Genomic DNA, 57,671 nt, shown 5'->3' with positions numbered 1-57,671 from the left:
TCAGCGGCCGAGAATGTGCCGACGGCTTCGCTCGCGAGCCTCGTCGCCGGTGATCTCACCGCTCGCCTGCTGCGCCAGCAGCTCTCTCAGCACCGGGTCGGTGACCTCGTGGCCCGCGGCGCCCAGCGCGGCGTCCGCGAACGCCAGCCGGTCGGCAGCCTCGGCCTCGGTGTGCCGCGTCGTTCTCGTGTCCGTGGTGGCCATCGCAAGCCCCTCTCGTCGACCCTGCGATCCTACTCGGGCACTCCCGAACGGCCGGGATCGGCTGTGGATCCGCCGTGCGGCGGTGTTTCGGGGGACAATGGGCGCCATGACGATGAACGACTCCCGTGCCCTGCGCGTCCCGACCCCGCCGCAGGGTGTCGAGATCGCCTCGTTCGCCACCTACCTCGAGGCCCAGAAGGCGGTGGACGTGCTTGCCGACGGTGCGTTCACGGTCCAGGCCGTCACGATCGTCGGGTCCGACCTGCAGATGGTCGAGCGCGTGACCGGACGCCTCACGTACTCGCGCGTCGCGCTCGCCGGGGCCGCGTCCGGCCTCTGGTTCGGCCTCTTCGTGGGACTAATGTTCAGCCTCTTCGGCGGCAGCAACCTCCTCGGCACGATCCTCACCTGCGTCCTCATCGGCGGCGCGTTCGGGATGCTGCTCGGCGTGGTGTCGTACGCGTTCACCGGCGGGCGGCGGGACTTCGCGTCCTCGTCACAGGTGGTGGCCGGCCGGTACGCGGTGCTGTGCCTGCCCGACCTCGCCGGGGACGCCCGCAACCGGCTGCGCCAGGCAGGCATCTCGACGTCGGACGGCGCCCGGCCCGCCGTGGTCGCGCCGGTCGGGCCCACCGGTCCTGTCGGGGCGACCGCCTACCCGCCCGCCGCGCAGCGGCCGACGCAGGTGTCCCAGCCCGAGTTCGGGTCGATGGGCGCCCCGTCGGCGCCGACCGGTCCGGCCGCGCCGAGCGCGCCCGTCGTGCCGCCCGCGGCCGCGACCGAGCCGCCGCGCTACGGCCAGCGCATCGAGGACGCGGCGCCGACAGAGAGCTTGCCTCAGCAGGCGCCCGGGCAGACGCCGGAGCAGACCTCGGACCAGCCCGAGCCGCGCCCCGAGCGCTGACCTATCCGACCGGCCGGGCGACCCCGACCGGGAAGGTGTCCCAGACCGTCTCCCACGTCGTGCCGGGGAACAGCTGCCCGGCATACGCGGCGACGTCGTCCGGCGGGGGGTGCAGCACCCCGCTGGACCGGTCGATGACCACGACGTCCGGCACGGGGTTGGTGTTGCCGATCCAGTACACCTCGGCGCGCGGCGCGAGGTAGGCCATGAGGGTGATGTCCATGTCGACGGCTTCGCCGTCGGCCACCTGGTTTTCGGCCTCGCGCAGCGTGGCAGCGCGCGCGTTCGGCGCCCAGGTGTCGGACTGCGTCAGCGTCCACAGCGCGAACCGGGGCTGCAGCAGGAGCGTGAGCGCGAGCGTGCCGGCGCCGAGGGCCGGCACGAGCCAGCGCCGTCGGACGCCCCGGGAGCCGTCGCGCGTGAGCAGCCCCAGCGCGTCCACGAGCGCGAGGTAGAGGATCGGCGCGAGCACCGCGCCGTAGTGGAAGTGCATGCCCCAGTGGTAGGCGACGTCGGAGGACACCCGCCACGCCAGCGTCGGGAGCGCGACGAGCGCGAGCGGCGAGCGCACGCACACGACGCCGGTCACGAGGAGCGCCAGCAGCACCGTCCCGGCCTTGACGCCGAAGCCCGTGCCCAGGCGGGTGAGGGCCGCCCCGGGGTCGGACAGCGCGAGCGAGAGGATCGAGTCGTCGGCGTAGTCCCACACGCCGTCGGGGTTGAGCGCCGGCAGCACCCACTGCGTGATGACCACGAACGCGAGCACGCCGAACGCCGCCGTCGCGAGACCCGCCCGGCGCTCGCGCGAGGACGCCGCGCGGATCGCCACCACCACGCCCACCGCGGCGACCGTCAGCCCGAGGTCCTCCTTCACGAGGACGAGCGGGAGGGCCCAGGCGCACGCCGCGACGCCGCGCCGGTCGACGAGCATCGCCATGGCCATCGCGAGGAGCGGCATCGCCAGCGCGACCTCGTGGAACTGGGCGGCGTGCGCCTCGACCACGAAGTGGCTCAGGCCGCACGCGAGCCCGATCGCGACGCCCCACCACCCCACGTGCTTCACGGCGGCCCACGTGACGATCCCAGCGGTGAGGCCGAACAGCACCGCCTGTGCCGCGAGCAGGGTGAACCCCGAGGGGTGCAGCGCGTAGAACGGCGCGAGCACCACGAGCAGGGGGTGGAAGTGGTCGCCGAGGATCATGAAGTCCTCGCCCTTGATGGTGACCACGGGCGAGCGCAGCTCCGAGTAGGCGCGCAGCACCTGGGTGAAGATCCCCAGGTCCCAGCTCGGGACGCGGTACAGGGCCCACTGCCGTGCGGAGAACAGCCACAGCACGCCCGTCACGACGGCGCCCGCACCCGCCCCGGCGACCCACGCCCGACGGCGAGCCGACGTCGCCACGGCGGGCTCGCCGTCGGGCGTGGTCACCGCACGGGACGCCGCGCCCGGCGCCTCGCCGAGGCTCACGCGGGTGGGAGGAGACGCGCGAGCCAGGCCTCGACGTCGTCCGCCGTGCGCGGCAGCGCCGCCGAGAGGTTCTCCCAGCCGTCCGCCGTCACGAGGACGTCGTCCTCGATGCGCACGCCGATGCCGCGGTACTCCGGCGGCACGGCGAGGTCGTCGGCCTTGAAGTACAGGCCGGGCTCGATCGTGAAGACCATGCCCGGCTCGAGCACGGCGTCGAGGTACATCTCGGCGCGCGCCTGCGCGCAGTCGTGCACGTCGAGGCCGAGGTGGTGGCTCGTGCCGTGCGGCATCCACCGGCGGTGCTGCTGACCCGCGGGCGTGAGGGACTCCTCGGCGCTGACGGGCAGGAGGCCCCACTCCTCGAGCCGGTGCGCGAGCACCCGCATGGCCGCGGCGTGCACGTCGCGGAAGTGCGCGCCGGGGCGCACGACGGCGAACGCCGCGTCCGCCGCCTCGCGCACCGCCTCGTAGACCCGCCGCTGCACCTCGGTGAACGTGCCGTCCACCGGGATCGTGCGCGTGACGTCGGCCGTGTAGAGGGAGTCGACCTCGACGCCCGCGTCCAGCAGCAGCAGCTCGCCCTCGCGCAGCGCGCCCGTGTTGCGGATCCAGTGCAGGGTCGTGGCGTGGTCGCCGCCGGCCGCGATCGTGTCGTACCCGACGGCGTTGCCCTCCTCGCGCGCCTTCGCCGCGAAGATCCCCTCCACGACGCGCTCGCCGCGGTGGTGCCCGACGGCGCGCGGCAGCTCGGCCACGACCTTCTCGAAGCCCTCGACGGTGGCGGCCACGGCCGCGCGGAGCTCGTCGATCTCCCACTCGTCCTTGACGAGGCGGAGCTCGGAGACGGCGGTCGCGAGCTCGTCGTCGTGCTCGCGGTCCTCCTCGTAGCGCCCGTGCTCGGCGAGCACCACGTCGACGAGGCTCGCGACGGCGTCGTCCGCCCCACGCAGGACGCGCACCGTGATCTCGGGGTTGCCCGCGTCCTTGGCGAGCGCGTCGCGCAGGTCGTCGATGTGGGCCGCGCGCAGCCCGGTGAGCGCCTCGGCCTCGTCCAGCGTCCACCGCCGGCCGACCCAGAACTCCCCGTAGCGGGCGTCGCCGTAGAACTCCTCGCTGTCGCGGCCGGCCATCGGGCGGGTGTAGAGGACGGCTTCGTGGGTGGGCGCGGCGTGGGAGTCGGTGGGCGTCGCGTCGGTCGCGTCGTCTGCCGTCTCGTCGGACTCGTCTGACTCGGCGGGGATCAGCGCGTGGAGCACGAGCACGGCGTCGGGCTCGAGGTCGGTGCCGAGCCCGGTGAGGTGCGCGAACGCCGCGTGCGGGCGGAACGCGTAGTCGGTGTCGTTGGAGCGGACCTTGAGCGGGCCGGCGGGGACGACGAGGGTGCTGCCGGCGAGCTCGGCACCGAGGCGCGCGCGTCGGTCGGCGGCGTGGTCGGCCGCGGGGTGGCGTTCGGGCAACGTCGCCTCGCGCGGTGCCCACGACTCGCGCATGAACGCGCGGAAGGCGTCCGAGCTGGGTCGGTGCGAGCGGTTGCTGCCGCGATCGGCGACCGGCTGGTCGGAGGTGAAGTCCTCGGGCTGGGGCTGCGCGTGGTGGCTCGCGGACGCCCCCGGGTGCTCCTGCGTCATGCCCTCCATGGTCCCACTCCGACGGGCCACCACCACGCGCAACGAGAACGGCCTGTGGCGGCGAGAACGGTCTTCAGGGAAAGACCCCGACCGTCCCGTCGCAGCGAGAACGGCCTGTGGCGACGAGAACGGCCCGCAGCGGGCCGTTCTCGTCGCCACAGGCCGTTCTGGACGTTGCTGGGAGGGAAGGGGGCACGCCGGGGGCGCCCGAGCACCCGGAGGAGGCGAGATCCGCGGAGCGGGGCGCCGCGGGGCGGCCGGTAGCCTAGACCCTCGTGCGTCTGGACCTGCACACCCACTCCACCTGCTCCGACGGGACGCTGAGCCCGGCGGCGCTCGTGCGCGCCGCGAGCGAGGCCGGGCTGGACGGCGTCGCCCTCACCGATCACGACACCACCGCGGGGTGGGCCGAGGCGACCGAGGCGGCGCTCGCCGTCGGGATCGCGCTCGTGCGCGGTGCCGAGGTGTCCTGCCAGGACGGCGCGCTCGGCGTGCACCTGCTGTCGTACCTGCACGACCCCGAGGACGCGCCGCTGCGCGACAGCATGGCGGCGGCGCGCACGTCGCGGGAGCACCGCGCGCGCCGGATGACCGAGCTGATCGGTCGGGACTACCCGCTGACCTGGGCGGACGTCGTCGCGCACACCCCGCCCGGCGCGACCGTCGGACGGCCCCACATCGCCGACGCACTGGTCGCCAACGGCGTCGCCACCCACCGTGACGCGCTGTTCGCGACGATCCTCGCGAACGACGGCCCGTACGACATCCCCTACCAGGCTCCGACGTCGCTCGAGGCGGTGCGCCTCGTGCTGGCAGCGGGCGGCGTGCCCGTGCTCGCGCATCCCGCCGCGGGCAGGCGCGGCGCGACGCTCACGGGGGAGGAGATCGCCGGGCTCGCGGACGCGGGCCTGGTGGGCCTCGAGGTCGACCACCGCGACCACACGCCGCAGCAGCGCCGTCGGATGCGCGCCGTGGCCCGCAGCCTCGGCCTGCTCGTGACGGGCGCGAGCGACTTCCACGGCACCGGCAAGAAGAACGAGCTGGGGGAGAACCTCACTACGCCCGAGGTGCTCGCGCAGATCGAGGCGCTGGGCCGGACGGCGGTGGTGCGATGAGTCCCGAGCTGGTCACCCTCGGCGTGACGACCTTCCTCACGCTGGTCGTCATCATGGATCCCCCCGGCACGGTTCCGGTGTTCCTGGCGCTCACCTCCTCCATGCAGCGCGCCCAGCGCATCTCCGCGGCACGCCAGGCGGTGCTCGTCGCCCTCGGCGTCATCATCGCGTTCACGCTGTTCGGGCGTCTCATCTTCGACTTCCTGCACGTCTCGGTGCCCGCCTTCCAGGCGTCGGGCGGGCTGCTCCTCCTGCTCGTCGCGCTCGACCTGCTCACCGGCAAGGCGGAGGACCCCTCGCCGTCGGCGACGGGGGTGAACGTGGCGCTCGTGCCGCTCGGGACTCCGCTGCTCGCGGGCCCCGGCGCGATCGTCGCGTCGATGCTCGCGGTGGAGAACTCCGACCGCAGCCCGGCCGCGTGGGCCGTCATCATGGTCGCGATCCTGCTCGTGCACGCGTGTCTCTACCTCGCGATGCGGTTCGCCGGGATCATCCACCGGATCCTCAAGGACGGCGGCGTGACCGTGGTGACCCGCCTGGCCGGCATGCTCCTCGCGGCGATCGCGGTGCAGCTCATCGCCGACGCCGTCATCGCGTTCGCCCGGACCGTCTGACCTCGGTTCGGCGCGGGGTCGCGGGTCGCGTGCGCTTCCGCGGACGCTTCCCGAGCGCCGCCCTCCGGCTCTGCGAGCGTGCGTGCGGACGGTGGCCGTACGAGGCGCGGGCGGAGTGCGGACGTTTCCGGAGTGCTGCGCTCCGAAAGCGTCCGCGTAGCATCGAGCGGGCCCCCGTCCGCCGGCGACCAACAATGGCGGCGGTTTCGGAGCGTATGGCTCCGAAACCGCCGCCATTGTTGGCTGCACGGGCGGTCGGCGCCCGCCCGCGGCCCGTCCGCACCTGCCCCCCGCGCCCGCGCCTGCCCGCCCCACGCCCGCCCGCACGCCTGCCCGCCCGCACGCCTGCCCGCCCGGACCCGCCCGCGCCTGCCCGCCCCACGCCCGCCCGCCGCTACCGGCCCCAAACCGTGAGCATCGACTTTTGTCTACGTTGCGCTCCCCGTGGCAGACCGCTTAGATAGAGCCCGACTCCCATAAATCGATTCAACGGCGTCTGGGGAGTCAGTAGATCGTTTCAATGCCGAAGCGAAGGATGAGGATGACCAGTCGACACCCCCGACGGCCGCGGCTCGCGCTGCTCGTCGCCCCCCTGGCGGCCTGCGCCGTCGCACTACCCGCACTCCCGGCCGTCGCCGACGCGCCGGCGCCCTGGTCGTACGACTTCGGGACCGCCACGAGCCCGGTGGCGGCGGGCTCGACCCGTGTCTCCGAGTCCACGGCGTACACCGCCGCCGCGGGCTTCGGCATCGCGGCGGGCTCGAGCCCGGTCTCGCGCGACCGCGGCGCGGCGGTGGGCGACGACGTCGCGCGCGACTTCCTGCTCGCGACCTCGTGGACCTTCCTCGTCGACCTGCCCAACGGCACGTACGACGTCACGGCCACGTCCGGCGACCCCACCGGATCGGGCACCACGAAGACCACGATCACCCTCGAGGGCGCGGCGGCGGGGACGCTGTCGGCCAAGGCTGCGGTCGCGACCGGGACGTACCGCACGACGGTGGCCGACGGCCAGCTCACGGTGGACCTCTCCGGCGCCGGCGCGGGCGCCTACCTCAACGGCCTCCAGGTCGTCGCGGTGTCCACGCCGACGCCCGAGCCGACGACGAGCCCGACGGCCACCCCCACCACCGAGCCGACGGCGCAGCCCACGGGCACGCCGACCGACCCGGGCTACGGCAGCCTGCCCGCTCCGACCTCGCTGCGCACCGCGTACGTCACCGACGGCAGCATCACGCTGCGCTGGAACGAGATCGCCGGCGCGACGGGCTACGTCCTCAGCCGCAGCGACGACGTCGCCGGCCCGTACACCGAGGTGGCCTCGGTCGGTGACCAGGTCTGGGCCACCGACGCCGTCGCGACCGACGTCGTGCACTACTACCGCGTCCAGGCCAAGGGCGCGGACGGCCTGTCCGCACCGTCGGCTGCCGCCGTGGCGACGCTCGCCGGCGCGGACGTGCCCGACGTCGAGCTTCCGGACTCGGGCATCCTCAGCTTCGACCTGGGCAGCGGTGCGACGGCGCCCGGCAGCATCCGCCTGGACGCCACCTCCGCGTACAGCGCCGAGCAGCGCTACGGGTTCGTCGACGTCGCCCAGGTGAGCGCGACCGACCGCGGCACCGACGACGCCGTGCGCAGCGACTTCGTCACGGTCGGCGACACCGAGCTCGTGGTCGACCTGCCCAACGGCGACTACACGGTCGACCTCGTCGCCGGCGACGCCGCCGACGTCACGAACATCGCGATCACGGCCGAGCAGATGGCCAAGGTGCAGGCGACGGCGAAGAACGCCGGCGAGTACCTGGCGATGTCGTTCGACATCGCGATCGTCGACGGCCAGCTCAACCTCGAGCTCTCCGGCACCGCGCCGAAGCTCAACCAGCTCGTGGTGCGCCAGCAGAGCGCGCGCACGGCCGGTGCCGAGCCCACCGTGTGGATCACGGGTGACTCCACGGTCCAGTCCTACACGGCCGACTACGCGCCGCAGGCCGGCTGGGGCCAGATGATCGACCGGTTCCTCGACGACGGCGTGACCGTGGAGAACAAGGCGATCGGCGGGCGCTCCTCGAAGAACTTCATCAGCCAGGGCCGCCTGGACGAGGTGCTCCGGCAGATCAAGCCGGGGGACTACCTCTTCGTCCAGTTCGGCCACAACGACAACTCCCGTGGCGTGGACGACCGCTGGGCCGCCCCGGCGGACTACGCCAACTACCTGCGCACGTTCGTGGACGGCGCGCGCCAGCGCGGCGCCGTGCCGATCGTCGTGACGCCGGTCTCGCGCCGCGACTTCAACGCGACGACGGGCAAGGCGAACGTGTCCTTCCCCGCCTACGTCGACGCCGCGACGGCGCTCGCGCAGGAGACGGACACCCCGCTGGTGGACCTGTCCGCCACCAGCCGGGCCTACCTCGACGAGATCGGCCCGGAGCGCGCGAAGTCGGTGTTCCTGCACGTGCCGGCCGGGGTCTACCCGGGCCGGCCGACCGGGACCACGGACGACACGCACTTCCAGGAGTACGGCGCTATCCAGATGGCCCGGCTCGTGGCCGGTGACGTCGCCGAGCTCGACATCCCGCTCGCCGACCACGTCGTGGCGGCCGAGGCGCCCAGCGAGGCCCCCCTGGCTCCGGCCGGCGTGCTCGTCGGAGCCGTCTCGGACTCCAGCGCCCAGCTGACGTGGACGGCATCGCCCGGCACCGACGTCTACTCGGTGTACGTGCGGGAGGCCGGCGCCGGTGACGACGCCTACCGCCTCGCCACCACTTCCACGCTGCCGCAGGCGCTCGTCGCGGGCCTGACCCGCGGCACGTCCTACGAGCTCGTCGTGGTCGCGACGAACGGCGCGGGCGACTCCCCGCGCTCGGGCGTCGTGGCCGTGACGACGAAGGCGCCGATCCGCTCCTTCGACTTCCAGCTCGCCGGCAACGTCGTGCAGCCGGGCTACCTCGAGGTCAACCAGAACACCCTCTACAGCGCGTCGACCGGCTACGGCTGGACGGCGCTGCCCGGACCGGGTGGACGTGACCGGGGCGTGGCCTTCACGCCGGTGCCCACGGCGCTCGAGCGCGACTTCCTGCTCCCGGGCACGGGCAACACGTTCGTCGTCGACCTGCCGGTGGGCACGTACTCCGTGACCGCCTACTCGGGCGACATGATCGGCACCGCACAGCTCGGCGCCGTCATCGAGGGTGTCGACTACGGCACCGGCCGCACGGGCCGCAACGCGGTGACGACCAAGCTGATGCAGCCGGTCGCCGTCACCGACGGCCAGCTCACGCTGGTCGCCACCGGCTGGCTCAACGGCCTGGAGATCACGCCGCTGCAGTACGCGCCGACCGCGCTCGTGCTCGACGGCGTGCACGTGGACGGCACGCAGGTGGCCGTCGACCTGTCCTGGCAGGGCGCGGAGGGTGCGGCGAGCTACCGGGTGCTGCGGCAGTCGGTCGGCGCGACGGCGCCGGTCACGGTGGGGGAGACGACCGAGGCGTCGTTCACCGACACCTCGGCCGACGTCGGCCTCGAGTGCACCTACTCGGTGGTCGCGCTCGACGCCGCGGGCAACGCCTCGCTCGCGACGAACACCCTCGCCGTGACCACGGTGGACCCGAGCATCCCGACCGCGGCCACGCCGTCGGGCCTGGCGGTGACGAAGGAGGAGAAGAACCTCGTCTCCCTCGCGTGGCAGCCGGTGGACGGCGCGCTGTTCTACCAGGTCTACCGCGCCGAGTCCGCCGACGGCGAGCTCGAGCTGGTCGGCCGCGCGAGCGCCACGTCCTTCGACGACACCGACGTGCTCACCACCATCCCGTACTACTACGCGGTGGCGGCGGTGAACGCCGGCGGCGTCTCCGAGCGGTCGGCGACGGTCGCCTCGGCCGGCACGACGACGCTCGTGCGCCAGGCGGAGAACCTCGACCGGGCGCCGGTCGCGGTGGCCACGGACGACGGCGTGTACGTGGGCTGGCGCCTGCTCGGCCTCGACCCGGCCGACCTCGGCTTCTACGTCTACCGCGACGGTGTGCGCGTGACGAAGGACCCGGTCACCGACACCACGAACGTCCTGGACCCGGCCGGCACGGTGGACTCCACCTACCGGATCGCGTCCGTCACGGGCGGCGTGCAGACGTGGGTGACCGAGTCGTTCGGCGTCTGGGACTCCCAGACCCTCGACGTGGCGCTGGACAAGCCCGCGGACGCCTACACCAAGGACGGTCAGCCCTACACCTACCGGGCCAACGACACCTCGATCGGTGACGTCGACGGCGACGGTGCGTACGAGCTCATCGTCAAGTGGGACCCGTCCAACTCCAAGGACAACTCCCAGGCCGGCTACACCGGCACGGTGTACGTGGACGCGTACGAGCTCGACGGCACCCGGCTGTGGCGGATCGACCTCGGGGCGAACATCCGGGCCGGCGCGCACTACACGCAGTTCCAGGTGTACGACTACGACGGTGACGGTCGGGCCGAGGTGGCTATGAAGACCGCCGACGGCACGGTCGACGGCCAGGGCACGGTCATCGGGGATGCGCGGGCGGACTACCGCAACTCCTCCGGCTACGTCCTCACCGGCCCGGAGTACCTCACGATCTTCGACGGGGCCACGGGTGCGGCGATCGACACGGTCGACTACGTGCCCGCCCGCGGGGACGTCGGCTCCTGGGGTGACACCTACGGCAACCGCGTGGACCGCTTCCTCGCCGGGACGGCCTACCTCGACGGCGAGCACCCGTCGCTGGTGATGGCCCGCGGGTACTACACCCGGATGGTCGTGGCGACGTGGGACTTCGACGGCTCGCAGCTCGTGCAGCGGTGGGTCTTCGACACCAACGAGGCCGGCTCGCAGTACGAGCACCAGGGCAACCACCAGATCTCCGTCGCGGACGTGGACGGGGACCAGAAGGACGAGATCGTCTACGGCTCGCTCACGGTGGACGACGACGGCGAGGTGCTGTACAGCACAGGCCTCGGCCACGGTGACGCGCTCACGGTGACCGACCTGGACCCCTCGCGCGAGGGTCTGGAGGTCTTCGCGGTGCACGAGGGCCCGAGCGGCAACGGCGGGATCATCTCCTCCTTCCGCGACGCCGCCACGGGCGAGATCCTGTGGTCCGTCTCCGGGACGAAGGACACCGGCCGCGGCACCGCCGCGGACATCGACCCGCGCTACGAGGGCGCCGAGGCGTGGAACATCGCCGACGGCGGGGCGTGGAACGACGTCGCCGGGTTCCTGCACGCGGCCGACGGCGAGCTGATCTCGAACGAGATCCCGGCCGCCAACTTCACCACCTGGTGGGACGGCGACCTGCTGCGCGAGGTCACCGACCACGACTGGGACGAGGCGACCCGCACGGGCGTCCCGACCATCTCCAAGTGGGACTACGAGAACGAGCAGTCGGTGGAGATCTACCGCGCCGAGGGCACGCTCACGAGCAACGACACCAAGGGCAACCCGGCCCTCCAGGCGGACCTGTTCGGGGACTGGCGCGAGGAGATCGTCACGCGCACGGACGACTCGACGGCGCTGCGGATCGCGACGACGGTGGACCTCACGTCCCACCGCCTGCGCACCCTGCAGTCCGACCCGGTCTACCGGCTCTCGGTGGCGTGGCAGAACACCGCCTACAACCAGCCGCCGCAGACGTCCTACTTCCTGGGTGAGGGCATGGCGACTCCGCCGACGCCGTCGATCGCGTACGTCGGCGACGGCGCAGGCACCCCTTCGCCGGTCACGTCACCGACCGTGGTCATCACCTCGGGCGGGGGCACGGCCACGACGGCGGACACCGTCACCGTGACCGGCACCGCGCAGCCGGGTGACACCGGCTGGAAGGAGGACAAGGCGCTCGTCTACGCCGAGCTGCAGAACGCCGCCGGCAAGAAGGTGCTCGGCCAGTCCGTGCCGGTGACCGACGGTGCGTGGACCACCACGTTCACGCTCTCGTCGCTGCCGGTCGGGGAGTACCGGATCAAGGTGTCGGCCAGCTCCAAGGGCATGGGCAACGGCTCGGACACGGAGGCGCTCACGGTTACCGCACCGCGCGTCCCCGGCCCGGCGACGGCCGCTCCCGCCCGCGGGGTGCTCAGCAGCGACAACTGGGACGGCGACGGCGACTTCGCCCTCACCATGACCATGTGGTGGGGTCAGAACGCCTGGTCCGTGGACCTCTTCCAGGACGGCGTGCTCGTGGCGAGCAAGGACCTCACGGACGCCACGCCGTCGGCCCAGCAGGCGACGTTCCCGATCGCGGGGCTGCGCAACGGCACCTACGTGTTCACCGCGGTGCTGTCCAACCAGCACGGTCAGACCACGACGGCGCCGCTCACGGTCCAGGTGACCACCGCCAACCCGGGCGCACCGGTGCTCAGCAGCGACAACTGGGACGGCGACGGCTCCTACACCGTCACGACCTCGATGTGGTGGGGCACCAACGCGACGTCCTACCGGCTGTACGAGAACGGTGTCCTGGTGGACACCCGGGCGCTCGTCCCCAACGGCCGCAACGCCCAGATCGTGCACAGCACGCTGACGGGCCGCGCACCGGGGACGTACACCTACACGGCGGTGCTCGCCAACGCGGCGGGTGAGACCACGAGTCAGCCGCTGCAGGTGCGCGTCACACGCTGACACGCTCCGCACCGAGCACGACCGCACGACGTCAGCAGCCCCCGCCCAGGTCCGGGCGGGGGCTGCTGTGTCGTGGCGGCGTCGTGGTGCAGTGCGTGGCGCACTGCCTAGGCTGGGGCGATGGCACGGTTCCTCGAGGTCCACCCCGTCAACCCGCAGCCGCGCGCGATCGCGCAGACCGTCGCCGCCCTCCGCGACGACGACGCCCTCATCGCCTATCCGACCGACTCCTGCTACGCGCTCGGCGCGCGCCTGGACTCGGTGCACGGGCCCGAGCGCATCCGCGAGATCCGGCACCTCGACGCGAAGCACGACTTCACGCTCGTGTGCTCGGACTTCCACCAGCTCGGGGCGCTCGTGCACCTGGACAACTCGGCGTTCCGCGCGATCAAGGCGGCCACGCCGGGCGCGTACACCTTCATCCTGCCCGCGACGAAGGAGGTGCCACGGCGCCTGCACCACCCGAAGAAGAAGACGGTGGGCGTGCGCATCCCCGACAACGCGGTCGTGCGCGCGCTGCTGCGCGAGCTCGGCGAGCCGCTGCTGTCCTCCACCCTCATCCTCCCCGGGCACGAGGAGCCGCTCACCGACGGGTGGCAGATCAACGAGGAACTCGGGCACGTGGTCGACATCGTGCTGGACTCGGGCGAGTGCGGCACCCAGCCGACCACGGTGGTCGACCTCTCCAGCGGCGCGCCCGAGGTCGTGCGCGTGGGCGCGGGGGACCCGACGCCGTTCGAGTGAGCCGCGCGGTGATCGGCCGCTGAGACGGACGGCTGCACGAACGAACGGCTGCACGAACGAACGGGGGACCGCCGCGTGGTGCGGCGGTCCCCCGTTCGTGCTGGCCGTGTGGCGGCTCGGGCGCTGAGGCGGCCCGGGCTAGTCGGCCGGCGTCGCGACCGGCTCGCTCGTGCTCGCGGCGGCGTCGCCACCCTGACCCGAGCCCCCGCGTCGGCGACGACGACGGCGCGGCGCGCGCTCGCCGTCGGGCGCCGGACCGGAGCGGTCCGGGAGCTGGATGCTCACGCCGCCGACCTCGACGCCGCTGCTCGTGCCGGCGGACTCGGTCGACGGGCTCGGCGCGGCGGAGCCGTTCGACGCGGACGCCTGCGCGCCCTCGGCGCCACCGCCACCGCCGCGGCGACGACGGCGGGGCCGACGCTCGCCGCCCGACTCGCCGTCGGACTCACCCTCGGCGCGAGCCGGGCGCTCGGCTCGGTCACTGCGGTCACTGCGCTCGGACCGCTCGGCGCGGCCGCCGCCTGAGCGGCGCTCGCCGTCGCGACCCGCACCACCGGTGCGACCGCCGCGGGAGCCGTGCTCGCCGTCGTGCGCCCCACCGCGACCGCCGCGCTTGCCGGTCTCGCCGAGGTCCTCGAGCTGCTCGGCCTCGAGGCCGGCGCGCGTGCGCTCGGAGCGCGGCAGGCGGCCCTTCGTCCCCTCGGGGATGTCGAGGTCGGCGTAGAGCTGCGGGGAGGAGGAGTAGGTCTCGGGCGGGTTGGGCGTGTCCAGGCCGAGGTCTCGGTCGATGAGCGCCCACTTCGGCACGTCGTCCCAGTCCACGAAGGTCACGGCCGTGCCGGTGTTGCCCGCGCGGCCGGTGCGGCCGACGCGGTGCAGGTAGATCTTGGCGTCCTCGGGGCACTGGTAGTTCACGACGTGCGTGACGTCGTCGACGTCGATGCCGCGCGCGGCGACGTCGGTCGCCACGAGGACGTCGACCTTGCCGTGGCGGAACGCGCGCAGCGCCTGCTCGCGCGCACCCTGGCCGAGGTCGCCGTGGATCGCCGCGGCGGCGAACCCGCGCTCGGTGAGCTCGTCGGCCACCTTCGCCGCGGTCCGCTTGGTGCGCGTGAAGACGATGGTGAGCCCGCGCCCGCGCGCCTGCAGGATGCGGCTCAGCATCTCGACCTTGTCGAGCGCGTGCGCACGGTAGACGAACTGCGTGATCGCCTTGAGCGTGACGCCGTCGTCGTCGGGGTCGTGCGCGCGGATGTGGGTGGGGTGGCTCATGTAGCGCCGCGCGAGCGCGACCACGGCGCCCGGCATCGTGGCCGAGAACAGCATCGTGTGGCGGTTCGGCGACGTGGCCGCCATGAGCGTCTCGACGTCGGGCAGGAAGCCGAGGTCGAGCATCTCGTCGGCCTCGTCGAGCACCGCGGTGCGCACCTGCGACAGGTCGAGGTGACGCTGCTTGAGCAGGTCGATCATGCGACCCGGCGTGCCGACCACGACCTCGACGCCCTTGGTGAGCTGGTCGATCTGCGGCTCGTAGGCCCGCCCGCCGTAGACCTGCACGATGCGCACGGACCGACGGCGCGCGGCCGTCGCGAGGTCACCCGCGACCTGAACGGCGAGCTCGCGCGTGGGGACGATGACCACGGCCTGCGGCTTGCCGGGTGCGGCGAGCTCGTCCCAGCCAGGCTCGCCGGGGGCGACGACGTCCATGAGCAGCGGGACGCCGAAGCCGAGGGTCTTGCCCGTCCCGGTCTTCGCCTGGCCGATGATGTCGTGCCGCTGCAGCGCGACCGGGAGCGTCAGGGCCTGGATCGGGAAGGGGTGCAGGATCCCGACGTCGGCGAGCGAGCCGACGATCGCCTCGCTGACGCCGAAGTCGGCGAAGGTCTGCTGAGTCTCGGTGTGCGGGTCGCCGACGGGAGCGTCGATGGTCTCCTCGCTGAGGGCCTCGAGGACCTCAGCGGCCTCCTCGTCGACGACCTCGGAGGCGGCCTGCGTGGGATGGGTCCGAGTGGCCGTCTCCGTCGTCTCGATGTCGGTCGTCTCGGCCTCGGTGTTCTCGGTCTCGTCGAGGTTCTCGGGCGCCACGGCGTCCTCGGGCGTGTCGATCTGCGTCATAGGTGTTGTCAACTCTGCTTCGCGCGTTCGGGACGGCGGTCTGCGCGGCCTCGGGCCGGCGCGACCAGCGCACCACGGTGGAGGTAGCCGATCGCGAAGAAGCGTGCCGGTGCGGCGGGTAACGAGGCGACCGGGCAACCTGTGTCCCGGCCAGTCTAGACGCCGGGCCGCGACGGCGGACAGGGCAGCGCCCGGACGGCTCGCGTGACCTGGCCCACGGCCGCGCGGCGACGGGGCTCGGCATCGGTCCGGCAGCCGGCGTGCGGACGGCGACGACGGGTCGGCGCACTAGGATCGCGACTCATGACGGCCGTCCCCCCAGCGTCCTTGGTGCCCGCGGCGCCCACGGTCGGAGCGGACGGCGTCGTCGACGCCCTCGCCCTCCTCGCGGCGGGTGAGCTCGCCTCCTTCGCGCGGCTCGCCACCGACGCGGCGCACGCCCCCGAGCTGCGCACCCGCATCGTGCTGTCCCGCATGGCCGCGGGCGACCTCGCGCCCCTGGACCGCATCGAGCAGGCGCTCGCGGGTCTCGGGACGCCGGCTGAGGAGGTGGACGACCGGATCTGGCAGTTCCGCGAGCTGCTCGCCGAGTACGACACCCGGACCACCCCCCGGGACTGGTGGGAGCGGCTCGTGCGGACGTACGTGGGCTACGGCGTCGTCGTCGACGTGCAGCGCCTCGTGGCCGACGGGCTCGACGGCGAGGCGGCCGAGCTGGCCTCGGAGTCGCTCGCGGACAACGGGCTCGCGGACTTCGTCGTGGCGACCCTCGGCCCCGTCATTCAGGCCGAGCCGCAGCTCGGCGCCCGGCTCGCGCTGTGGGGGCGCCGCGTGGTGGGCGAGGCGCTGGGAATCGCCTCCCGGCTCATCACGACCCGGCCGAGCCTCGCGGCCGTCGCCGGGATCGCCGAGTCGGGTGCAGGGCTCTCGCCCGAGCAGCACGCCGCGTTCATGTCGCGCCTCACGGCGGGGCACGCCCGCCGGATGAAGCGGCTCGAGCTCACCGCCTGAGCCGCCGGCGGCTCAGGCGGGCCGTCAGACGGTGCCGAAGCCGACCCGGCGCTGCTCCTCGGCGCCGATCTCCACGTAGCCGATCGCCTCGGAGGGCACGATCACGCGGCGGCCGCGGGCGTCCACGAGGTCCAGCACCGAGCCGGACAGCGCCTTCTCGACGGCGGCGGCGACCTCGTCGCCCGTGAGGTTGGTCTCGAAGGTCAGCTCGCGCGCGACCTGCCGGATCCCGATCGTGATCTCCATGTCGGTCATCGTAGGCACCGGCGCGCACCGCCCCCGGCGCCCGGGCGCCGTGTTCGCCAGCGGCGCACGAGCGCGCCGAGATGTCGGTGGGCCGTGGTGGGATCGGGGAGTGACACAGGTGGGGGAACGCGCGCGGCGCCGGGGCATCGGCGCGCCTCGCCGTGCCCACGCCCCCGCGAACGGCACCGAGCGTCGTGACGGGGAGTCCGCCGTCGGGCACCCCACCGCGGGCGACGGCGAGCCTTGCCTCGTGCTCGACGCGGACCAGTCGCGCGCCCTCGCCGCCGCGACGGACGGCGGGCACCACCTCGTCCTCGGCGCACCCGGGAGCGGGCGCAGCACGCTGGCCGTCGAGATCGCCGCGGCCGCGACGGCGCGGTGGGGCAGCGAGCACGTGCTCCTGCTCGCGCCGACCCGGCGCGCGGCCGACGTGCTGCGCGACGCGCTCGCGCGGCGCCTGGGTGCGACGGTCGGCACGGTGCTGGTGCGGACCCCGGCGTCGTTCGCGTTCTCGGCGCTGCGTCGCCGCGCGACGCTCCTCGGCCAGCCCGCGCCGAGCCTGCTGACCGGTGCCGACCAGGACGCGACGCTCGCGGAGATGCTGCAGGGGCACGCCGAGGGCGTCGGGCGCGACCCGGGCTGGCCCGGCGACGTGCCCGCCGAGGCGCTCACCCTCGCGACGTTCCGGCACGAGCTGCGGGACGTCCTCATGCGCGCGGCCGAGGCCGGCTGGGACGGGCCGGAGCTGCAGCGGGCCGGCGTCGAGCACGGGCGGCCTGCGTGGGTCGCCTGCGGACGCGTGCTGCAGGAGTACGAGGAGATCACCCGGCTCGGCGAGACGACCCCGGACCGCGGCCGGCGCTACGACGTCGCCACGATCCTGGACGAGGCGGTCGCGGCCCTGCGCACGTGGCGGCGTGACCTGCCCGGGCACGAGCCGCCGCAGCCGCGCGTCGTGGTGCACGACGACTACCAGGACGCGACCCTCGCCACGGCGCGCCTGCTCGGCGCCCTGGCCGACGAGGGTGCCGCGCTCGTGCTGCTCGGCGACCCCGACACGGCCGTGCAGACGTTCCGCGGCGCGGTGCCCGCGCTGCTGGAGCGCGCGGCGTCGGCCGGGCCCCTGCTGCCCGGCGTCGCGTGGCCCGGGCCGCGGACCGGTGCGGCGGTGGGGGAGTTCGGCGCTCAGGTGCACGTGCTCGGCGCCGTGCACCGGGGCGACGCGCGGCTGCGCGAGGTCGTCCGGGCGGCCGGCGCGGGCCTGCCGGCGCTCGGGGACGTGCGCCGGCGGCGGGCCGAGGCCGTCGAGGCCGACGCCGGCTCGAGCGTCGACGTGGCCGTGCTGCGCAGCGTGCCGGAGGAGGCGCGGGCCATCGCCCGGGGCCTGCGCCAGCACCACCTGCGCGAGGGCACGCCGTGGGACGAGATGGCCGTTCTCGCGCGCTCGACCGGACAGCTCGGCGCCCTGCGCCGTGGCCTGCGTGCCGCGGGCGTGCCGGTCGCGACGGCACAGGGCGAGGTCCCGCTGGCCGCCGAACCGGCGGTGCGGCCGCTGCTGCGCGCGCTCGAGGTCGTGAGCGCGCAGGTCGAGCGGCAGGAGCGCGAGGCGGGTGCGGATCGCGAGGCGGGTGCGGATCTCGAGGAGGGTGCCGAGCACGAGGGCCAGGCGCTGCTCGAGGGCGACGCGCTGCTCGAGGGCGAGGCGGCGGCGCTCGTCGAGCTCCTGCTCTCGCCCCTCGGTGGCCTCGACCCGGTGGGACTTCGCGCCCTGCGCCGCGCGCTGCGGTCGGCCGAGGCGGCGGACGGCGGGACGCGGGGAAGCGACGCGCTGCTCGTCGAGGCGGTGCGCGCCGCGGGTGAGCTCGAGGCGATGCGTCGGGCGCCCCGCGCGGCGGGTGCGGTGCGTCGGGTCGGACGCGTGCTGGCCGCCGGGCGGCTGGCGCTCACCCGGGCCGAGGGGCTCGAGCAGGTGCTGTGGGCCCTGTGGCAGACCAGCGGACTCGCCGCGGTGTGGCGCCAGCGCGCGCTCGGCACCGGCGCGGGCGCCGAGCGGGCCGACGCCGACCTGGACGCGGTGATCGCGCTGTTCCGGGCCGCGGAGGCGTTCGCCGTGCAGCAGGAGGGCGCCCGCCCGGCCGACTTCCTGCGCTACCTCACGGGCCAGCAGTTCGCGGCGGACACGCTCGCGCGCACCGGGCAGCGCCGCGCCGTCGAGGTCATGACGGCCGCCGCCGCGGCGGGACGCGAGTGGGACGTGGTGGCCGTCGCGGGCGTGCAGGAGGATGTGTGGCCGGACCTGCGGCTGCGTGCGCGGCTCCTGGACCCCGTGGCGATCTCCGACCTCGCGGCCGGCCGCGGCGCCGAGCCGCAACGTCCCGTGGACGCCCGCCGCGCGGTGCTGGCCGACGAGCAGCGCGTGCTCGTCGCCGCCGTCAGCCGCGCGCGAGCGCACCTGCTCGTCACGGCGGTGCAGGACGCCGACACCCGGCCCTCGCACTTCCTCGACCTCGTCGACCCGCCGGCCGACGACGAGCCCCGCCCGATCCGGGTGGTGCCGCCGGCCCTGGACCTGCGCGGGCTCGTCGGGGCGCTGCGGCGCGAGGTGCTCGGCGACGCGGGGGAGCGGGGCTGGACCGGCGGCGGCGAGCGTCCCGCGCAGCGCGCCCGCGCCGAGGCGGCGGGCGGGCTGCTCGGCACGCTCGCGGCCGCCGGGGTGCCCGGCGCCTCCCCGCAGGAGTGGTGGGGGCCGGCCGTGTCGACGGCCGCCCCGCTCTGGGGCGCCGACGAACGCGTCAAGGTCTCGCCGTCGTCCCTCACCACGCTGGGCCAGTGCGCGCTGCGCTGGGCGCTCACCACGGCGGGCGGCGAGGTGGGATCCTCGACCTCGGCGGAGGTCGGGACGCTCGTGCACGGCATCGCCGACGAGCTGCCGCACGGCAGCGCGGAGGAGATGCTGCGCCTCCTGGACGAGCGCTGGGCGACCATCGGGCTGGGTGAGGGCTGGGGCGCGGTGGTGCAGCGCCGTCGGGCGGAGTCGATGATCGCGCTGCTCGCCGCGTACGTGGCGGGCGTACCGGGCGAGGTGCGCACCGAGCAGGAGTTCGCGGTGGCGATCGGCCGGGCGGACCTCGTGGGCCGGGTCGACCGGGTCGAGGTCACCGGGCAGGACACTGTGCGGATCGTCGACCTCAAGACGTCCGCCTCGCCCGTCTCGGTCGACGACGCCGCTCGGCACCCGCAGCTCGCGGCCTACCAGGCGGCCGCCCTGGCGGGCGGCTTCGACGGGGCGGCGCCGTCGGGTGCGCGCCTGGTCTACCTCGGCACCCCCGGACGGAACCCGGCGCTCCGCGACCAGCCGTCGCCGACGGACGACTGGGCCACGACGCTCGTCACCGAGTCGGCCGAGGAGATGGCGGCCGCGACGTTCCTCGCGCGCGCGGGCTCGCACTGCCGCATGTGCCCCGTGCGCACGAGCTGCCCCGCGCGGCCCACCGGGGAGCGGGTGGTGGGCCGATGAACCGCCGCTGGTCCGCCGTCGCGCTCGCCGACCTGCTGGGCCGACCGCGCCCGACCCCGGAGCAGGTCCGCGTGATCGAGGCCGACCCGGAGCCGATGCTCGTGGTGGCCGGGGCGGGCTCGGGCAAGACGTCCACGATGACCGACCGGGTCGTGTGGCTCGTCGCCAACGAGGTGGTGGCGCCCTCGGAGGTGCTCGGCCTGACGTTCACGCGCAAGGCCGCCTCCGAGCTCGCGACGCGCGTCGAGCGGCAGCTGCGTGCCCTCGCCCGGGTCACCCGTGCCCGGGACGACGCCGGCGAGGCCCCAACCGACTGGCTCACCGAGCGTCCCCGGATCGCGACCTACAACTCCTACGCCGCGGGCCTCGTCACCGATCACGGCCTGCGGCTCGGGCTCGAGGCCGACCAGGTGCTGCTGACCGAGGCGGGCCGCTTCCAGGTGGCGGCGCGGCTCGTCGAGCAGTGGCCGGGCGACCTCGAGATGCGGTTCCAGCCGGTCACCGTGGCGCGCTCCGTCGTCACGCTCGCGGGCGAGCTCGCCGAGCACCTGCTCACCCCCGAGGGGGCCGCGGCGAGGCTGCGAGCCATCGCCGACGGGCTCGAGGACGCGCTGCCCGGCGTCGACGGGAACGGCCGGTCCCGCACCACGCCCCACGCCGAGGTCGAGAAGGTCGTCGTGAGCCTGCGCGACCGCGCCGCGCTCATGCCGCTCGTCGCCGCGTTCGCTGCGGCCAAGCGGGAGCGGGGCGCGATGGACTTCCCCGACCAGGTCGCGGCCGCGGCCCGGCTCGCCCGCACCTTCCCGGCGGTCGCCGAGCGGGAGCGCGCCACGGCTCGGGTCGTGCTGCTCGACGAGTACCAGGACACCTCGGTCGCCCAGCTCGAGATGCTGCGCGCGCTGTTCGGCGACGGGCACCCGGTCACGGCCGTGGGCGACCCCCACCAGGGCATCTACGGATGGCGGGGCGCGTCCGCCGGTGCGCTCCTCTCGTTCCCCGAGCACTTCCCACGCCACGACGGCGAGCCCGCCTCGGTCGCGAGCCTCACCACCTCCTGGCGCAACGACGTCGCCGTGCTCGCGGCCGCGAACGTCACGGCGGCACCGCTGCGCGCCCACGCGAGCCTCGCGGTGCCCGCGCTCGAGGCCCGGCCGGACGCCGGGCCGGGGGAGGTGCGCTGGACGTTCGAGGTCGACGAGCAGGCACAGGCGCGGGCCGTCGCTCGCGCGATCGGGGATCGCTGGGCCCCCGGCCGCGGCACCGCGGCGGTGCTGTGCCGCAAGCGGGACTGGTTCGAGGCGGTCCGCGTGGCGCTCACGGACGCGGGGCTGCCGTGCCAGGTGGTCGGCCTTGCCGGCCTCCTGCACACCCCGGCGGTCGCCGACGTGCGGGCCGCGCTCACGGCGGCCTTCGACCCCTCCCGGGGTGACGCGCTCGTCCGGCTGCTCACCGGACCGGCCTTCCGGCTCGGCGCGTACGACCTCATGGCGCTCGGCGACCTCGCCCGGGCGCGCACGAGCCGCCGGGCGGGCGAGGGCCAACGCCGGGAGGACTCCGACGGGCGCAGCATCGTCGAGGCGCTGGACCTGCTGCCCGCCGAGGGCTGGCCGCTGGCCGACGGCCGCGTTCCCAGCGACGTGGGGCGGCGCCGCCTGGCCCGGGCGCAGCTGCTGCTGCGCGAGGTCCGCTCGCTCACCCACCTCGGACTGCCGGAGCTCGTCATCGCCGTCGAGCAGGCGCTCGGCCTCGACCTGGAGGTGGCCGCGCACGGCGGCGGCGTCGAGCGCGGCCGGGCCGACCTGGACCAGTTCGAGATCGCGGCGGCCGAGTTCGAGGCGGGCTCGACGGCGCCCACGCTCGGCGCGTTCCTCGCCTACCTCGACGCGGCCGAGGAGTACGAGCGCGGCCTGGACGCGGCCTCGACCGAGCCCGACCCCGGCTGCGTGCAGATCCTCACGGCGCACGCCGCGAAGGGCCTGGAGTGGGACATCGTGGCCGTGGTCGGCCTCGCCGAGGAGGACTTCCCGGGGCTCGGCGGGAAGCCCGAGGCGCCCACGAGCCCGGCCTGGACCACCGCCCGGGACGCGCTGCCGTACGAGCTGCGCGGCGACGCCGACCACCTGCCCGACCTCGAGATCGGGGCGGGCGCGACCCACGTCGACGTGCGCGACGCGCTCCTCGCCCTGCGCGCGGCCGACGGCGAGCGCGCCCTGCGCGAGGAGCGTCGCCTCGCGTACGTGGCCTTCACGAGGGCGCGGCACAGCCTCCTGCTCAGCGGTGCCTGGTGGGGCTCGCGCAAGTCACCGAACACCCCGAGCCGGTTCCTCACGGAGCTGGTCCGTGCCGGCGTCGCTCAGCCGCTGGCCGGGACCGCCGCGGACGCGCTCGACCGCGCGCCCGAGCAGACCGAGCCGACCCCGCCGCCGCAGGCGCCCTGGCCACCCACGCAGGAGCCGCGGCTCGAGGCCGCGCTCGCGCACGCCCGGTCGCTCGTGCCGGGCGGCTCGAGGGAACCGGCGCCGTCCGGCGACGTCCCTCGCGCAGGGGGGCTCGCCGTCGAGCATCTCGACGCGGCTGACGACGCCGACGTCGCGGAGTGGCGCTGGCAGGTGCAGGCGCTGCTCGCCGAGCGGGAGGCCGCCCTCGCGCCGGAGCCCCTGCGCGCCCCGCCGCACCTGTCGGCGTCGGCGGTCGTCGCGCTCGCGTCCGACGCGGAGGGCTACGTCCGCGACCTGCGCCGTCCGGTGCCGGCCCAGCCGAGCCCGTACGCGCGGCGGGGGACGCGGTTCCACACGTGGGTCGAGCAGCACTACGCCCGGGCGGCGCTGCTCGACGTCGACGACCTCGGCGACGAGCCGACGGTGGACGACGACGAGCTCTCCGCGCTGCAGCAGGCCTTCCTCTCCTCGCCGTGGGCCGACCGGGTGCCGCTGGCGATCGAGGCCGACGTCGAGACCCCGGTCGCGGGGACCGCGCTGCGGTGCCGGATCGACGCGGTGTTCCCGCCCGCGCCGGGGGAGCCGTTCGACGTGCACATCGTGGACTGGAAGACCGGCGCACCGGCCCGCGGCAGCGAGGCGCGCCGGGCACGCGAGCTGCAGCTCGCCGCCTACCGACTCGGCTGGTCACGCCTGCACGACGTGCCGATCGAGCGCGTCGCGGCGTCGTTCCACTTCGTGGGCTCGGGTGAGACCCACGACGCGCCCGTGCTGGCCGAGGAGGAGGTGGTCGCGCTGCTTGAGGCCGAGCTCGGTGCGCTGACGGGGTCCGGTCCGGGCGGAGGCTAGTCCTCGTCGGGAACGGCGGTGACCGCCTCGGCGAGGTCGGCGAGCATCTCCTCGGCCTCGGCCACCACCTGCGGCTCCGAGACCCGGAGCCCGTGCTGCAGCCAGCGACCGAGTGCGAGCTCGCTGAGGAGCTGCGCGCGGTCGAGCGCGTGCGCATCGCCCTCGGGCGCGCCCAGCGCGTACGCCTCCAGCACCGACTCCAGCGCGTCCTCCGGCGCCGCCGCCACGAGCCACGCGAGGTCGACGGCGGGGTCGCCGACGTGGGCCTGCGCGAAGTCCTCGAGCGCGACCACCTCCTCGCCCTCGACGAGCACGCGGTCGGAGGCGAGGTCGCCGTGCACGAAGGTCGTCGAGAACCGCCACAGCGCGACGTCCTCGAGCGCGTGCTCCCAGCGGCGCAGCAGCACGGCCGGCACGCGGCCCGTTGCGGCCAGCGCGTCCAGCTCGGCGAGCAGACGGGTGCGGCACGCCTCGGCGTCGTACACGGGGACGAGGTCGGAGACGGTGTCGAGCGGCACGCGGTGCAGCGCGGCCAGCGCCGCACCCAGGTCGGCCGCGACGCCCGGCCCGGCGTGCAGGGCCGCCAGCACGAGCGGCCGACCGGGCAGCGCGGTCTGCACGACGGCCCGCCCGCCGTCGTCGAGCTCGACCCAGCCCGCGGTGCGCGCGAGGTCGAAGGGCAGGTCCTCGCGCTCCAGCGCGGCGAGCAGCGCCGACTCGAGGGCGAGCGCGGCGCCCGTCGCGTCGTCGCGGGGGGCGCGCACGACCCACGCGCGGCCGGCGGAGTCGAGCACGCCCGTCACCTCGAGGTGCTCGGTGACCGTTCGCGGGTGCCGGGTCGCCACCGCGTCCAGGCCGGGGACGGCCGCGACGGCGAGGGCCGCGAGGTAGGACGTCGACCAGCGCGGGGTGGGGGTGGACACGCGGACACGCTACGCGTCCACGCCACCGGGGGTCTCGGGGGCGCGCCGCTCCGCCGGCGGGGTCGGGCCGGCGGGCGCGCGGCGTAGCGTGACGTCGTGCCGTCTCCCAGTCCCACCCCGACGCTCCGCATGCCCGATCCGCTGCCCGACCCGCTCCCGCTGGGCCGCGCCGTCGTCGACCGGGACGCGGCGTCACGAGCCGAGGCGGGGCTGCTCGAACGGCTGCGGGCGGACCCCGCCGCGCGAGCGCTGCTGGTCTCGGGGCCGGAGCTCGCGGTCCGCCCCGGCGGCGAGCCCGCGCTGCTGCTCGTGCCGCCCGCACGGCTGGACCCGCAGGGCGAGCTGGCCTACCTGGGGCGTGACGGCGACGCGGGCTACGTCTCGTGGACCCCGCCCGACGGCGTCTCGCTCGCTACCGCGGTCGCGGCGCTGGCCGACGACGACCACGAGCCCGCGGCCGACGCCGACGCCGAGATCGTGACCCTGCGCGACGCCGGCCATCTCCTGGACGCGCGCGACGCCGGGCTGGCGACCTGCGCCGTCGCGCTCGCGCAGTGGCGCCGCACCCACACGCACTGCCCGCGGTGCGGTGCGGAGGTCGAGGTGGCCGAGGCGGGCTGGTCCACGCGGTGCCCGGCGGACGGCTCCTCGCACTACCCGCGCACGGATCCCGCGGTGATCATGGCGGTGCACGACGCCGCGGACCGGCTCCTGCTCGCCCGCTCGGTGGCGTGGCCCGAGCGGCGTCGCTCGGTGCTGGCCGGGTTCGTCGAGGCGGGGGAGGGCCTGGAGGCCGCGGTTCGGCGGGAGGTGGCCGAGGAGGTCGGCCTCGACGTCGGACCGGTCGCCTACGCGGGCGCGCAGCCGTGGCCGTTCCCCGCCTCGCTCATGGTCGGGTTCCACGCGTGGGTCGTCGGGCCCGACGGCGAGCCCGCCGACGCCCCGACGCCCGACGGCGTGGAGATCACCCACGCGGAGTGGTACTCCCGCCAGGATCTGCGCGACGCGGTGGGGAGCGGCGCCGTCGGGCTCCCGATGCGGACGTCGATCGCGCGGGCGCTCATCGAGGCCTGGTACGGGAGCGAGCTTCCCGACTGACGCCACCGCGACTGGTCGTGACGGGAGAGCGACTGGTCGTGACGGGAGAGCGACTGGTCGTGACGGGAGAGCGACTCACCGCCCCCCATACGGCAGGAACCATGCATCGGCGCTGGTCAGAGACTTGCGCCTGAGGCCGCGGCCCGTCTCGGTCGCTGTGACGTCACGGTGAGTCGCTCTGGCGTGACGACCAGTCGCTGTGACGTCACGGTGAGTCGCTCCGGCGTGACGCGGACCCGCGAGCGTCAGGCGTCGGCGAGCTGCGAGCGCACCTGCGCGAGCGAGGGGTTCGTGAGGGCCGAGCCGTCGGGGAAGAGCACCGTGGGAACGGTCTGGTTCCCGCCGTTGACGTTCTCGACGAATTCGGCGGCACCCGGCTCCTGCTCGATGTTGACCTCGGTGTAGGCGATGCCCTCCTTGTCGAGCTGCGTCTTGAGGCGGCGGCAGTAGCCGCACCACGTGGTGGAGAACATCGTGATGGTGCCGGCGTCGGGCAGCGTGGGGGTGCTCATGCGTGGCTCAACCGCGCCGCGCGGCGCGCTATTCCGCGGTGCGCGCGTGTCGGCCGGACGTCGCGTCCGCGCCACGTGGGGCATCCACAGCGTCGCCGCCGCGTGTCGCACCCACCTGCGAGGATGGCAGCGATGTCCGCCGAACCCCGCACCCCCGAGCAGCTGCTCGCCGACCTCGACCCCGACCAGCGCGAGGTCGCCCAGCACCTGTCCGGTCCGCTGTGCGTGCTCGCCGGCGCCGGCACGGGCAAGACCCGCGCGATCACCTACCGGATCGCGCACGGCGTCGCGACCGGCGCGTTCGCGCCGACCCGCGTGCTCGCCGTAACCTTCACCGCGCGCGCGGCGTCGGAGATGCGTACCCGCCTGCGCGACCTCGGCGTCTCCGGCGTCCAGGCGCGGACGTTCCACGCCGCGGCGCTGCGGCAGCTCTCCTACTTCTGGCCGCAGGTCGTGGGCGGCGCGCTGCCGCGGCTCGCCGAGCACAAGGCGCCGCTCGTCGCGGAGGCGTCGGGGCGCCTCGGGCTCGGCGCCGACCGGCTCGCGATCCGCGACCTCGCGGCCGAGATCGAGTGGTCCAAGGTCAGCCTCGTCACGGCGGACGACTACGTGCGCTCCGCGACGCGGGCGGGCCGGACGGGCGCCGCGGGCCACGATCTCACCACGATCGCCCGGCTCCTCGGCGTCTACGAGGAGGTCAAGACCGAGCGCGGCGTCATCGACTTCGAGGACGTGCTGCTGCTGACGGTCGGCATCCTCGCCGAGCGCGAGGACATCGCGCGCACGGTGCGCGACCAGTACCGCCACTTCGTGGTGGACGAGTACCAGGACGTCTCCCCGCTCCAGCAGCGGCTGCTCGACCTCTGGCTCGGGGATCGGCACGACCTCTGCGTGGTGGGCGACGTCTCCCAGACCATCTACTCCTTCACGGGCGCGAGCCCGCGCTACCTCACCGACTTCCCGAAGGCACACCCGGGCGCCGTCGTCGTGCGGCTCGTCCGCGACTACCGCTCCACCCCCGAGGTCGTCGGCCTCGCCAACGACGTGCTCGCCCGGGCGGGTCGGGACCGCAACGACGCCGCCGTGCGCCTCGTCGCGCAGCGTCCCTCGGGCCCGCCGGTCGCGTTCGAGACGTACGACGACGACGAGCACGAGGCGCGTGGCGTCGCCGAGCGGGTCGCGGCGCTGGTGGCGCGCGGCGTGCCGGCCAGCGAGATGGCGGTGCTCTACCGGACGAACGCGCAGGGCGAGGCGTTCGAGCAGGCCCTGGCGGCCGCGGGGGTCGGCTACGTCGTGCGCGGCGGCGAGCGGTTCTTCTCCCGGCGCGAGGTCCGCGAGGCGGTGGCGCTGCTGCGCGGCGCCGCCCGCGGGGCCGACCCGGACACGCCGATGCCGCAGACCGTGCGGGACGTGCTGACGGGCGCGGGCTGGTCGCCCACCGCGCCCGAGGCGCGCGGCGCGGTGCGCGAGCGGTGGGAGTCCCTGGACGCGCTCGTCGCGCTCGCGGACGACCTCGCGCAGCGGCGCGGCGCCGACCTCGACGCCTACCTCACCGAGCTCACCGAGCGCGCCGCCGAGCAGCACGCTCCGACGGTCGACGGCGTGACCCTCGCCTCCCTGCACTCCGCCAAGGGCCTGGAGTGGGACGCGGTGTTCCTCGTCGGCGTGAGCGAGGGCCTGCTGCCCATCTCGTTCGCCGAGGAGGACGAGGAGATCGCCGAGGAGCGCCGGCTCCTCTACGTGGGCGTCACGCGCGCCCGCGAGCACCTTGCGATCTCCTACGCCCGGGCCCGCACCGCGGGCGGCCGGGCGAGCCGCAAGCCGTCGCGCTTCCTCGACGGCATCTGGCCCGCCGACGGCGTGCACCTCACCCAGCGCCAGCGCCGCCGGGTGCGCGCGCAGGCCGTCCAGGACGCGATGGGCGACGCCGACCCCGCCGTCTTCGAGGCGCTGCGGACCTGGCGCGGCGAGCTCGCGAAGGAGACGAGCAAGCCCGCCTACACGATCATGCACGACACCACGCTCGTGGCCATCGCGACGGCCAAGCCGCGCAACCTGCGCCAGCTCGCGCTGCTGCGCGGCATCGGCGCGGCCAAGATCGAGGCCTACGGCGGCGCGGTCCTCGCGATCGTCGCCGACGCCCGCACCGACTGACGCCGGTCGCGCCTCAGCCGTCGACGAGCGCGGCGAGGGCCGCCTCGGGCCCGACGGCGAGCAACGCCCGGGCGTGCCCGGTCACCTCGCGCACGAGCCGGTCCAGGCGGGCGTCGCCCGGCTCGAGGTACGCGGCGGCGAGGACGCTGCGCCGGACCCAGGCCTCGACGTCGTGAGCGTCGAAGGTGTCCCGCACGACGGCGAGCGGCTCGGCGTCGTCCCGCGGCGTGAAGTCCTCCGGTCCGAGCCGGCCGGAGTCGAGTACGAGGAGCGCGGCGAGCGCGAACGCGGTCCGCGGCGCCTCGCGCCCGGCCGCCCAGCCGTCCAGCAGCACGGGCAGGTTGCGCGCGCGGTACTTCGACAGCGCGTTGAGCGCGATGTCGCCGAGCAGGTGGTGGAGGTAGGGGTTGGCGAACCGCTCGACGATCGAGGCCGCGAAGGCGCGCAGCGCGTCCGGGTCGCCCGGGATCGTCGGCAGCACCTCCCGCTCGAGCAGCGCGCGCAGGTAGGCGGCGACGTCGGGTCGCGCGTCCGCCTCGCGCACCGAGGTGGCACCGAGCAGGAGCCCGACGGCGGACATCGCCGTGTGCAGCCCGTTGAGGATGCGGACCTTCTTCTCGCGCACCGGGCGCACGTCCGGGACGAACTCGACCGGCAGGCCGGCGCGGTCCAGGGGCAGGACGTCGCGGATCACGGGATCGCCGCCGATCACCCAGAGGCCGAAGTACTCGCCCTTGACGACGGACAGGTCGGCGACCCCGAGCTCGGCGTGGATGGCGTCGATCTCCTCCCGCGGGAACCCGGGCACGATGCGGTCCACGAGGGTGTCGTGGAAGGTGCACGCGGTGCGCACCCACTGCGTGAACGCCTCGGGCAGCGCGTTCTCGGCGGCGTGCCCCAGGACGTACTCGCGCAGCGTGGTGGCGTTGTCCTCGATGAGCTCGCAGCACACGACGTGCAGGCCGGCGGCGGGGTCGCCGTCGAAGTGCCGGAAGCGGTCGAGCAGGAGCGCGGTGATCTTCGCCGGGAAGGACAGCGGCGGGGTGGCGGTGAGGTCGTCACCCGGCACCCAGGCGATGCCAGCCTCCGTCGTGTTGGACACGATCGTGCGCAGCTCGGGCGAGAGGTAGAGCGCGCGGTAGGCCTCGAAGTCCTCGTGCGCGCGGACGATCCGCTGCACCGCCGTGACCCGGGTGAACTCGCGCACGGGGGCGCCGTCGCGCACACCCTCCAGCAGCACGTGGTAGATCCCGTCCTGCGCCTCGAGGTGCGCGAGCGCGGGGTCGGGCCACGGCGTGGACTGCACGGCCGCGACCGCGTCGTGCAGCACGCCGGCGTCGTTCGCCTGCTGGACCATGAGGTCGACGAACGCGCGCAGGAAGTTGCCGGCGCCGAACTGCAGGATCGTGATCGGCAGCGGTTCGCGCCCGTCGGCAGCCGCGCCGGGACGAGGCAGCGTGCTGGTGCTCACGAGGCGAGCTCCGCGTAGGCCTCGAGCGGGCCGCGGTAGGCGAGGTAGGTCGCGGTGTCGACGGCCTCGTCGAGGTCGAGGCGGTGCTCGGTCACGAGGCGGGCGAGGTAGCCTGCGTCGATCCGGCGAGCCAGGTCGTGCCGGGCGGGGATCGAGCAGAACGCGCGCGTGTCGTCGACGAACCCGGTGGTGTTGAAGAACCCTGCGGTCTCGGTGACGGCCTCCCGGTAGCGACGCATGGCGTCGGGCGCGTCGAGGAACCACCACGGCGCACCGAGCTTGAGGCCCGGGTAGACCCCCGCGAGCGGGGCGAGCTCGCGCGAGTAGGTGTCCTCGTCGATGGTGAACGCGATCGCCCGGAAGCCGGGGTGGTGCCCGAACGCGTTGAGCAGGGGGCGCAGCCCGTGGGCGAACTCGATCGCCAGCGGGATGTCGTAGCCCTTGTCGGGGCCGTAGGCGGCAGCGATCGCGGGGTCGTGGTCGCGCAGGACGCCGGGGTGGATCTGCATGACGAGGTGGTCCTCGGCGGCCATCGCGGCCATCTGGAACATCATGTGCCCGGCGAACGCGGTCGAGCCCTCGGGCGTGACCCTCCCGGCGAGGGCGTCGGCGTAGAGCCTGGTCGCCTCGGCGTCGGACAGGGGTGTGGTGTCCGTGGTGGCGAGTCCGTGGTCGGTGGCGCGTGCGCCGGCGGCCTTGAAACGCTCGCGCTGGAGCCGCAGGGCCTCCAGGTAGCCGGCGTACGAGCCGGTGTCGACGCCGGCGGCCTCGCCGAGGCGCGCGACGTCCGCGATCCAGGTCGGTGAGGTGAGGGTGAGGACGGCGTCCGGCCGGAACGTCGGCAGGACGCGGTCCCCGAGGCCCTCGGCGGCGAGGCGGTGGTGCTGCGCGAGGTCGGACCACGCCGGATCCGTGGTCGAGACGACCTCGATGCCGAACGTGTCCAGCAGCGCGCGGGGGCGGAAGTCGGGGGAGTCGACGACGGCCTGGATCCGGTCGTAGATCGCGTCGGCCGTCTCCGCGCTCGGGCGCTGCGTGACGCCGAAGATGTCGACGAGCTCGGTCTCCATCCAGAACCGGGTCGGCGTGCCGCGAAAGAGGTGCCAGCCCGCGCAGAACCGACGCCAGATCTCCCGCGGGTCGGCCTCGGCGGTCACGCCGGACCCGGTCCGGGTGGGCACGCCGAGCTCGGCGGGCGTCGCGCCCTGCGACACCAGCATCCGCACCAGGTAGTGGTCCGGCACGACGAGCAGCTCGGCGGGGTTCCCGAACGACCCGTTCTCCACGAACCACTCCACGGGGACGTGCCCGTGCATCGAGACGATCGGCAGGTCGCTCACCGCGGACAGGATCTCCCGGGCCAGCGCCCGCACACCCGGCTCCGCCGGCAGCGCGCGGTCCGGGTGCAGCACCCAGTCCCCGCCGGTGGCTCCACCGGCCTCGACGGAGGTACCCAGGACCTGATCAGACGGCGACATCACACACTCCACGAGAGGGCGGGTCCGCGCGCCGCTGCGGCGGCGGGCCCTGGACAGAACTGACTGGCTGACGGACGGACGGATCGACTGGCTGACGGGTGGAACGGACGAGAGGCACGAGCCCCACGAGGCGGAACGCGCGAACAGCGCACGACGGCGAGACCCGGGCCGGGCTCAGCGGCGGCGCTCCATCTCGGTGGCAAGCAGCAGAACGGACCATAGCCCTTGTGGTCGTTCGTGACGATCGGCTCGGACATGTAGTACGCGAAGGAGCCGTCGCGGCGCGTGGCGCCGCCGAGCCCGGCGACCTGGCACATCTTGTGCACGTTCACCCAGCCCTCCGCGGTGATGCTGAGGAACTGCTCGCGCGCGTGGGTCCAGCCTCGTTCCAGCGCCTCGTCCCACGGGGGACCGGCGAGGTAGCCCAGGCGCAACGAGGTCGCGATCGCCGAGAGCACCATGAGGGACCCCGAGGACTCGAGGTAGTTCATGGGTCGTCCGGCCTGGTCCGGGATCTGGAACCAGAGGTTGGTGCCCGGATCCGCGGGACCGCTGCAGCGCGGTCAGGAGCGCAGTGAGGTTGGTGCGGATCTGCGCGCGACCGGGATGGTCCTGGGGCAGGTAGGCCTGCACGTCGACCATGGCCATGGCGAACCAGCCGAGCGCGCGCAGCCAGACGTGCGGCGAGAGCCCGGTCTCGGCGTCGGCCCAGTACATCGACCGGGTGGCGTCGTACGCGTGCCGGCACAGGCCCGTGGCCGGGTCGAGGGTGAGGAGGTCGTACGCGTTGGTGAACTGGCGCACCACGTCGTCCAGGAGGTCGCTCCGGCCGGCGAGCGCGCAGTAGCGCGCGTAGAACACCGATCCCATGTAGAGCCCGTCCAGCCACACCTGGTCGGGGTAGATCCGCTTGTGCCAGAAGCTGCCCTCGTTCGTGCGCGGCTGGTGCTGCAGCTGGTCGAAGAGCGTGTCCGCCGCCGCGCGGTACCGCTCGTCGCCGGTCTCCTCGAGCAGGTCGAGAATCGCCTTGCCGTTGTTCACGTGGTCGAGGTTCAACTCCTCGTACGCGTAATGCCGAATGGTCCCGTCCGGCTGCACGAACTCGTCGATGTTGGTACGGACATAGTCGAGGAGCCTCGCATCCCGCGTGTCGCAGTACATGCCGTAGATGCCGTTGAGCACCAGGCCGTCCTCGTACTCCCACCGCTGGCGCGTGTTGATCCGCGGCTCGCGGCTCAGCATCGTCTCCGCCCCGAGCAGCGCCCATCGCGTCGAGGGGTCGCCGTAACGGTGGTCGGCGCATGTGGTGGGAGTGCGGGCGGAGGTGGTGCTCGCCGTCGTGCTCATGTCTGGCTCGCTCTCGATGGACGCGTCAGCGGACGCGAGGGGGAGGGGGACACGTGTGTCGGGGCCGGACCCGTGCGGGCCCGGCCCCGACGGGCGGTCAGGAGATCGCCTTGGTGACCTCGTCGATCCACTGCTCGGCCGCTTGGGCCGGCGTGATCTTGCCGAACAGGACGTCGGAGTTGATCCGCGAGGTGATGTCGGGGACCTCGCCGGCGCCGACCGGCGGGACCGGCGTGCCGTCCTCCACGACGTCCTGGAGGTTCTCCACGAACTCGGCCGAGAGCTTGTCGGCGTCCGACAGCATCGGCAGCACGTGCGCGCGCACCTCGGTGTTGGCCGGCAGGCCGCGGTCGCTGAGGATCAGCTCGCCCGCCGCGTTCGAGTTGATGAGGAAGTCGACCAGGAGCTGGGACTCCTCCGGGTGCTCGCTCTTGGCGGAGACGGAGTAGTACATGCTCGGCTTGAAGTACTCACCCGTCCGCTCGAACTCCGACTCGCCGGGCGCGCGCAGGAGGACGAGGTCGCGGCCGGATGCCGTCTGGACGGCGTTGAGCTGGTTGGACCAGAACCACGCCATGGCGCCCTTGTTGGTCGCGGGCAGCGAGCCCTCGACGCCGGCTGCCTGGATCTCGGTGGAGACCGAGGCGTCGGGCTCACCGCCGGCCGACTGGAGGTCGACCGAGCGCTGGAAGAACTCCTCGACCGTCGCGGCCGAGACGCCCACCTCGCCGTCCGCCGTGAAGACCTCCTCGCCCTTCTGGCGGGCGATGATCTTCAGGACGGGCTCGATGAAGCTGTAGTTCTGCACGCCGTACCCGCCGTCGGCCGAACCGGCGGAGATGTCGGTGGCGATCTGCTCGTAGTCGTCCCACGTCCACGTCGTGTCGTCGGGCATCTCGACCCCGGCGTCCGCGAACGCCTGCGGGTCGGCGATGATCGCGTGCACGTTGATCCCCGTCGCGATGCCGTAGAGCGCGTCGTCGATCGTCCCCGCATGGAGCACGCTCTCGTCGATGTTTGCGGTGTCCAGGCCGAGCTCGTCGAGGTTGGCGAGGAGCCGCGGTCGGCGTACTCGGTGAGGAAGCGCTCCTCCTGCGTGATGACGTCGGGCAGGTCGTTGCCCGCCGCCGCCACGTGGAGCTTCTCGAAGTAGTTGTCCCAGCTCGTGTAGTCGGGCTCGACGGTGATGTAGGGGTACTCCGCCTCGAACGCCTCGATGACCTTCTGGGTGACCTCGTGGCGGGTGTCCGAGCCCCACCAGGCGAACCGGATCGTGACCGGCTCGTTGTCGGCGTCGGCGCTGGCGTCGGCGCTCGAGTCGCCGCCGGCGGCGTCACCCGTGGCGTCGGCGCTCGAGTCGCCGCCGGTGTCGCTGCTGCCGCAGGCCGACAGGCCCAGCGTGAGAGCGAGGGCGGCGGCGACCGCTCCGACGACGCGCCGCGAGGTGTGGGGGATGGTCATTCTCTTCTCCTTCGGTCCGACCGCGTCGTTGCGTGCGGTCAACGGGGTCACCGGTGGTTCCCGGCGGTCCTGCTGAGGGGGTGCTGCGGGGTGCTGCAGCGTGGGTGGTGCGGGTGCTACTTGATTCCGGTCGTCGCGATGCCCTTCACGAGGTACTTCTGGCCGACGAGGAAGACCAGGAAGATCGGGATGATCGTCACGATCGACATGGCGAACATCGGGCCCCACGAGCTCCCGGACGAGGAGTCCAGGAACAGGCGAAGGGCCACGGGTGCGGTCTTCATCGAGTCCTTGGTGAGGAAGATGAGCTGGGCGAAGAAGTCGTTCCACGTCCAGATGAAGGTGAAGATCGCCGTGGTCGCCAACGCAGGCGTCGCCAGCGGGAGCATGATCCGCAGGAAGATCCGCGGGTGCCCGCATCCGTCCAGGCGGGCCGCCTCCTCGAGCTCGTTGGGGATGCCCCGGAAGAACTGCACCATGAGGAACACGAAGAACGCGTCGGTGGCGAGCAGCTTCGGAACGATCAGCGGCCAGAACGTGTTGATCCAGCCGACCTGCTGGAACATGACGTACTGAGGGACGATCAGGACGTGGATCGGAAGCATGATCGTCACGAGCATGATGGCGAACCACACGTTGCGGCCGCGGAACTTCAGGCGGGCGAACGCGTACGCGGCCATCGAGCAGGTCACGAGGTTGCCGAGCAAGGAGTCGGCCACGATGACCATCGAGTTCAGCATGTAGTGCCCGAACGGCTCCGTGAGCGCCTGCCAGCCGGTCGTGTAGTTGCTGAAGTCCCACTCGGTCGGGATGACCGACAGCTCCCGGAAGATGATCTCCGTCGGCTTGAACGAGGAGCCGAGCAGCCACAGCAGCGGATAGACCATGATCAGCGCTGCGGCGATCATGAGCACGTGGCGGACCACCGAGCGGGTGGTCCCGCGCCATGCGCCGGCCCGAGCACGGTGCGGCGCCTGCGCGGCGAGCGTGGTGATGCGCGTACCCAGATCGGAGCTGGGCGAGGTCGTCGTCGACATCGTCGTGGTGCTCCTTTCAGTCCCCGTAGAAGACCCAGAACTTCGACAGCCAGAAGTTGACTGCGGTCAGCCCGAGGATGATGACGACCATGAGCCAGGCCATCGCCGAGGCGTAGCCCATATGAAGGTTGCTGAACCCCTCCTGGTACAGGTACAGCGTGTAGAAAAGCGTCGAGTCGGACGGGCCGCCGGTGCCGCCGGAGACGACGTACGCCTGCGTGAACGCCTGGAACGCGGTGATCACCTGCATCACGAGGTTGAAGAAGATGATCGGGCTGAGCAGCGGGAGCGTGACCGAGAGGAACTGACGCACCTTGCTCGCGCCGTCCAGAGACGCGGCCTCGTAGTACATCTCCGGGATCTGCCGCAGGCCGGCGAGGAAGATGATCATCGGAGAGCCGAAGGTCCACACGTGCAGCAGCACGATGGTCCACAGGGCGGTGTCCGGGTTGGAGACCCACCCGATGCCCTCGATGCCGAAGATCGCCAGGAATCGGTTGAAGATGCCGTCCACCCCGAAGACCTGGCGCCACAGGATGGCGATGGCGACCGATCCGCCCATGAGCGAGGGCAGGTAGAAGACCGAGCGGTAGAACGCCATGCCTCGCATGCCCTGGTTGAGCAGCATGGCGAGCAAGAGCGCGACGATCAGCTGCAGCGGGACGCCGGTGACGACGTACGTGAGCGTCACCTTGAGCGCCTGGTGCAGCCGGGTGTCGTGGAACAGCTCGACGAAGTACTCGAAGCCGATGAACGTCGGCGGGGTGAGCAGGTCGTAGTCCGTGAGCGAGAAGTACGCAGAAGCGCCCAGCGGGAAGAGCGTGATCGCGAAGAGACCCAGGAACCACGGTGCGAGGAACACGAGCGCAGCGCGCCCGTCCGCCTTGCGCAGGTTGGTCTTGGCGACGTTCTTGGGGCCGCCGCGTTGGCGGCGCATCTCTCGAAGCTCGTTGAAGGCTGTCATGACACACTTCCTCGTGGTCTCTGCTGTGACACGGTTCCAGGAACCGGTTCCTGAGAGCACACACGGTGCGCGGTGCCCGCTACCCCGCGTTGTCCCACCACGGCTGAAGGGCCGCTCACCTGCGATGATGGAGCGACAACGATTTCGTAGCGCGTCGCTGTGCGGTGCTGGTGACCGCGCCCAGCCTGGGCTCGGTACGCTTCTGAGAAACCCGTTCCTCACATCTTCTCGGGCCCTCGCGCCCGATTCACGGATAGGTGTCGACGATGACGCAGCTCGACCAGAACCCCACCGCTCCGCGACCCGACGCGTCCTCGTCGACGAGCGCCGACCCGACCGTGGTTCCCCGGTTCGCGCAGCCGGACCCCTCCCGTCCGCGCACGCGCTACGCCGTCCTCGGGACCGGCCACCGCGCCGGCATGTACGTCAGCGCCATCACGGGTGACCACGCCGACGTCGCCGAGCTCGTCGCGCTGTGCGACGCCAACCCCGGGCGGATGGCGTTCTACGACGCCGAGGTCGGCGCGGCGCTCGGCCTCGACGGTCCAGCGGGTCTCCCGCAGTACGCGCCCGCCGACCTCGAGCGGATGATTGCCGAGCAGCGCGTCGACGTCGTCGTCGTGACCACGCCCGACCGGCTGCACGCCGAGTGTGTGGCGCGCGTCCAGGCCGCGGGCGCCGACGCCGTCGTGGAGAAGCCCCTCACCACGACCGCCGAGGGCTGCCGGACGATCGCGGACTCGGTGGCACGGACCGGGCGCGAGGTGGTCATGACGTTCAACTACCGCTACGCCCCGCGCAACTCCACCCTGCGCGAGGTCATCGCGTCGGGCGCGATCGGCCGGCCCACGAGCGTGCACTTCGAGTGGGTGCTCGACACGGTGCACGGCGCGGACTACTTCCGCCGCTGGCACCGGGAGCGGGAGAACTCCGGCAGCCTGCTCATCCACAAGTCCAGCCACCACTTCGACCTCGTGAACTGGTGGCTCGACGACGCCCCGGCCCGCGTCTTCGCCTCCGCCGGCCTGCGGTTCTACGGGGCGGAGAACGCCGCCGCGCGTGGCCTGGGTGAGCGCCCCGAGCGCGGCACGGGCACGAGTGGCGACCCGTGGGCGCTCGACCTGGCCGCCGACCGCCGCCTCAAGGGCCTCTACCTCGACGCCGAGCACCACGACGGCTACCTGCGCGACCGCGACGTCTTCTCGGGCGGCATCACGATCGAGGACAACATGTCCCTCGTCGTCGACTACCGCTCCGGCGTCTCGATGACGTACTCGCTCAACGCCCACGCGCCGTGGGAGGGCTACACGGTGAGCGTCAACGGGACCGAGGGTCGCGCCGAGCTCACGGTGGTCGAGCGTGGAGCGATCGTTCTCGACGAGGAGGGGCGCGGCGTCCTCGACCCGTCGGCCACGCCGGACGCCTCGCCGGCCGCCGAGTCGCGGCCCGAGGGGGAGCGGCTCGTGGTGCAGCGGCACTGGGAGGCAGCGCGGGAGGTGCCCATCCCGCGCGGCATCGGTGGTCACGGCGGCGGCGACGCGATCCTGCTCATGGACGTCTTCCGGCGCGACCTGCGCCTCGAGGCGGACCCGCTGGGCCGTGCGGCGGACTCGATCGACGGTGTGCGCGCCGTGGCGGTCGGCATCGCGGCGAACGAGTCGCTGCGCACGGGCCAGGCCGTCCTCGTCGACGACCTCGGGCTCGGCGTCGACATCAGCCGCCGCGCCGAGCCCGCCGAGCCTGCTGAGCCCACAGCCCCGGCCGCGGCGTCTAGGGTCTGACCCGGGGGCCGGAGGCACCGAGAGAACACGGAGTCGACGATGCGGAGTGGGGCGACGATCAGCGACGTGGCGGACGCCGCGGGGGTCTCGCGCGCCACGGTCTCGCGCGTGATGAACGGGGGGAAGGTCGACCCCGAGCTCACGCGCCGGGTGCGGGCCGCGGCCGCGCGGTTGAGCTACCGGCCCTCGGTGACCGCGCGGTCGCTGTCGCTGGGCCGCACGGCCGCCGTCGGCATCGTGGTGCCCGACCTCACGAACCCGATGTTCCAGACCGTGCTGCGCTCGGTCGCGGCCGGTGCCTACGACAGCGGGTACAGCGTCGTCGTCGCGGAGTCCGCGGGGCGGTTCGACCGTGAGGCGGAGATCGCCCGGAGCACCCGGGCCCGCACGGACGCGCTCGTGCTCGTCTCACCGCGCGTGGGCGCGGACGAGCTCGGGGAGCTGCTCGCCGACATCGAGCCGGTGGTCATGGTCAACCGTTCGCTGCCCGGGTCGGACATCCCCGCCGTGAGCGTGGACTACTCCTCGGGGATGGTCACGGTGCTCGAGCACCTCGTCGGGCTCGGGCACCGGCAGGTCGTCTACCTCACCGGGCCGGAGCGCAGCCCGTCGAACATCGCGCGGCTCGACGGTCTCGGCAGGGTGGCGCGCGCGGTTGGCGACGTGCGGATCACGACGCTGCCGTGCGGCGCCGACCTGTCCGACGGCTACCGGCTCGCGCACGCCGTGCTCGCCACGCGCGCGACGGCGGTGGTCGCCTACAACGACCAGGTCGCCTTCGGGCTCCTCGCGCACCTGCACGAGCTCGGCGTCGACGTCCCCGCGGAGCTCTCGGTCGTGGGGTTCGACGACATCGAGCTGGCGAGCTACGCGACCCCGGCGCTGACCACCGTGCACGTGCCGTACGAGGCGATCGGGCGGCGCGCCTGGGAGCGCCTGCACGAGCGGGTCGCACCGCGTCCGGCCGACGCAGCCGCGGAGACGGGGGGCACCGAGATCCTGCCCGTGCACTTCGTCGAGCGGCTGTCCACGCGCCGGTTGGCGGCGCCCGACGGCGAGCCCTCCGCCCGCGCCGACGTCACCTCCGACGCCGCGACGGTCTGACCCGTACCGCCCCGTCTCCCGCGGTCCCGACGACCGCTCGCCGGTGGCGAGAAATCGGTTTCTCGCGTACGATCGCGGGGTAGGACACGCGCCGTTCCGACTCTTCCTCGACGCCGCCGCCCACCCCGCCGCCCACGCCGACCGGCGAACCTGCGCGGGCGGGCACCGGTGCCGCGACGAGGAACGTCCCACGGCAGTGCACGCTCGCGCACGGGTGCGCGAACGCTCCGACGGTGAACCAGGAGGTTCCACATGAGTGCAGGGGTCACGACCGGCCGCGCAGCCGAGGTGCTCGTGCTGCGCGACGGCGACGACGTCGGCGTCGCCACGCGTGACATCGCCCCGGGCGACACCCTGCCGGGCGTGGACGCGGCCCCCCTGGTCGCCGTCGACGCCGTCCCGCGCGGGCACAAGGTGGCGCTGCGCGACGTCCCGCGGGGCGCCGGGGTGCACAAGTACGGCCAGGTGATCGGCGTCGCCACCACGGACATCACGGCCGGCAGCCACGTCCACGCGCACAACCTCGGCTACGAGGAGGGCCGCCGGGAGCACGAGCTCGGCGGGACCCACACCGAGCTCGCCGTGCCCGACGGTCCGCGGCCCACGTTCCGCGGCTACCGCCGCGCCGACGGCCGGGTCGGCACGCGCAACTTCATCGCGATCCTCACGAGCGTCAACTGCTCGGCCTCGACGGCGAAGATGATCGCCGCGCAGTTCCCCTCCTCGGTCCTGGCGGGGTTCGAGAACGTCGACGGCGTCATCCCGCTCACGCACCAGTCCGGCTGCGGCCTCGTGCCGGACAGCGAGGGCGGCGCGATGCTGCTGCGCACGCTGCGCGGCTACGCCGCCCACCCGAACATCTCCGCGGTGCTCGTGCTCGGGCTCGGCTGCGAGATGGTGCTCACCTCCCAGCTCGCCACGCGCGACGGCGGGGGTGCCTTCCTCGGCATGCCGAGCGTCGGGGCGCCGGGCGCACCCGACGCCGCGGAACGGATGGGCGTGCTGGCCGACATCGCCGCGGACACGCTGGTGCAGAGCCTCACGATCCAGGAGACCGGCGGCGTGCGTGCCACGGTCCGGGCCGGCGTCGAGGCGGTTCGCGCGATGCTGCCCGTGGTGAACCAGCGCACCCGCGAGGACGTCGACGTGAGCGAGCTCGTGCTCGCCCTCAACTGCGGCGGCTCGGACGGCTACTCCGGGATCACGGCCAACCCGGCGCTCGGCTGGGCCTCGGACCGCCTCGTGGCGTACGGCGGCACCTCCGCGCTCGCCGAGACGCCCGAGGTGTTCGGCGCGGAGCACCTGCTCACGCGCCGCGCCCAGCGGCCCGAGGTCGCCCAGAAGCTCCTCGACCGCCTCGAGTGGTGGAAGGCCTACGCGGCGGCCGGCAACGGCTCGCTCGACAACAACCCCTCGCCCGGCAACAAGGCGGGCGGCCTGACCACGATCCTCGAGAAGTCGCTCGGCGCCGTCGCCAAGGGCGGCCAGGCCGACCTCGCGCAGGTCTACGAGTACGCCGAGCCGATGGCGCCGCACGAGGGCTTCGTGTTCATGGACACCCCCGGCTACGACCCGGTGTCGGTGACCGGCCTGGTAGCCGGCGGCGCCACCGTCGTGGTGTTCACCACCGGCCGCGGGTCCGTCTTCGGGTGCCGTCCCGCGCCGTCGATCAAGGTCGCCACGAACACCGAGATGTACACGCGGATGGCCGAGGACATGGACGTCAACGCCGGGCGCATCGTGGACGGGACCGCCACGCTCGAGCAGGTGGGCCAGGAGATCTTCGACCTGATCCTCGCCGTCGCCTCGGGCGAGCAGACGGTGAGCGAGGAGCTCGGCATCGGCGTCGAGGAGTTCATCCCGTGGCACGTCGGCACCGTCACCTGAGCGCCGTCCGAGAACTCCTTCGAAAAAGCACTTGCCTCGCCGTGGCGGTCCTGGCGTAGGCTCGCACCTGTTCGTGTTCGACCCGACCCCGCCTCACCAGCACGAGGGGTCCGCAGCGAGGGGAGGTGTTTCCCGAGATGAAGCTCACCATCAGCGCCGTGGCATCGGTCCAGGCGTACCTGCTCGTTTCTCCGCGTCTGCGGTTCCAGGGGACACCCATGCCCTCTGCCCTGCGGAGCGGCGCCGAGTCCTTCCTCGCCTGACGTAGCACCCGCGCACCACCTGCGCGTGGCTCGCCGACACCGGCGCACACGTCACCTCCGGCCCCTCGAGGCCTCACGACACGAACCGGCACGACCTTCGAGGAACCCCTCATGTCCAGCACCTACGCCATCGACGGCGCACCCACGACCGATCTCTCGATCGGTCGCCACAGCTACCCGCTTCACCGCGACGAGACGGGCGACCCGCTCGTCCCGACCGATCCGACCCCGTCCACCCCGACCCTGTCCGACGTCCTCGGCGTCGAGCTGCCTCAGGTCGACGCCGAGCTGCCCTGCCAGGTCAGCGCGACGCTCGACCTGTGGTTCGCCGAGCGCGGCGACGACGTCGAGCGCGCCAAGGCGATGTGCCGCGAGTGCCCCCTGAGGGCCGAGTGCCTCGACGGCGCGATCCGGCGGCACGAGCCGTGGGGCGTGTGGGGCGGAGAGGTCTTCGTGGACGGTGTCGTGGTGGCGCGCAAGCGCGGCCGCGGCCGTCCCCGCAAGATCGCCGCATGACCCGCATGACCCGCATGACCCGCATGACCCGCATGACCGGCGCACGCCGGCATCCGCGGGGAGTCAGCGGCCCATCGGCCCGGCCCCGCACCCGCACTCCGGGTGCGGGGTCCAGGCCGTCGCCGCCGCGGAGCCGCCGCCGACGGCGAGCGACGTCCCCTCCAGCGTCTCGCCCCGCCCGTCGACGACGGCGAGCACCGCACTCGCCGCGAGCCCGGTGGCCGCGGCCCACGTGGCCTCCTCGTGCTGCGGCCACGGCACCGTGGCGAGCTGCGTCGCGATCGACGGCCAGGCCGGGTCGGCGTCGCAGCGGTGCAGGTCCAGGCAGCGCAGGCACGCCCCGCGCCCCGGTCGCACGAGCGGGCCGACGACGACGTCGAGCTGCCGCGCCACGACCGACAGGTGCGTGACGTCCTCGCGCACGAGCGCCGAGGACCGGAACGGCACGGCGACGTGCGGCTCCACGAGCACCGCCACGTCCGGTCGCGCGACGCGAGTGCGCAGGCGCGGAACACGGGCGCGCAGCGCCGCGACGGCCGCGGTCCCGCGCGGCTGACCGACCTGGTCCGGCCGGTACCCGCCCGCGGCGACGTCGGTCGGTCCCACCAGGGCCTCGTCCACCACCGCGACCCCGCCGATGCCGGCGCTCGCGAGCAGGAGCCCGACGGCGAGCCCCGGTCCGGCGCCACCGATCACCACGACGTCGGCCGCCGCTCTCACGGCGCGCACGTCGGAACCGGTCAGCAGCCCGACCGCGTCTGCCGCCGCCGGCTGCTCCTCGTCACCGCTCGTCGCACCCGGCAGGTCGACCGTGCGGCTCGGGGGTTCAACCGCGCCGCGCGCATCGCCCCGCTGCTCGAGCGCGCCGTGCGTGCGCAGGTGCTCGACGATCGCCTCGGCCCGGGTGGCTCCCACGCGGTGCCGACGGGCCAGCTCCACCAGGTCGCTGCGTCGCGTGCGTGATCGGGGGACCGGGCGCGCGAGGGACTCGACGAACCGCTGCTCCTCGCGCGAGAGGTCGGTCAGCACGAGCGCGAGCCGGGGGTCGAGGCCGAGCTGGAGCTCGCCGTCGCCCCGCCACAGCGGCGGGAGGCACGGGTGCAGTCGCATCGCCCGAGCGTGCCAGGGCCAGGCGTCCGGGCGCGCCCCCTGTGGACGGCTGCCCTGTGGACGCGCTCGTCGACAGGGCGTCCGCTCGCGTCAGCTCGAGGGGGGCTGCTCGCCGTCGGGCTGCTCGCCCCCGAGGATCTCGGCGAGGGCGGCGTCGAGCTCGGCCTCGGACTCCTCGGCGAAGCGCCGGCGCGCGAGGAACGCGGCGCCGTCGTCGAGGTCGTCGGCCTGCGGCAGGAGGTCGGGGTGCTCCCACAGGGCGTCGCGCTGCTCCGGCCCGCCGGCAGCGACGAGCGAGCCCCACAGGGCCGCAGCCTCGCGGAGCTTGCGCGGGCGCAGCTGCAGGCCCACCAGGGTCGCGAAGACGTGCTCGGCCGGGCCACCCGCGGCCCGGCGACGGCGCAGCATCTCCCGCAGCGGAACGGCGTGCGGCAGGTGCGGGGCGACGGCGCGTCCCGCGACGTCCTCGACCCAGCCCTCGACGAGGGCGAGCGCGGTCTCGAGGCGTTCCAGTGCTGCGGCCTGCTCGGGGGAGACCTCCATCGCGAACACGCCGCCCGACAGCGCGGACCGCAGGGCGTCCGGGTCGGTGACGTCGATGCTCCGGACCGCCTCCTCCATCCGGTCGACGTCGATGGAGATGCCGCGGGCGTACTCCTCGACGAGGCCGAGGATGTGCGGGCGCAGCCACGGGACGTGCGCGTACAGGCGCGCGTGCGCGGCCTCGCGCACCGCGAGCAGCTGCAGGACCTCCTCGGGTCCGGCGTCCAGACCCTCGGCGTAGGCCGCGACGTTGCTCACCACGAGTGCGGTGCCGTGCCCCTCGACGAGCGGCAGGCCGGTGTCGGAGGTGCCGAACACCTCGCGGGCCAGGGTCCCGGCGGCCTGCCCGACCTGCATGCCGAACACCGAGCCGCCGAGGCGGCGCAGCATCTCGCCGCCGCCCTCCTGGATCGGGAGGTCGGCCTGCTGGGCGGCGATGACACCCGCCAGGGCGTCCGCGACCGACGTCGCGACCGGCGACGTGAGCCGCTTCCAGACCTCCATCGTGCCCTCGACCCACTGCGCGCGGCTCCACGCCGATCGGCCCCCGCCGGCGGGCGGCAGGTCGGTGGCGGCGTCGAGCCACAGGTCGGCGACCTGGAGCGCGGAGACCGCGCGGCTGGCCTGCGCCGTGGTGAGCGAGGGGTCGCCGCCCGTGTGGGCCGTCTGGCGGGCGATGTCGCGCGCCAGGTCCCAGTTCACGACGTCGTCGCCCCCGGTCGCCATGAGGCGCTGCATCTGCAGCATCATCGCCTGCAGGGAGGCGGGGTCCATCGGCAGGCCCGTGGCCTCCGCCATCCCGGCGGGGTCGAACCCCCCGGCCTCGAGCGCCTCGAGCGCCTCCCGGGCACCCTCCTCGCCCAGCATCTGCCGCAGGAGCAGCTCCCAGCTGCGCCGGGCGTCCTCGCTGTCGGGCATGGCCGCCCCTTTCGTTCGGTGGTCTCACGCTATCCGCGGCGCGCTCACCGCTCCACGGCCTGGCGGCTCGCTTTCGCTCACGGCGCACTCCCAGCCGCGGGCCCCACAATGGGCTCCGTGTCGAACCCGCCCACGCCCGTGACCGACCCCGCGCCGCGGACGTTCGCCCCGATGCCGCGCCCCGTCGCGTGGTGGGAGCGCATCCCGGCGCCGGTCGTCACGCTGGCGACGCTCACGCTCGGCCTGCTCACGCTCTGCCTGCTGATCCCGGTCCCGTACGCGGTGCGCCAGCCCGGCCCGACGGTGGACACGCTCGGCGAGTCCGGTGACACGCCGCTCATCTCCATCCCCGACGCCGAGACCTTCCCGACCGCCGGCGAGCTGCGCCTCACGACGGTGTCGGTCGCCGGCGGACCGGGCTACCCGGTCGGACTCACGCAGGTGGTGCAGGGCTGGCTGGACCCGCGCACGACGGTGGTGCCGCGCGAGAGCGTGTTCCCGCCCGACCAGACGCAGGAGGAGAGCGCCGAGCAGTCCCAGGCGCAGATGACCTCCTCGCAGGAGAACGCGACCGCCGCGGCGCTCGAGGCGCTGGGCTACGACGTCACCGCGACGCTGGAGATCGCCGGCGTCATCGACGGCGGCGCCTCGGCCAGCGTCGCGCAGGAGGGCGACGTCATCACCGGTCTCACGGTCGACGGCGAGGCGCACGCCATCGACTCGTTCACCGCCCTCTCGGACCTGCTCGAGGCGACGCCGCCCGGGACGGACGTGACGCTCGTCGTGGACCGGGACGGCACCAGCACCGACCTGGCGATCACGACCGGGGACGACGGCGAGGGCGGCAGCGTCCTGGGGGTCCTGGTCGACCCCACGTTCGACTTCCCGGTGGAGGTGGACATCGAGATCGCCAACATCGGCGGACCCAGCGCGGGCACGATGTTCGCCCTCGGGATCATGGAGAAGCTCACCGAGGGTGACCAGACCGGCGGTCAGGTGATCGCGGGCACCGGCACCATCGACATGACGGGCGACGTCGGGGCGATCGGCGGCATCGTGCAGAAGATGTACGGGTCGGTGCGCGACGGCGCGCACTACTTCCTCGCGCCGGAGTCCAACTGCGCCGACGTGGTGGGCAACGTGCCGGACGGGCTGCAGGTCGTGAGCGTGGCGACGCTCGAGGATGCGTGGACCGCCGTCCAGGCCATCGGGGCCGGCACCGCCGAGGACCTGCCGACCTGCTCCTGAGCGTCGATCGGTCCTGGGGCGCGTCGCTCCCGCGAGACTCAGCCCAGCGTCGCGGCGAGCGCCTCCACGAGGCCCGGCACGGCGTCGGGGGAGCCGGCGACGTCCTGGTCGGTGTCGTGCGCGCGGGTGCGGACCGCGCACCAGGACTCACCCGTGCGCAGCACCCCGACGGCGAGGCGCACGTCCTGCGCCTTCGGGTGCGCCGCGAGCGCGGCGAGCGCCGCCTCACGGTCGGCCGCCCGCTGGCGAGCCGCGCCCGAGGCGAGCCGATCGCCGGTGGCGGGTTCGCCGTCGGGCGCGTGCGCCTCGTCCGGCTCGATCGGGTCGGAGAGGTGCGCCTCGAGCTCGGCCTCCGCCTCGGGCGGCAGGACGACGCGCTCGACGGTGAGCGCCACGCCGTCGACCGTCTCGGGCCAGCCGAGCTGCGCGAGCAGCTCCTCGAGCGTGTCCGCGGCGGGCAGGCCCTCCTGCTCGACCGCGACGAGCTGGTAGGGGTCGGGCGACTCCGGGAAGACGCCCGCGAGGGAGGGGTCCGCGGCCAGCGCGCGGTGGCTGTCCACGAGGGCGAAGACCCGCGCCGGGCCGTCCCAGCCGTCGGCGGCGACGTGTGCCTCGGTCTCGTGCACGCAGCGCGCGAGCGACGGCGTGCGGTCGGGGGAGGCGGCGGTCGGGTCGGGAGAGGCGTCGGTCACGGACCCAGTCTCGCCCACCGCCGGGTCGACCGCGGGGAAGGCGATGCCAGGCCGTGGGAAAGCCGTGGGAAACTTGTCGGGCCGCGCGGCCGTTGTCCCTGGGAGCCGCGGCTTCCCGGGTGTGGCTCGCGACCCACGCGTTCCCGACCCAAAGGTTCCCGCCCGTGACCTCCGCCGCTCCGGCCAGGCCCCACCGCCGGTCCGCCCTCGGACCCACCGTCCTCATCGTCGCCGCCCTGCTCGTCCTGACGTTCATCGCGTCGGGCCTCGTGACCGAGTGGCTGTGGTTCGCCCAGCTGGACGCCGAGCAGGTGCTGCGCACGCAGTGGCTCGTGCGTGGCGGCCTGTTCGTGGCGGGTGCGCTGCTCCTCGGCGGGGCGACGTACCTCAACCTGCACATCGCCTACCGGACCCGGCCCGTCTACGCGCCGGCCACGCCCGAGCAGCGCAACCTGGACCGGTACCGGGAGGCCGTCGAGCCGCTGCGGCGCGCGGTGCTCATCGCGGCGCCCGCGGTGCTGGGGCTCTTCGGCGGGCTCGCCGCGAGCAGCCAGTGGCAGACCGTCCTGCTGTGGGCGAACGGCACGTCGTTCGGTGAGGCCGACCCCCAGTTCGGGCTGGACATCTCGTTCTTCGTCTTCGTGCTGCCGGGGCTGCGGTTCGTCGTCTCGTTCCTCATGGCCACCGTGTTCATCTCTGGCGTGGCCGCCGTCGTGACGCACTACCTCTACGGCGGGCTGCAGGTCGGCCAGGCGCCCCACGTCAGCCCGGCCGCGCGCGTCCACCTGGGCGTGATCGCCGCGGTGTTCGCGCTGCTCATCGCCGCCTCCTACTGGCTCGACCGCTACTCGCTGCTGTCCCAGGAGGGCACCCGGTTCGACGGCGCGGCGTACACCGACATCAACGCGGTGCTGCCGGGCCGGGAGATCCTCGCGGGGATCGCCGTCGTGGTCGCGGTGATGTTCGTCGTCGCGAGCGTGCGGGGCACGTGGAAGCTGCCGGCCGTCGCCGTCGCGCTCATGGTCGTCTCGGCGATCGTGCTCGCGGGGATCTACCCGGCGCTCGTGCAGCGCTTCCAGGTGGCGCCGAACGAGCAGGACCTCGAGACGCCCTACATCCAGCGCAACATCGACTCCACGCTCAAGGCGTACGGGCTGGAGAACGTCGAGCGCGAGGACTACGCGGCGACCACGAACCCCGAGCAGGGCGCGCTGCGCGAGGACGCCGACGCGACGGCGAGCATCCGCCTCATGGACCCGACGATCATCTCGCCGACCTTCCGCCAGCTCCAGCAGATCCGGCAGTACTACACGTTCCCGGACGACCTGTCGGTGGACCGCTACGCGCTGGACGACGGCACGGCCGACACCGTGATCTCCGTGCGCGAGCTCGACCTCGACGGTCTCGGCTCGGGCCAGCGCAACTGGACGAACGACCACACGGTGTACACCCACGGCTTCGGCGTGGTGGCCGCGTACGGCAACGTGCCCGGCGCCGGCGGCCAGCCGGACTTCTTCGAGGGCGACATCCCCTCCACCGGCCGGCTCGGCGACTACGAGCCGCGGATCTACTTCGGCCAGGAGTCCCCGGAGTACTCGATCGTGGGTGCCCCCGAGGGCACCACGCCCTGGGAGGTCGACTACCCCTCCGACGACTCCGACGGCGAGGTGCTGTCCACGTACACGGGCGACGGTGGCCCGACGATCTCCAACCCGTTCGTGCGGACGCTGTTCGCGCTCAAGTTCGGCAGTCAGGAGATCCTGTTCTCCGACCGCGTGACCAACGAGTCGCAGGTGCTCTGGGACCGCGACCCGCGCACCCGGGTGGAGAAGGTCGCGCCGTTCCTCACGGTGGACTCCTCCGCGTACCCGGCCGTCATCGACACCGACGGCGACGGGACGAAGGAGGTGGCGTGGATCGTCGACGCGTACACCACGTCGAACGACTACCCCTACTCCAAGCGGCAGCAGCTGCAGGAGGCGACGATCGACTCCCGCCTCGTCGGCGCGGACGGCCAGCCGCTCACGGTGGCGCAGCTGCCCGAGTCGATCAACTACATCCGCAACTCGGTCAAGGCCGTGGTGAACGCCTACGACGGCTCGGTCACGCTCTACGCGTGGGACGAGTCCGACCCGCTGCTCAAGGCGTGGGAGAACGTCTACCCGGGCCTCGTGCAGCCGCTGACCGAGATGACCGGCGACCTCATGAGCCACGTGCGCTACCCGGAGGACCAGTTCAAGGTCCAGCGCACGATTCTCAACACCTACCACGTGACCGACGCCGGGCAGTTCTTCGCCGGGTCGGACTTCTGGCGCACGCCGGAGGACCCGACGAAGAGCAGCGGCGTCTCGCAGCCGCCGTACTACCTCACGCTGCGGATGCCCGACCAGGACACGGCGTCGTTCTCGCTGACGACCTCGTTCATCCTCAATGCCAACGACCGGAACGTGCTGCGTGCGTTCGCGGCCGTGGACGGTGACGCCGGCTCGGAGGCCGGCGTGAAGGGCGAGGGGTACGGCACGATCCGGCTGCTCGAGCTGCCCGCCGGCTCCGCGGTGCCCGGCCCGGGGCAGGTGCAGAACAACTTCGACTCCGACCAGGCCGCAGCCAACACCCTCAACATCCTCAACAGCCAGGGCTCCGAGGCCGTGCGCGGCAACCTGCTGACGCTGCCGGTGGGTGGCGGGTTCCTCTACGTGCAGCCGGTGTACGCGCAGGCGTCCTCGGGCACCCAGTACCCGCTGCTGCGGTACGTGCTCGCGGCGTTCGGCGACAAGGTCGGCTTCGCCACGACGCTTGACGAGGCGCTGGACCAGGTGTTCGGCGGCGACTCCGGCGCGAACGCGGGCGACGCGGGCACCGATCCCGACGTCGAGGTGCCGCCGGTCGACCCCGGCACGACGCCGACGCCGAGCCCCACGGCCAGCGCGGAACCGACCCAGGCGCCGACGTCGGGCACCGGCACGGACACCTCGACCCCTCAGGGCCGCCTCAACCAGGCGCTGCAGGACGCTCAGTCGGCGCTCGCCGCCGGGCGCCAGGCACAGGTCGACGGCGACTGGGCCGCGTACGGCGAGGCGCAGGACGCGCTCGACGACGCGATCCAGCGGGCCATCGACGCGCAGGAGGAGATCGAGGGTTCGGCCGGCTGAGGTTCGACTGGAGTCGTCTCGCGGAGGTGCCGGGACCGGGGGTGGCCCGGTGCCGGCGCCTCCGGCGTCTCGGGGGCCGCTTGGCCGTGGCGGACGGCTGCGCGTGCGGCGGCGCGGTGCGCTTTGACTGGAGGCCCCGACGCTTTGACTGGTCGGATCGCCGAGCGTCGGACCCGCATCCCCGTGACCTGCACCTTTGCCTGGCCCGGACGTCGCCTGGGCGGCCCGACCAGTCAAAGCGTCGGGGCCTCCAGTCAATGTGTCGGGGCGCCCGGTCGGCGCGCGCGCCGAGCGGCTCCGCGCGGCCGCACGAGGGCCCTTCGCGGACCGGTCGAACCGCCGATTTGGCCCTCCGGCCGAGGTCGCGTAAGGTAGAGGAGCCGACGCGGGGTGGAGCAGCTCGGTAGCTCGCCGGGCTCATAACCCGGAGGTCGCAGGTTCAAATCCTGCCCCCGCTACACAGTGCCGAAGGCCCGGACCGACAAGGTCCGGGCCTTCGTCGTTCCTGCGCTGCTGCAGGGCGACAGCCCACGGTCGACCCTCGCGGGGTCTGCGGCCGAACAACCCGCCCGACCCCACCGCCGCCCGATAGCCTGCCCGAGGGCCGGCAACGCGTGCCGGCCACGGACGAAGGAGCGCACCGCGTGAGACTGGTCAGCATCGACGTGGACGGGTCGGAGATCCCCGCAGCCGTGGTCACGGCGCCGGACGGCGTCGATCGCGTCCTGGACCTGCGGGAGGTCGCGGACGCGACCACGCTGGTGGAGGTCCTCGCGGACGAGGCGAGGCTCGCCGTCGTCCGCGAGGCCGTGACGAAGGCCGAGGCGGACGCCGACACCGCGACCCTGCCCACGCTCGACTCCGTGCACCTGGCCCCGCCGGTGCGCCCGCGCACGATCCTGTGCCTCGGCTACAACTACCGCGGCCACCTCGAGGGCGGCGAGACCGACCCCGAGCACCCCAACGTCTTCGTCAAGACGCCCGGTGTCATCGCCTCGCCGCAGGACCCGGTGACGATCTGGTCCAGCACGCCGCAGGTCGACTACGAGGGCGAGATCGCCGTCGTGATCGGGCGACGCGCGTGGCGGGTGAGCGAGGCGGACGCGCTCGCGCACGTCGCGGGTTACGCGCTGTTCAACGACGTCTCCGACCGCGACTGGCAGAGCCGCACCAACCAGTGGGCGCTCGGCAAGAGCGTGGACGGCTTCGGCCCGCTCGGCCCGTGGATCGTCACTACGGACGAGGTCGGCGACCTGTCCGGGCGCGACGTCGAGGTGGAGCGCAACGGCGTGATCACGGTCCGCTCGAGCACCGACGCGATGGTGTTCGGCGTCGCGTTTCTCGTGCACCACCTGTCCCAGATCATCACCCTGGAGCCGGGGGACATCATCTCGACCGGCACGCCCGCGCGCTCCGACGAGGCGCAGGCCGTGCACACCCCGATCGCCGACGGCGACGTCGTGACGGTCCGGGTCACCGGCCTGGGCGAGCTCACCACGCGCTTCGTCAGCGAGCAGCCGGAGTAGCCGCCCAGACAAAAGGCGCCCGACGGCGAGGACTCGCTCCTCGCCGTCGGGCGCCTTCTCGTTCGCTCGGGTCGCTCAGAAGATCGAGCGGTACAGGTCCTCGATCTGCGCGACCGAGGCGGGGCGCGGATTGCCGCCGGCGCACACGTCGTCGAACGCGGCCTGGGCCAGCGCCGGCAGGTCCTCCTCGCGGGCGCCGATCTCGCGCAGCGTGGTGGGGTTGCCGAGCGCGCGGGTGAGGTCGGCGACGGCCTCGACGGCGGCCTTGCGCACCGTCTCGACGTCCATCTCGGCCGCACCGGCGACGCCGAACGCGAGCGCGACGTCGCGCAGCTTCTCGCCGGTCTCGGGCGCGTTGAACGCCATCACCGGCGCGAGCAGGATGCCGTTGGCCACGCCGTGCGGGGCGGAGTAGAACGCGCCGAGCGGGTGGGCCATCGCGTGCACGAGGCCGAGGCCGACGTTGGAGTAGCCCATGCCCGCCACGTACTGACCGAGCGCCATGCGCTCCATGGCGGCGGCGTCGCCGTCGGCCGCGGCCGGCAGCGAGGCGGCGATCGTCTGGATCGCCTTGAGGTGGAACAGGTCCGACAGCTCCCACGCGCCGAGCGTGGTGTAGCCCTCGATCGCGTGCGTGAGCGCGTCCAGCCCGGTGGCCACCTTGAGCGCGCGCGGCGCGGTCGCCATCATCTCGGGGTCGACGACGGCGAGCACGGGGATGTCGTGCGGGTCCACACAGACGAACTTGCGCTGGCGCTCGACGTCGGTGATGACGTAGTTGATCGTCGTCTCCGAGGCGGTGCCCGCCGTCGTGGGCACGGCCACGATCGGCACCGACGGGCTGGTCGTGGCCGCGACGCCCTCGAGGGAGCGGACGTCGGAGAACTGCGGGTTGGTCGTGATGATGCCGATCGCCTTGCAGGTGTCCTGCGGCGAGCCGCCGCCGACGGCGACGAGCACGTCCGCACCCGACGCCGCGAACGCGGCCACGCCGGCCTTGACGTTCTCGATCGGCGGGTTCGGCTGCACGTCGCTGTAGACCTCGAAGGGGATGTCCGCGGCGTCCAGCAGGTCGGTGACGCGGGCGACGACGCCCGAGTCCACGAGCACCTGGTCGCTCACCACGAACGCCTTGCGGAAGCCGCGCCGCTGGAGCTCCTCGGGGATCACCGAGATGCTCCCGGCGCCGAAGTACGCGGTCTGGTTCCAGATCATCCGCTGTGCCATCCGGCACCACCCTCCTGCGGCACGTGGGCGCCGCGCCCTGGTCACGCCGTCGGTGGCGTGAATCGTTTCAGGACATAGCAAACCATCAGGCGGCGGCCCACGGCAGGGCCGAACGTCCCGCCGACGCGCGCGTTCACCCCCCGTTCGCCCCGCCTGCCGGAACCCGACAGGCCACGGCCAACCCGCCGTCGTGCGCAGTGCCTACCGTCGAAGCCGTGCGGGTCATGGTGGTGACCGAGTCCTGGCTTCCCTCGACCAACGGTGTCGTCCGCTCCGTGCAGCAGGTGCTCGCGCACCTGGTGGACCAGGGCGCCGACGTCAGCCTCGTCGCGCCCGGCGCGACGCAGGCGAGCGTGCCCGACGGCGTCACCCACGTCCTCGCCACGCCGTGCGTCCCGCTCGCGCGCCTCGGGTACGCCGCGAGCGTCCCGACGCCCGGGCTGGAGCGGTTCGTGCGGCGGCACCGGCCCGACGTCGTGCACGTCGCCTCGCCGTTCCTGCTGGGTGCCCAGGCGATCCGGGCGGGCGCCGAGCTCGGCGTGCCGACCGTCGCGGTCTACCAGACCGACGTCGCCGCGTTCGCGGCCGCGCACGGGTTCGCCGTCGCGAGCTCCTCGGCCTGGCGCTGGATCGTGCGCACGCACCGCGGCGCGACCCGGACGCTCGTGTGCACGCAGGACGCCGTGCGCGCGCTGCGGGTGCGGGGCGTACCGCGCGTGCACCACTGGCAGCGCGGCGTGGACCTGGAGCTGTTCGACCCGGCCCGGCGCAGCCACGCCGAGCGGCGCCGGCTCGCCGGCGGCCGCGACGTCCCGGTGGTGGGCTACCTCGGGCGGCTCGCCCTCGAGAAGGAGCTCCACCTGCTCGAGGCGCTCGCGGAGCGGGACGACCTGGCGCTCGCCGTGATCGGTGACGGTCCGAGCCGCGAGCTCCTCCAGCAGCGCCTCCCGCGGGCGACGTTCACCGGGTTCCTCGGGGGCGAGGACCTGGCCAGGGCGACGGCGAGCCTGGACGTCTTCGTCCACCCCGGACGGCACGAGACGCTGTGCCAGGGGGCGATGCAGGCGATGGCCGCGGGCGTCCCGGCCGTCGTCCCGGCCGCCGGCGGGGCGGCCGAGCTGGTGCCCGACGCCGCCGGGCGCCGGTTCACCCCGGGCAGCGCGACCCAGCTCGCCGACGCCGTCGACGCGGTGCTCCGCGACCGCGACCGGCTGGGTGAGCGGGCCCGCGAGCTCTCGCAGGGCCGCAGCCTCGCGGCGTCGCTGCGGGCGCTGGAGCAGCACTGGGCAGGCGCCGTCGCAGCTCACGCGGCGCAGCGGACGGCCGGGCCCACCGGGACGGCCGGGACGGCCGAGCCGTCGGGCGTGCCGACGAGCCGGACGAGGAGAACGGGAGCAGCCGCATGAGGATCCTTCAGGTCGCCAACTTCGTCGCACCCACGTCGGGCGGCATCCGCACGGCGCTCGCCGCCTGGGCCACCGAGTACGTCGCCGCGGGCCACGAGGTCACCGCGCTCGTGCCGGAGGCCGCCGAGCCCGTCGCCTCGTGGTGGCCGGCTCACCCCGACCCGCGCACGGTGCCGGGGATCGCCGCGGCCGCGCCCGGCTACCGGGTGGTGGTCGGGCGGGGGAGCGTGCTCGACGTCATCCGCGACGTGCGGCCCGACGTCATCGAGCTGAGCGACCGGACCACGCTGCGCTGGCTCGGACCGTGGGCCCAGGCCGCAGGGATCGGCTGCGTCCTGGTCGCGCACGAGCACGTCGGCGACGTCGTGCGCGCCGCGGGCGTCCCGGGGCCGCTCGCGCGCGGCGTCGCGGACTCGGTGAACCGCACGGCCGGGCTGGACCACCACGCGGTGGTCGCACCGAGCCGGTACGCGGCGCGCGAGGTCGCCCGGCACGGCGCCGCCGTGCAGGTGGTGCCGCTCGCCGTCGACCACACGGTGTTCCGCCCGCGCCCCGAGCCGGTCGCGCCCTGGCGCGAGGACCGCACGCTCGCGCTCGTGCACGTGGGCCGGCTGTCGCGGGAGAAGGACCCGATGCTGTCCGTGGCGACGCTGGCCGCGCTCGTGCGGCGCGGGGTCGACGCCGAGCTCACGATCGTGGGCGACGGTCCGATGCGCGGGGCGATCGCCCGCGCCGCCGCCGCGCTGCCGGTCGAGCTCGTCGGGCACCGCGCGCCGCACGAGGTGGCCCGGCTGGTGGGGGACAGCGACGTGCTGCTCGCACCCGCGCCCGCCGAGACGTTCGGCCTGGCGGCGCTCGAGGGCCTGGCCTGCGGCACGCCCGTGGTGTGCGCCGCGACCGGCGCGCTGCCCGAGGTCGTGGGCGCGGGTGGGCGCGTCGCGGTGCGCGACGCGGACGCCTTCGCCGACGCCGCGCTCTGCCTCGCGCGCGACCCGGCGGCGCGCGAGCGGGCCCGGCGGCACGCGGTCCCGTTCACCTGGCGCACGTCGGCCCGGCGGATGCTCGCGATCCATGCCGCGGTGGCGGAGCGGGCGCGCACGGCGGCGCCCGACCAGGCCGCCCGCTGACGCCGTGCGCCTGTTCACGATCGGCGACTCCCTCGCCGCCGGCGTGCTCGAGGTGGGCAGCCCGCAGCGACAGCGCCCGTTCCCCGACCTTCTGGCCGACCTCGTGCGCGCCCGCGGGACCGCCGTCACGACGGCGAACGCCGCCCGGCCCTCGGCCACGCTCGCGGACGCCCGGCGGCGCCAGGCCGCGGAGCTGCGGGCGTTCCGCCCGACCGTCGCGATCGTCTGGGTGGGGCTCAACGACGTCCTGCGCTGGACGTTCGACGCCGGCGCGGTGCGCGACGCGCTCGAGGAGGTGCTCGACGTCGTGCGGGCCGCCGGCGCGCGGCCGCTCACCGCGACGATGCCGCGGCCGGGTGAGGTGCTCGGCATCCCGGGGTGGTCCGGGCGGCGGATCGGCGCGCGGGTCGAGGCGCTCAACGAGCAGGTGCTCGCGGCGGGTGCGGCTCGCGGCGCCGTCGTGCTGGACCTCGGGGCGCTGGCGCGCGGACGTCGCGCGACCGCGTTCGGGCCCGACGGCGTGCACCTGAGCCCGTACGGGCACGCGCTCGTGGCCCACGGCTACCTCGACCTGCTCGAGCGGGCGGGGCTGGTACCGGGGCTGGTACCGCTCCCGGAAGCGCGGCTCGTCCCGGCCGACGCCGCCCTCGTGCCCGGGCGGGCCTGGACCCCGGCGGACCGCGCCGCGTGGGCCGCGACGAGCGGCGCGGTGTACGCGGCGCGCCGCGCGATCGCCGCCTCGGCCGGGCGCCTCGGGGCGGGCACGGCTCCCGACGGCGAGCCCGCCTCCCGCGCGACGTAGACGAGGTGGGGAGTAAGGGCTCGCGGGCGCCGTCTCACGGGACGTAGGTCGTGCGCGAGGGTGCCCGTCCTGCCTTACCCTGGCGGGGACCCGCGCACCGAGCCCGACCCGCGTGCGCCCCCCACGTCCAGGGAGGTGGAGACGTGGCCGATCCACGCGGCTTCCTCAAGGTGCGACAGCGCGAGCTGCCCGCCAACCGTCCCGTGCCCGTGCGCATCATGGACTGGCAGGAGGTGCACGCCCACCGCGCCCAGACGCCCGAGGAGTCGGCGACCCTGAACCGCCAGTCCGGGCGCTGCATGGACTGCGGCGTGCCGTTCTGCCACATGGGTTGTCCGCTGGGCAATCTCATCCCGGAGTGGAACGACCTCACCTGGCGCGACCAGTGGGCCGACGCCTCCGACCGCCTGCACGCCACGAACAACTTCCCGGAGTTCACCGGTCGCCTCTGCCCCGCACCCTGCGAGACGGCGTGCGTCCTCGGCATCAACCAGGAACCCGTCACGATCAAGAACATCGAGGTGCACATCGCGGAGGAGGCGTTCGAACGCGGTCTGCTCGAGCCCCAGCCGCCGCAGTGGCTGACCGGCAGCACGGTCGCGGTGATCGGGTCGGGCCCCGCCGGGCTCGCCGTCGCGCAGCAGCTCACCCGCGTCGGCCACACGGTCGCGGTGTACGAGCGCGCCGACAAGATCGGCGGCCTCATGCGGTACGGCATCCCCGAGTTCAAGATGGAGAAGTGGGTCATCGACCGCCGGCTCGCGCAGATGGAGGCCGAGGGGACCCGGTTCTACCCGAGCACCACCGTCGGCGTCGACATCACGGGCGCGGAGCTGCGCGCGCAGTACGACGCGGTCGTGGTCGCCACGGGCTCCACCATCCCGCGCGACCTGCCCGTCCCCGGTCGTCAGCTCGACGGCGTGCTCCAGGCCATGGAGTACCTCGTGCCCGCGAACCGGGTCGCGCTGGGCGAGGAGGTCGAGGGCCAGGTCGTCGCGACCGGCAAGCACGTCGTCGTCATCGGCGGCGGCGACACGGGCGCCGACTGCCTCGGCACGGCGCTGCGCCAGGGCGCCACGTCGGTCACACAGCTCGAGATCATGCCCCGCCCCTCGGACGGCCGCCCCGCGCACCAGCCGTGGCCGACGTACCCGATGCTCTACCGCGTCTCCAGCGCGCACGAGGAGGGCGGTGAGCGGCGCTACGCCGTCTCCACCACGGAGATGGTGGGCGACGACGAGGGTCGGATCGCCGCGTTGCGGCTCGTCGAGGTCGCGCTCGTCGACGGCCGGTTCACGCCCGTCGAGGGCAGCGAGTTCGAGATCCCGGCCCAGCTCGTGCTGCTCGCCATGGGCTTCGTCGGCGCCGAGACCGACCTGCTCAGCCAGCTCGGGCTGGACACCACGCCGCGGGGGAGCGCCGTGCGCACCCGCGACTTCGCGACCGCCCAGGACGGCGTCTTCGTCACCGGCGACGCCGGCCGCGGCCAGTCGCTCATCGTGTGGGCCATCGCCGAGGGCCGCGCGACCGCGGCCGCGGTGGACGCCTACCTCACCGGATCGACCGCGCTCCCCGCCCCCGTGCACGCGGAGCAGCTCTCCCTCCAGGTGTGACCCGCGGATGACGAGCGAGACCGATCGGCCGGCTCCGGCGGGGCGCGCCGCCCTCGACGGCGAGCCACGCCTCGCGGACGACGGCCGGCCCTCGCCGCGTCCCGACGGCGAACCCGGCCTCGCGTCCGACGGCGCCGAGCGCCCCGCGCGGGTCGTGCGGCGGGACGCGCGCCGCAGCCGCGAGCTGATCGTCGCCGCGGCGCGGGAGCTGTTCGCCCAGCGGGGGCTCGGCGTCGGGTTCAACGAGGTCGCACACCACGCGGGCGTCGGCGTCGGGACGGTCTACCGCCGGTTCGCCGACAAGGAGTCGCTCGTGCGGGAGGCCCTCGCAGCCCCGCTGGCCGAGATCGTCGCCGTCGCGGAGGAGGCCTCGCAGGCCGAGCGCGCCTGGGACGGCCTCGCGATGCTGCTGGACCGTGGCGCCGACCTGCTCGCCGCGAACCTGGGGCTGCGCGACGTCGCGCTGGCACCCGAGCGCCGCGTCGAGGTGCTCTCGGACGGCGTGGACGCGCTCGCCGCGGTCGGGGAGCGGCTCCAGGAACGCGCCCTCGCCGAGGGCGACCTGCGGGCCGGTGTCACGGGCGAGGACGTGCTGCTGCTGCTCTGGATGGTGAGCGAGGTCGCGGAGAACTCCTCCGACGTGCGGCCCGACGCCTACCGCCGCTACCTGCGCATCGTGCTGGACGGCATTCGCTCCGGACCCGGCCGGGGCGACCTGGGCGACCCCGTGACGCCCGAGCAGGCGCTGGAGATCGGCCGCCGCTGGGGCGCACGGGGCTGACCGCGCCGGTCGTTCGCCGTCGCGCCTTTCGCCTTGGAACCTTCCGCCG

Annotated in this window: 40 protein-coding genes, 1 tRNA gene and 2 pseudogenes; 24 read left to right on the top strand and 19 right to left on the bottom strand. The window is 74.0% G+C overall.

Annotated features, from left to right (window positions below; genetic code table 11):
- The gene (locus FH969_RS05020) at positions 1–204 is read right to left on the bottom strand and encodes a hypothetical protein (protein ID WP_108719341.1); all 204 of its coding nucleotides are present in this window, start codon (positions 202–204) and stop codon (positions 1–3) included.
- Positions 205–310: 106 nt separating this feature from the next.
- Here FH969_RS05020 and FH969_RS05015 point away from each other — a divergent pair, with 106 nt between their 5' ends.
- Entirely contained in the window at positions 311–1,108 is a 798-nt protein-coding gene (locus FH969_RS05015; protein ID WP_108720216.1) for a YflT domain-containing protein, read from the top strand.
- 1 nt (position 1,109) lies between these two features.
- Here FH969_RS05015 and FH969_RS05010 read toward each other — a convergent pair whose 3' ends face one another.
- Together FH969_RS05010 and FH969_RS05005 are read right to left on the bottom strand one after the other, a co-directional pair.
- Positions 1,110–2,576 (bottom strand): DUF2079 domain-containing protein, encoded by a 1,467-nt coding sequence (locus FH969_RS05010; RefSeq protein WP_159096546.1) that lies wholly within the window; start codon positions 2,574–2,576, stop codon positions 1,110–1,112.
- A complete protein-coding gene (locus tag FH969_RS05005) occupies positions 2,573–4,204 on the bottom strand; it encodes an aminopeptidase P family protein (RefSeq protein ID WP_108719343.1) in 1,632 nt (543 codons plus the stop codon). The genes FH969_RS05010 and FH969_RS05005 overlap by 4 nt, the downstream gene beginning before the upstream one ends.
- 275 nt (positions 4,205–4,479) lie before the next feature.
- Between FH969_RS05005 and FH969_RS05000 the strand changes: the two genes are divergently transcribed.
- The 4 genes from FH969_RS05000 to FH969_RS04980 all read left to right on the top strand — a co-directional run bounded on the left by FH969_RS05000 (position 4,480) and on the right by FH969_RS04980 (position 13,305).
- Positions 4,480–5,319, top strand: a complete 840-nt coding sequence (locus tag FH969_RS05000) for a PHP domain-containing protein (protein WP_108719344.1) — start codon at positions 4,480–4,482, stop codon at positions 5,317–5,319.
- Complete coding sequence (locus FH969_RS04995; RefSeq protein ID WP_108719345.1) at positions 5,316–5,933, top strand: MarC family protein; 618 nt, start codon at positions 5,316–5,318, stop codon at positions 5,931–5,933. Before FH969_RS05000 ends, FH969_RS04995 begins: the two co-directional genes overlap by 4 nt.
- A gap of 541 nt (positions 5,934–6,474) precedes the next feature.
- Positions 6,475–12,561, top strand: coding sequence for a rhamnogalacturonan lyase family protein (locus tag FH969_RS16020; protein WP_342776990.1), 6,087 nt, complete (start codon positions 6,475–6,477; stop codon positions 12,559–12,561).
- A 120-nt stretch (positions 12,562–12,681) separates the two neighbouring features.
- On the top strand, positions 12,682–13,305 hold the full coding sequence (locus tag FH969_RS04980; protein ID WP_139986345.1) for an L-threonylcarbamoyladenylate synthase: 624 nt from the start codon (positions 12,682–12,684) through the stop codon (positions 13,303–13,305).
- 138 nt (positions 13,306–13,443) lie between these two features.
- Here the strand turns inward: FH969_RS04980 and FH969_RS04975 are convergent, their stop codons facing one another.
- On the bottom strand, positions 13,444–15,420 hold the full coding sequence (locus tag FH969_RS04975) for a DEAD/DEAH box helicase (protein WP_139986344.1): 1,977 nt from the start codon (positions 15,418–15,420) through the stop codon (positions 13,444–13,446).
- Positions 15,421–15,723: 303 nt separating this feature from the next.
- On the opposite strand from FH969_RS04975, the gene FH969_RS04970 reads away from it, so the two are divergent.
- The gene (locus FH969_RS04970) at positions 15,724–16,431 is read left to right on the top strand and encodes a ferritin-like fold-containing protein (protein ID WP_139986343.1); all 708 of its coding nucleotides are present in this window, start codon (positions 15,724–15,726) and stop codon (positions 16,429–16,431) included.
- A gap of 24 nt (positions 16,432–16,455) precedes the next feature.
- Here the strand turns inward: FH969_RS04970 and FH969_RS04965 are convergent, their stop codons facing one another.
- Positions 16,456–16,677, bottom strand: a complete 222-nt coding sequence (locus tag FH969_RS04965) for a DUF3107 domain-containing protein (RefSeq protein WP_108719350.1) — start codon at positions 16,675–16,677, stop codon at positions 16,456–16,458.
- A gap of 109 nt (positions 16,678–16,786) precedes the next feature.
- Here FH969_RS04965 and FH969_RS04960 point away from each other — a divergent pair, with 109 nt between their 5' ends.
- Positions 16,787–20,194, top strand: a complete 3,408-nt coding sequence (locus FH969_RS04960) for an ATP-dependent helicase (RefSeq protein WP_246071714.1) — start codon at positions 16,787–16,789, stop codon at positions 20,192–20,194.
- Positions 20,191–23,481 (top strand): ATP-dependent DNA helicase, encoded by a 3,291-nt coding sequence (locus FH969_RS04955; protein WP_139986341.1) that lies wholly within the window; start codon positions 20,191–20,193, stop codon positions 23,479–23,481. Before FH969_RS04960 ends, FH969_RS04955 begins: the two co-directional genes overlap by 4 nt.
- Here the strand turns inward: FH969_RS04955 and FH969_RS04950 are convergent.
- Positions 23,478–24,404 carry a phosphotransferase gene (locus FH969_RS04950; RefSeq protein ID WP_108719353.1) on the bottom strand — a complete coding sequence of 309 codons (927 nt, stop codon included), beginning with the start codon at positions 24,402–24,404 and terminating at the stop codon, positions 23,478–23,480. The genes FH969_RS04955 and FH969_RS04950 overlap by 4 nt on opposite strands.
- 96 nt (positions 24,405–24,500) lie before the next feature.
- Between FH969_RS04950 and nudC the strand changes: the two genes are divergently transcribed.
- A complete protein-coding gene (nudC, locus tag FH969_RS04945) occupies positions 24,501–25,502 on the top strand; it encodes an NAD(+) diphosphatase (protein ID WP_246071713.1) in 1,002 nt (333 codons plus the stop codon).
- A 245-nt stretch (positions 25,503–25,747) separates the two neighbouring features.
- Here the strand turns inward: nudC and FH969_RS04940 are convergent, their stop codons facing one another.
- The gene (locus tag FH969_RS04940) at positions 25,748–26,014 is read right to left on the bottom strand and encodes a mycoredoxin (protein ID WP_108719355.1); all 267 of its coding nucleotides are present in this window, start codon (positions 26,012–26,014) and stop codon (positions 25,748–25,750) included.
- A gap of 132 nt (positions 26,015–26,146) precedes the next feature.
- Between FH969_RS04940 and FH969_RS04935 the strand changes: the two genes are divergently transcribed.
- Positions 26,147–28,168, top strand: coding sequence for an ATP-dependent helicase (locus FH969_RS04935; RefSeq protein ID WP_108719356.1), 2,022 nt, complete (start codon positions 26,147–26,149; stop codon positions 28,166–28,168).
- Between the two features lie 13 nt (positions 28,169–28,181).
- Here the strand turns inward: FH969_RS04935 and FH969_RS04930 are convergent, their stop codons facing one another.
- The 6 genes and pseudogenes from FH969_RS04930 to FH969_RS15945 form a co-directional block, all read right to left on the bottom strand.
- Positions 28,182–29,639, bottom strand: a complete 1,458-nt coding sequence (locus FH969_RS04930; protein ID WP_139986340.1) for a tagaturonate reductase — start codon at positions 29,637–29,639, stop codon at positions 28,182–28,184.
- Entirely contained in the window at positions 29,636–31,117 is a 1,482-nt protein-coding gene (gene uxaC, locus FH969_RS04925) for a glucuronate isomerase (protein ID WP_108719358.1), read from the bottom strand. The genes FH969_RS04930 and uxaC overlap by 4 nt, the downstream gene beginning before the upstream one ends.
- On the bottom strand, positions 31,117–31,608 hold the full coding sequence (locus FH969_RS16125; protein WP_370445358.1) for a glycoside hydrolase family 88 protein: 492 nt from the start codon (positions 31,606–31,608) through the stop codon (positions 31,117–31,119). The genes uxaC and FH969_RS16125 overlap by 1 nt, the downstream gene beginning before the upstream one ends.
- Positions 31,609–31,672: 64 nt before the next feature.
- Positions 31,673–32,359 (bottom strand): annotated as a pseudogene (locus FH969_RS16120) (glycoside hydrolase family 88/105 protein); the annotation flags it as partial.
- A 202-nt stretch (positions 32,360–32,561) separates the two neighbouring features.
- Entirely contained in the window at positions 32,562–33,467 is a 906-nt protein-coding gene (locus FH969_RS04915; protein ID WP_281285333.1) for an ABC transporter substrate-binding protein, read from the bottom strand.
- A 113-nt stretch (positions 33,468–33,580) separates the two neighbouring features.
- Positions 33,581–33,652: pseudogene (locus tag FH969_RS15945) on the bottom strand (hypothetical protein); the annotation flags it as partial.
- A 28-nt stretch (positions 33,653–33,680) separates the two neighbouring features.
- Here FH969_RS15945 and FH969_RS15635 point away from each other — a divergent pair.
- Positions 33,681–34,001 (top strand): hypothetical protein, encoded by a 321-nt coding sequence (locus tag FH969_RS15635; protein ID WP_234418005.1) that lies wholly within the window; start codon positions 33,681–33,683, stop codon positions 33,999–34,001.
- Positions 34,002–34,041: 40 nt separating this feature from the next.
- On the opposite strand, the gene FH969_RS04910 is transcribed toward FH969_RS15635, so the two are convergent.
- Together FH969_RS04910 and FH969_RS04905 are read right to left on the bottom strand one after the other, a co-directional pair.
- Complete coding sequence (locus FH969_RS04910; protein WP_108719359.1) at positions 34,042–34,962, bottom strand: carbohydrate ABC transporter permease; 921 nt, start codon at positions 34,960–34,962, stop codon at positions 34,042–34,044.
- Positions 34,963–34,978: 16 nt separating this feature from the next.
- Positions 34,979–35,926 (bottom strand): carbohydrate ABC transporter permease, encoded by a 948-nt coding sequence (locus FH969_RS04905; protein ID WP_108719360.1) that lies wholly within the window; start codon positions 35,924–35,926, stop codon positions 34,979–34,981.
- A 266-nt stretch (positions 35,927–36,192) separates the two neighbouring features.
- Here FH969_RS04905 and FH969_RS04900 point away from each other — a divergent pair, with 266 nt between their 5' ends.
- From FH969_RS04900 to FH969_RS15940, 4 genes are all read left to right on the top strand, one after another.
- The gene (locus FH969_RS04900; protein WP_108720217.1) at positions 36,193–37,707 is read left to right on the top strand and encodes a Gfo/Idh/MocA family protein; all 1,515 of its coding nucleotides are present in this window, start codon (positions 36,193–36,195) and stop codon (positions 37,705–37,707) included.
- Between the two features lie 39 nt (positions 37,708–37,746).
- Complete coding sequence (locus FH969_RS04895) at positions 37,747–38,811, top strand: LacI family DNA-binding transcriptional regulator (RefSeq protein ID WP_108719361.1); 1,065 nt, start codon at positions 37,747–37,749, stop codon at positions 38,809–38,811.
- Between the two features lie 252 nt (positions 38,812–39,063).
- Positions 39,064–40,698 carry a UxaA family hydrolase gene (locus FH969_RS04890; protein ID WP_139986339.1) on the top strand — a complete coding sequence of 545 codons (1,635 nt, stop codon included), beginning with the start codon at positions 39,064–39,066 and terminating at the stop codon, positions 40,696–40,698.
- A 374-nt stretch (positions 40,699–41,072) separates the two neighbouring features.
- Positions 41,073–41,477 carry a WhiB family transcriptional regulator gene (locus FH969_RS15940; RefSeq protein ID WP_139986338.1) on the top strand — a complete coding sequence of 135 codons (405 nt, stop codon included), beginning with the start codon at positions 41,073–41,075 and terminating at the stop codon, positions 41,475–41,477.
- Positions 41,478–41,540: 63 nt separating this feature from the next.
- Here FH969_RS15940 and FH969_RS04880 read toward each other — a convergent pair whose 3' ends face one another.
- The gene (locus FH969_RS04880) at positions 41,541–42,587 is read right to left on the bottom strand and encodes a ThiF family adenylyltransferase (protein ID WP_108719364.1); all 1,047 of its coding nucleotides are present in this window, start codon (positions 42,585–42,587) and stop codon (positions 41,541–41,543) included.
- A gap of 90 nt (positions 42,588–42,677) precedes the next feature.
- Positions 42,678–44,048, bottom strand: a complete 1,371-nt coding sequence (locus FH969_RS04875; protein ID WP_139986337.1) for a zinc-dependent metalloprotease — start codon at positions 44,046–44,048, stop codon at positions 42,678–42,680.
- A 117-nt stretch (positions 44,049–44,165) separates the two neighbouring features.
- Here FH969_RS04875 and FH969_RS04870 point away from each other — a divergent pair, with 117 nt between their 5' ends.
- Entirely contained in the window at positions 44,166–45,296 is a 1,131-nt protein-coding gene (locus FH969_RS04870; RefSeq protein WP_234417513.1) for a YlbL family protein, read from the top strand.
- Positions 45,297–45,334: 38 nt separating this feature from the next.
- On the opposite strand, the gene FH969_RS04865 is transcribed toward FH969_RS04870, so the two are convergent.
- Complete coding sequence (locus tag FH969_RS04865; protein ID WP_108720219.1) at positions 45,335–45,988, bottom strand: PPA1309 family protein; 654 nt, start codon at positions 45,986–45,988, stop codon at positions 45,335–45,337.
- Between the two features lie 164 nt (positions 45,989–46,152).
- Here FH969_RS04865 and FH969_RS04860 point away from each other — a divergent pair, with 164 nt between their 5' ends.
- The 3 genes from FH969_RS04860 to FH969_RS04850 all read left to right on the top strand — a co-directional run bounded on the left by FH969_RS04860 (position 46,153) and on the right by FH969_RS04850 (position 50,666).
- The gene (locus tag FH969_RS04860; RefSeq protein ID WP_108719366.1) at positions 46,153–49,140 is read left to right on the top strand and encodes a UPF0182 family membrane protein; all 2,988 of its coding nucleotides are present in this window, start codon (positions 46,153–46,155) and stop codon (positions 49,138–49,140) included.
- A 384-nt stretch (positions 49,141–49,524) separates the two neighbouring features.
- Positions 49,525–49,598: transfer RNA gene (locus tag FH969_RS04855), tRNA-Met, on the top strand.
- Positions 49,599–49,784: 186 nt separating this feature from the next.
- On the top strand, positions 49,785–50,666 hold the full coding sequence (locus FH969_RS04850) for a fumarylacetoacetate hydrolase family protein (RefSeq protein WP_246071712.1): 882 nt from the start codon (positions 49,785–49,787) through the stop codon (positions 50,664–50,666).
- Between the two features lie 75 nt (positions 50,667–50,741).
- On the opposite strand, the gene fucO is transcribed toward FH969_RS04850, so the two are convergent.
- Complete coding sequence (fucO, locus tag FH969_RS04845; RefSeq protein WP_139986336.1) at positions 50,742–51,893, bottom strand: lactaldehyde reductase; 1,152 nt, start codon at positions 51,891–51,893, stop codon at positions 50,742–50,744.
- 224 nt (positions 51,894–52,117) lie between these two features.
- Here fucO and FH969_RS04840 point away from each other — a divergent pair, with 224 nt between their 5' ends.
- The 5 genes from FH969_RS04840 to FH969_RS04820 all read left to right on the top strand — a co-directional run bounded on the left by FH969_RS04840 (position 52,118) and on the right by FH969_RS04820 (position 57,622).
- Complete coding sequence (locus FH969_RS04840; protein ID WP_246071716.1) at positions 52,118–53,299, top strand: glycosyltransferase; 1,182 nt, start codon at positions 52,118–52,120, stop codon at positions 53,297–53,299.
- A complete protein-coding gene (locus FH969_RS04835; protein WP_139986334.1) occupies positions 53,296–54,426 on the top strand; it encodes a glycosyltransferase family 4 protein in 1,131 nt (376 codons plus the stop codon). The genes FH969_RS04840 and FH969_RS04835 overlap by 4 nt, the downstream gene beginning before the upstream one ends.
- A gap of 4 nt (positions 54,427–54,430) precedes the next feature.
- Positions 54,431–55,228 (top strand): GDSL-type esterase/lipase family protein, encoded by a 798-nt coding sequence (locus tag FH969_RS04830; protein ID WP_180359672.1) that lies wholly within the window; start codon positions 54,431–54,433, stop codon positions 55,226–55,228.
- A gap of 143 nt (positions 55,229–55,371) precedes the next feature.
- A complete protein-coding gene (locus tag FH969_RS04825) occupies positions 55,372–56,841 on the top strand; it encodes a glutamate synthase subunit beta (protein ID WP_139986332.1) in 1,470 nt (489 codons plus the stop codon).
- Positions 56,842–56,848: 7 nt separating this feature from the next.
- On the top strand, positions 56,849–57,622 hold the full coding sequence (locus tag FH969_RS04820; protein WP_139986331.1) for a TetR/AcrR family transcriptional regulator: 774 nt from the start codon (positions 56,849–56,851) through the stop codon (positions 57,620–57,622).
- Positions 57,623–57,671 lie beyond the last annotated feature (49 nt).

Source organism: Miniimonas arenae (genome assembly GCF_006351005.1).
In the GTDB taxonomy this organism is placed as follows: domain Bacteria; phylum Actinomycetota; class Actinomycetes; order Actinomycetales; family Beutenbergiaceae; genus Miniimonas; species Miniimonas arenae.
Note: the sequence above shows the minus strand (reverse complement) of the source record. Positions and strands in the feature narration are given on the sequence as shown.

Bases quoted from the DNA above. Each gene is read 5' to 3' on its own strand.
- FH969_RS04970 (WP_139986343.1), top strand. From the start codon at position 15,724: ATGACGGCCGTCCCCCCAGCGTCCTTGGTGCCCGCGGCGCCCACGGTC.
- FH969_RS04965 (WP_108719350.1), bottom strand. From the start codon at position 16,677: ATGGAGATCACGATCGGGATCCGGCAGGTCGCGCGCGAGCTGACCTTC.
- FH969_RS04820 (WP_139986331.1), top strand. From the start codon at position 56,849: ATGACGAGCGAGACCGATCGGCCGGCTCCGGCGGGGCGCGCCGCCCTC.
- FH969_RS04880 (WP_108719364.1), bottom strand. From the start codon at position 42,587: ATGCGACTGCACCCGTGCCTCCCGCCGCTGTGGCGGGGCGACGGCGAG.
- FH969_RS04955 (WP_139986341.1), top strand. From the start codon at position 20,191: ATGAACCGCCGCTGGTCCGCCGTCGCGCTCGCCGACCTGCTGGGCCGA.
- uxaC (WP_108719358.1), bottom strand. From the start codon at position 31,117: ATGTCGCCGTCTGATCAGGTCCTGGGTACCTCCGTCGAGGCCGGTGGA.
- FH969_RS04905 (WP_108719360.1), bottom strand. From the start codon at position 35,926: ATGACAGCCTTCAACGAGCTTCGAGAGATGCGCCGCCAACGCGGCGGC.
- FH969_RS04900 (WP_108720217.1), top strand. From the start codon at position 36,193: ATGACGCAGCTCGACCAGAACCCCACCGCTCCGCGACCCGACGCGTCC.
- FH969_RS04910 (WP_108719359.1), bottom strand. From the start codon at position 34,962: ATGTCGACGACGACCTCGCCCAGCTCCGATCTGGGTACGCGCATCACC.
- FH969_RS05005 (WP_108719343.1), bottom strand. From the start codon at position 4,204: ATGACGCAGGAGCACCCGGGGGCGTCCGCGAGCCACCACGCGCAGCCC.
- FH969_RS15635 (WP_234418005.1), top strand. From the start codon at position 33,681: ATGACCTTCTGGGTGACCTCGTGGCGGGTGTCCGAGCCCCACCAGGCG.
- FH969_RS16125 (WP_370445358.1), bottom strand. From the start codon at position 31,608: ATGAACTACCTCGAGTCCTCGGGGTCCCTCATGGTGCTCTCGGCGATC.
- FH969_RS04875 (WP_139986337.1), bottom strand. From the start codon at position 44,048: ATGCCCGACAGCGAGGACGCCCGGCGCAGCTGGGAGCTGCTCCTGCGG.
- FH969_RS04890 (WP_139986339.1), top strand. From the start codon at position 39,064: ATGAGTGCAGGGGTCACGACCGGCCGCGCAGCCGAGGTGCTCGTGCTG.
- FH969_RS04995 (WP_108719345.1), top strand. From the start codon at position 5,316: ATGAGTCCCGAGCTGGTCACCCTCGGCGTGACGACCTTCCTCACGCTG.
- FH969_RS04840 (WP_246071716.1), top strand. From the start codon at position 52,118: ATGGTGGTGACCGAGTCCTGGCTTCCCTCGACCAACGGTGTCGTCCGC.
- fucO (WP_139986336.1), bottom strand. From the start codon at position 51,893: ATGGCACAGCGGATGATCTGGAACCAGACCGCGTACTTCGGCGCCGGG.
- FH969_RS04895 (WP_108719361.1), top strand. From the start codon at position 37,747: ATGCGGAGTGGGGCGACGATCAGCGACGTGGCGGACGCCGCGGGGGTC.
- FH969_RS04835 (WP_139986334.1), top strand. From the start codon at position 53,296: ATGAGGATCCTTCAGGTCGCCAACTTCGTCGCACCCACGTCGGGCGGC.
- FH969_RS04980 (WP_139986345.1), top strand. From the start codon at position 12,682: ATGGCACGGTTCCTCGAGGTCCACCCCGTCAACCCGCAGCCGCGCGCG.
- FH969_RS04935 (WP_108719356.1), top strand. From the start codon at position 26,147: ATGTCCGCCGAACCCCGCACCCCCGAGCAGCTGCTCGCCGACCTCGAC.
- FH969_RS05015 (WP_108720216.1), top strand. From the start codon at position 311: ATGACGATGAACGACTCCCGTGCCCTGCGCGTCCCGACCCCGCCGCAG.
- FH969_RS05020 (WP_108719341.1), bottom strand. From the start codon at position 204: ATGGCCACCACGGACACGAGAACGACGCGGCACACCGAGGCCGAGGCT.
- FH969_RS04940 (WP_108719355.1), bottom strand. From the start codon at position 26,014: ATGAGCACCCCCACGCTGCCCGACGCCGGCACCATCACGATGTTCTCC.
- FH969_RS16020 (WP_342776990.1), top strand. From the start codon at position 6,475: ATGACCAGTCGACACCCCCGACGGCCGCGGCTCGCGCTGCTCGTCGCC.
- FH969_RS15940 (WP_139986338.1), top strand. From the start codon at position 41,073: ATGTCCAGCACCTACGCCATCGACGGCGCACCCACGACCGATCTCTCG.
- FH969_RS04975 (WP_139986344.1), bottom strand. From the start codon at position 15,420: ATGACGCAGATCGACACGCCCGAGGACGCCGTGGCGCCCGAGAACCTC.